The sequence below is a fragment of the Streptomyces sp. NPDC022910 genome (genome assembly GCF_055561075.1).
In genome coordinates, this window is sequence record NZ_JBVHHL010000056.1 from 1 (window position 1) to 52,523 (window position 52,523).

The following is a 52,523-nucleotide window of genomic DNA, read 5'->3' on the forward strand; positions in this document are numbered from 1 at the left end:
CCGTCCTCCCTGAGCGGCCCCTCCACCCCCCCCCACGAGGGGGGGGGGGTAGTCCTCCCCCCCCCGGCGGCCCCCCCCGGCGCCCCCCCCCGCGGGGGGGGGCCCCCCCCCCCCCCGGGGGGGGGGGGGCCCCCCTCCGGGAGCCCGCGACCGACGTCAGTGCACGTCGCCCATGAGCTCCTTGACCTTCTTGCGGTACATCCACACCGCGACACCCGCGACCACGGCGATCGCGGCCTCCAGGGCGACGATGCCCGTCTTGTTCAGGTCGACGCCCGCGATGGACAGCAGACCGGTCGTGGCGTCACCGGCGGTGACGGCCAGGAACCAGACACCCATCATCTGGGAGGCGTACTTCGCCGGGGCCATCTTCGTGGTGACGGAGAGGCCGACCGGGGAGAGCGTCAGCTCACCGACGGTCTGCACGAAGTAGATCGCGACCAGCCACATCGCCGCAGCCTTGTGACCGCCGTCGGCGATCCCCAGTGGGGCGAGGAACAGGAAGAAGGACGCACCGATCAGGACCAGACCGGAGGCGAACTTCACCGCGGTGCTCGGCTCCTTGCCGCGCCGGTTCAGCGCCAGCCACACCCAGGCGAAGACCGGGGCCAACGCCATGATCATGACCGGGTTGACGGACTGGTACCAGGAGACCGGGAAGTCCCAGCCGAAGATCGTGTTCTTGGCCGACGAGTCGGCGAAGATCGACAGGGTCGAGCCACCCTGGTCGTAGATCATCCAGAACACGGCCGCGGCCACGAAGAACCAGATGTACGCGGTCATCCGGGACTGCTCGGCGCGGTCCAGTTCCCTGTCCCGCTTGATACGGGCGATGACCATGATCGGGATGATCAGTCCGGCGAGGGTGATCGGGACCAGCAGCCAGTTCAGCGTGTAGACACCGGAGAAGCCGACGATCGCGTAGAAGACGACCGCGACGGCCGCCCACAGCGCGGCCTTGCGCAGCGTCGAGGCCTTCTCCGCGGCGCTCAGCGCCGTCGGGACCTCGCTCGAGCGCTCGCTCAGGTGACGGCCGCCGAGCAGGTACTGGCCGAGGCCGAGCGCCATGCCGGCCGCGGCGAGCGCGAAGCCGAGGTGCCAGTTGACGTTCTCGCCGACGGTGCCGATGACCAGCGGCGCGGCGAAGGCACCCAGGTTGATGCCGATGTAGAAAAGCGTGAAACCACCGTCGCGGCGCGCGTCGTCCGGGCCGTCATAGAGGTGGCCGACCATCGTCGAGATGTTGGCCTTCAGCAGACCCGAGCCGATCGCGACGAGGCCGAGACCGGCGTAGAAGGTGCCGGAGGACGGCAGGGCCAGCGTGAGGTGGCCCAGCATGATGACAAAGCCCGCCACGGCGACCGTCTTGCGCGGTCCGAGGACACGGTCGGCGAACCAGCCGCCCGGCAGTGCGAGCAGGTACACGAGGGACACGTACACCGAGTAGATCGCGGTCGCGGTGGCCGCGTTCAGGTGCAGGCCCCCCGGTGCCACCAGGTACAGCGGGAGAAGGGCCTTCATACCGTAGTAGGAGAACCGCTCCCACATCTCGGTCATGAAGAGAGTGGCCAGTCCGCGGGGGTGGCCGAAGAAGGTCTTCTCGGAACCGGGGGTGCCCGGGCGGACCGAGTCCTTCGTCAGGCTGGACGCCATGGTCGTTCCTTGCTGGTCGGGGCGTGCGCGTGGGGTCCCCTGCTCATGGCGGTCCCCCGCTCGAGCGAAGCCGTGAGCGGGGGAGAAGCCGAAGCCTCAGGGAGTCGCACGCCCGGTGGGGGCGGCCGGCACCGGCGGGATCGGTCGTCCACCCCACGCCCACGAGGTGTCCGCTCCGGGGCACGGAGCGGCGGACGGCGACCACCGGGATCCACGCCTCTACGCGCGTTGATGCGCCGAGGCCCGGCCACAGGTCGTTCCTTTCAAGGCTGGTGGGGACCAGCCCGCACGCAAAAGAGACCTTCGGCGTCACGCGCCCGCCAAAGGTCCCCGGTGGTGCTACAGGCGTTCAGGTCACTCTACGTCATGACAGTGCCGGATAAGGAAGGGCTTGAGGCACGGATCACAGGTGATCCAGGAACACCGGACACCCATTCGAAGGTCCGCCGCAGGGATGGCACCTCTGAGGCAGAGGGGCCGACTCCTCTCCGTGACCGCGGGCGGCGCCGACGGATCATGGCAGCCCAAAGTAAGAACTCCCATATGCCGATCACACCCGGGATCACAGCTTTGCTCTTGTCGTCGGCGGACTACCATCACCCCCATGACCCGTGTACTGCTCGCCGAGGACGACGCGTCCATCTCGGAGCCGCTGGCCCGTGCCCTGCGCCGGGAGGGTTACGAGGTCGAAGTGCGCGAAGACGGACCCACCGCGCTCGACGCCGGAATGCAGGGCGGCGTCGACCTGGTCGTGCTGGACCTCGGGCTGCCCGGCATGGACGGCCTGGAGGTGGCCCGCCGACTGCGCGCCGAGGGCCACACCGTCCCGATTCTCATCCTGACCGCACGTGCCGACGAGGTGGACACCGTCGTCGGCCTGGACGCGGGCGCCGACGACTACGTCACCAAGCCCTTCCGGCTCGCCGAACTGCTCGCCCGGGTCCGGGCGCTGCTGCGGCGCGGCTCCACCGAGCCCGCACAGCCGCCCGCCACGCACGGGGTGCGCATCGACGTCGAGTCGCACCGGGCCTGGATGGGCGACGAGGAACTGCAGCTCACGGCCAAGGAGTTCGACCTGCTGCGGGTCCTCGTCCGGGATGCGGGCCGGGTCGTCACGCGCGACCAGCTGATGCGTGAGGTCTGGGACACGACGTGGTGGTCGTCCACGAAGACCCTGGACATGCACATCTCCTGGCTCCGTAAGAAGCTGGGTGACGACGCGGCGAACCCGCGGTACATCGCGACGGTACGGGGAGTGGGCTTCCGCTTCGAGAAGAGCTAGGCGCTGTCGCCGGGGCGTCGCCGGGACAGTCGTGGTGCGCGTGGGCGACTACGCGCGTCACGTCGTGCCGGTTCGTGGAGGTGCGCGACTGCAGGGCGAGGGCCGCTGGTCGCGCAGGTCCCCGCGTCGCACGGGGCGCGCACTCCGGCGCCGATGCGCCCGGAGGCACACTGGTCGTCGTAATGCCATCGCCCGGAGGGCCCCGTGCGTCGTCGTCTCATCCAGTCCACCCTCGCCGTCGTCCTCGTGGTGATCGCCGTCTTCGGCGTCTCCCTCGTGATCGTCGAGACCAGGACCATCAGCAACAGCGCCCAGGAGCGCGTCGACTCGGAGGCGCTGCGGCTCGCCAGCATCGTGGACAGCCGGCTCCTCGGCGACGAGAGGGTCAACTCCGCGATCTTCAAGGACCAGGTCACCGGCGACAAGTACGCGGTGATCGACATACCCGGCCAGGCTCCCATCCGGATCGGCCACAAGCCCCCGGGCGACGTCATCCACTCCACGGCCAAGGGAGAGGAGGGCGAGGTGGTCCGGGTCGAGGAGCCCCGCTCCGCGGTCACCCGGGAAGTCGGCCGTACGCTGCTGATCATCGCCCTGGTGGCACTGCTGGCGATCATCGCCGCGGTCCTGCTCGCCGTGCGCCAGGCCAACCGTCTCGCCTCGCCGCTCACCGATCTGGCCGAGACCGCGGAGCGCCTGGGCTCCGGCGACCCGCGGCCGCGCCACAAGCGGTACGGCGTACCCGAGCTGGACCGGGTCGCCGATGTCCTCGACTCCTCCGCCGAGCGGATCGCGCGCATGCTCACGGCCGAGCGGCGCCTCGCCGCCGACGCGTCGCACCAGCTGCGTACGCCTCTCACCGCGCTCTCCATGCGCCTGGAGGAGATCACCCTCACCGACGACCCGGACACGGTGAAGGAGGAGGCGAACGTCGCGCTGACGCAGGTGGAGCGGCTCACGGACGTCGTGGAGCGGCTGCTGACGAACGCCCGCGACCCGCGCACCGGATCTGCCGTCTCCTTCGACCTCGACGAGGTCATTCAGCAGCAGCTCGCCGAGTGGCGCCCCGCCTACCGCAGTGCGGGCCGTGCGATCGTCAGTTCCGGCAAGCGGCACCTGCGAGCCGTGGGCACCCCAGGCGCGGTCGCCCAGGTGCTGGCCGCCCTGATCGAGAACTCCCTCATGCACGGCGGCGGCACGGTCGCCCTGCGCACCCGCGTCACCGGCAACCAGGCGGTCGTGGAGGTCACCGACGAGGGCCCTGGCGTGCCGCCCGAGCTGGGCTCCCGCATCTTCGAGCGCACGATCAGCGGCCGTAACTCCACGGGCATCGGCCTGGCGGTCGCCCGCGACCTCGCGGAGGCCGACGGCGGCCGCCTGGAGATGCTCCAGGCCGAGCCCCCGGTCTTCGGCCTGTTCCTGTCCCGCACACCCCTGAAGCTGCCCACCACACAGGACGACGAGTCGGAGCCGACGGTCCGCTAAGGCGGGTCTGCCGGGCGAGACGGCGGGTGGCGTCTGAGGAGACTGCTGGGTACGACGGTCCCGCCGGGACGGCGCCGGCGGTGAACCGGACGGTCAGGCGGGGCGGAGCCGTCGCGAAGGCCTCCTGGCCTCCTGGGCAAGGCCGGGTGGCGGTCCGGAGCCGACGGCCGCTGGAGCGGGCTGCCGGCCGTCGCGGGCGGTGAGGGAGGGCGGAGCCGGCTCCGAGGGTGTCTGGCCCGGCTGGGCGAGGAGCCGGAGCAGGGCGTGGGCCGGAGCTGTCAGGTGGGTGTGGACCGGAGGTCGCCGTCAGGTGCGGCGGACGCCGTTTCGTGCAGGTGTGCGCAGGGTGATGCGGCGGCTCAGCGGTTGACGCGCTGGTCTCTGCCGCGCTGCCGCTCCACCGCCTCGAGGATCGACTCCGCGCCCGCCACGGCCTCCCCGGTCGGCAGCGCCCTGAACACCCACGAGCGGTACGACCAGAAGCGGAACAGCGTGCCCAGGCCGATGCCGAGGAACTTGAAGACGTTGCTCTGCAGCGGGCTGTCCCAGCCGAACCCGTACGTCGCCACGTACAGCACGCCGTTCTCGATCACCAGGCCCGCCGCGCTGAACAGCAGGAACAGCGTCATCTCGCGGGTGCGGCCGCTCTTGTCGCGGTCCCGGTAGGTGAAGTAGCGGAACCCGATGTAGTTGAAGACGATCGCGACGATGGTGGCGACGATGCTGGCCCGGACCACCTGGAGACCGGTGACGTGCCGCACCAGGTTGAACACGAGAAGGTTGACCAGCAACCCCGCCCCGCCGACCGCGCCGAACTTGGCGATCTCGCGCATCAGCTGGTCGAACTGCCGGCGCACCGTGCCGCGGGGCTTGTCCCTCAGGCCTGTTGAACCACTGCGCATTGTGTCGCCTCCCCCGTCGAGTGGGTCGTGTCGGTCCGTCGCATGGCCGGTCGGCAGGTCGCGCCGAACGGTTCCGTCACTCCGCCATGCTAACCAGCGGCCGTGAGCGCTGCCTGTGGTCCAGTTTCATGAGGACGGAAAGAAAGCTCTCACGGGAGCCTCACCGAGAGCCTCCTGAGCCGCCGCGCAGGGACGGAATCCGGCCGCGGTGGCGCGGCCGATACCCTGGGTGCGTGACGTTCCCGGTAGTCGGCATGGTCGGCGGGGGTCAGCTCGCTCGTATGACACACGAGGCGGGCATCCCGCTCGGCATCAGGTTCAAGCTCCTCAGTGACACCCCCCAGGACTCCGCGGCGCAGGTCGTCGGTGATGTCGTCATCGGCGACTACCGCGACCTGGACACGCTGCGTGCCTTCGCGCAGGGCTGTGACGTGATCACGTTCGATCACGAACATGTGCCCACCGAGCACCTGCGGGCCCTGGAGGCGGACGGCATCCCCGTGCGCCCCGGCCCGGACGCGCTCGTGCACGCCCAGGACAAGGGTGTGATGCGCGCGAAACTCGACGCGATCGGGGTGCCGTGCCCACGGCACAGGATCGTCGGCGACCCCGCGGACGTGGCCGCGTTCGCCGCGGAAGGGGACGGCTTCCCCGTCGTCCTCAAGACCGTCCGCGGTGGCTACGACGGCAAGGGCGTGTGGGTCGTACGGTCGGCCGAGGAGGCCGCCGAGCCGTTCCGCGCCGGCGTTCCCGTCCTCGCCGAGGAGAAGGTCGACTTCGTCCGGGAGCTGGCCGCCAATGTCGTACGCTCGCCGCACGGCCAGGCCGTGGCGTACCCGGTCGTCGAGTCCCAGCAGGTCAACGGGGTCTGTGACACCGTGATCGCGCCCGCCCCCGAGCTCGACGAGGAGCTGGCTCTGAAGGCCGAGGAGCTGGCTCTGACCATCGCCAAGGAACTGGGCGTCGTCGGCCACCTCGCCGTCGAGCTGTTCCAGACCCGCGACGGCCGCATCCTCGTCAACGAGCTCGCGATGCGCCCGCACAACTCGGGCCACTGGACCCAGGACGGCGCGATCACGTCGCAGTTCGCCAACCACGTCCGGGCCGTCCTCGACCTCCCGCTCGGCGACCCGCGTCCACGCGCCAAGTGGACCGTCATGGTCAACGTGCTGGGCGGCGACTACCCCGACATGTACTCCGCGTACCTGCACTGCATGGCCCGCGACCCCCAGCTCAAGATCCACATGTACGGCAAGGACGTGAAGCCCGGCCGTAAGGTGGGCCACGTCAACACCTACGGCGACGACCTCGACGACGTGCTGGAGCGCGCCCGTCACGCTGCCGGCTACCTGAGAGGCACCATCACCGAATGAGCCCAGTTGTTGGCATCGTCATGGGGTCGGACTCCGACTGGCCCGTCATGGAAGCCGCCGCCAAGGCCCTCGACGAGTTCGAGATCGCGTACGAGGTCGACGTCGTCTCCGCGCACCGCATGCCGCGCGAGATGATCACGTACGGCGAACACGCCGCGGACCGTGGTCTGAAGGTGATCATCGCCGGGGCCGGAGGTGCTGCGCACCTGCCCGGCATGCTCGCCTCCGTCACGCCGCTGCCCGTCATCGGCGTCCCGGTCCCGCTGAAGTACCTGGACGGCATGGACTCGCTGCTGTCGATCGTGCAGATGCCGGCCGGTGTTCCGGTGGCGACCGTCTCGGTGGGCGGTGCCCGCAACGCCGGTCTGCTCGCGGCCCGCATCCTCGCGGCGCACGACGAGGAACTCCTCGGGAAGATCCGGGAGTTCCAGCAGGACCTCAACGACCAGGCCACCGAGAAGGGCAAACGTCTGCGCTCCAAAGTCGAGGGAGCGGCCGCGGGCTTCGGCTTCGGCTCGGGGAAGTGACGCCCATGACCTCGCCGTCCCTGGAGGCAGCCCGGGAGCTGCTGCGCGAGTTCCCGGTCGTCGACGGGCACAACGACCTGCCCTGGGCGTTGCGCGAGCAGGTCGGCTACGACCTGGACGCCCGCGACATCGCCGCCCACCAGAACGCGCACCTGCACACCGACCTGCCGCGGCTGCGCGAGGGCGGGGTCGGCGCCCAGTTCTGGTCGGTCTATGTGCGCAGCGATCTGCCCGACCCGGTGCCCGCGACGCTCGAACAGATCGACTGCGTGCGGCAGTTGACCGACCGCTACCCGGCGGATCTGCGGCGGGCACTGACCGCCGCCGACATGGCGGCGGTGCGCACGGACGGCCGCATAGCGTCCCTGATGGGCGCGGAGGGCGGCCACTCGATCGCGAACTCCCTCGGCACGCTGCGGGGCCTGTACGAGCTGGGCGTGCGGTACATGACCCTCACCCACAACGACAACGTCGCGTGGGCGGACTCGGCGACCGACCAGCCGGCGGTCGGCGGACTCTCCAACTTCGGCCGTGAGGTCGTGCGCGAGATGAACCGCCTCGGCATGCTGGTCGACCTCTCGCACGTGGCGGCAACGACGATGCGGGACGCGCTGGACACCACGGCCGCCCCGGTGATCTTCTCCCATTCCTCCGCCCGTGCCGTGTGCGACCATCCGCGCAACATCCCCGACGAAGTCCTCGAACGGCTGCCCGCCAACGGCGGCGTGGCCATGGTGACGTTCGTGCCGAAGTTCGTGCTCCAGGCGGCGGTCGACTGGACGGCCGCGGCGGACGAGAACATGCGCGCGCACGGCTTCCACCACCTCGACACGACCCCCCAGGCGATGAAGGTCCACCGGGCCTTCGAGGAGCGGCACCCGCGCCCGGTCGCCACGGTCGCGACGGTCGCCGACCACCTGGACCACATGCGCGAGGCGGCGGGCGTCGACCACCTCGGCATCGGCGGCGACTACGACGGAACGGCCTTCACCCCGGACGGCCTGAACGACGTCTCGGGCTATCCGAACCTGATCGCGGAGCTTCTGGACCGCAGCTGGTCCAAGTCCGACCTGGCCAAGCTGACCTGGCAGAACGCGGTACGGGTGCTGGGTGCGGCCGAGGACGTGGCCCGTGACCTCCAGGGCAAGCGGGGCCCGTCGAACGCGACGCTGGAAGAGCTGGACCGCTGACAGCAGCCGCTGACAACAGGGGGCGCGGGCCGCGGCCCGCGCCCCCTGCCCGGACCGTCAGGTGAAGTCCGCGTACGCCAGGTGCTTGGCGCAGGCGCGGCAGCGGAACAGATACGCGGTGGGCTGGCCGTCCGCGTCCAGCGACGCGAAGAACGTGTCGCCCAGGGTCTCGCGGAGGCTCTCCGCGGCCTCCGGGTACTCGGCAAGCTCCTTGGTGCCCGCACGGCCCAGATACGCTGCCGCGTCACCGCAGTGTGTCAGCCAGCGCTCCTGCTGCCAGCCGGAGAAGCCCGGCGTGCGCTGCTCGACGGTGCGGATCACCGACCTGGGCGCCTCGCCCGTCACCTCGGTGAACTGCGCCTCGAAGCGCTCGGCCGCGCTGCCGTCCGCGATGCACCAGGGGCACAGCTCGGCGCGGATGTCCGCCACCGCGTAGACGGGCCCCACGTACACGTACCCGCGCCGTAGCCCGCAGCACAGGCACTCCGTGGTCCCGGCGACCACGGAACCGGTGGCGAGGGGGTCGGGGTGGTACGGGAAGGACGGCAGCTCAGCCGTCGTCGCCGGATCGCTCATGTCCCTACCCTGCCGTATGAGGGGGAGGGGCACCCCGCAGGGTGCCCGGAAACTCCCGCGCGTTGCCGCAACAGGCCGCGCGCTACGGCAGTTTCGCGCCATCCACGATGCCTGGACCTGGTCGACGAAGCGGCTCGATCATCGCCGACAGCGCGTCGTCCACGACCGGCGGCCTGTCGCTCGCACCGGACAGCCATCGCGGACATGCCGACACCCGGCGCGGACGACCCCACGACGACAGCCCCCGGCATGACGCCGGGGGCTGACTGACCCGCAGAAGACCCTGCTACGGAAGGTTCCTTGCCATGACGATCCGCTGAACTTGGTTCGTGCCCTCATAAATCTGGGTGATCTTCGCGTCGCGCATCATGCGCTCGACCGGGTAGTCGCGGGTGTAGCCGTACCCGCCCAGCAGCTGGACGGCGTCCGTGGTGACCTCCATCGCCACGTCCGAGGCGAAGCACTTCGCGGCGGCGCCCTGGAAGGTCAGGTCGCCGTCGCCCCGCTCCGACTTGGCCGCGGCGGCGTACGTCAGCTGGCGGGCCGCCTCGATCTTCATCGCCATGTCGGCGAGCATGAACTGGATGCCCTGGAAGTCGCCGATCGGCTTGCCGAACTGCTTGCGTTCCCGTACGTAGTTCTTGGCGTAGTCGAACGCACCCTGGGCGACGCCGAGGGCCTGGGCGGCGATGGTGATGCGGGTGTGGTCGAGGGTCTTCATCGCCGTCGCGAAGCCGGTGCCCTCCTCGCCGATCATGCGGTCGGCGGGGATGCGGACGTTGTCGAAGTAGACCTCGCGGGTGGGGGAGCCCTTGATGCCGAGCTTCTTCTCCGGGGCGCCGAAGGAGACGCCCGGGTCGGACTTCTCGACGACGAAGGCCGATATGCCCTTGGAGCGCTTGGCCGGGTCGGTCACCGCCATGACGGTGTAGTACTCGGAGACGCCCGCGTTGGTGATCCAGCGCTTCACGCCGTTGAGGACCCAGTGGTCGCCGTCGCGGACCGCCTTCGTCTTCATGCCCGCCGCGTCGGAGCCCGCCTCGGGCTCGGACAGGCAGTACGAGAACATCGCGTCGCCCTTGGCGAGCGGCGCCAGGTACTTCTTCTTCAGGTCCTCGGAGCCGGAGAGGATGACCGGCAGGGAGCCCAGCTTGTTCACGGCCGGGATGAGGGAGGAGGACACGCAGACGCGTGCCACCTCCTCGATCACGATGACCGTGGCGAGCGCGTCCGCGCCCGCGCCGCCGTACTCCTCGGGCACGTGCACCGCGTGCAGGTCGCCTGCCACGAGTGCCTCCAGCGCCTCCTGCGGGAAGCGGGCCTCCTCGTCGACCGCGGCGGCGTACGGCGCTATCTTCGCCTCGGCCAGCGAACGGATGGCGTCGCGGAGCATGTCGTGCTCCTCGGACGGGCGGTACAGGTCGAATTCAGCCGATCCGGCCAAGGTCTCTCACGCTCCAAAGACGCTGCTATGCCGACGCTAATTACCGTTAAGTAACCCAAATTTTAGGGGTACGCCCACACGAGTGATACGTGAGCTTGGCGACAGCGGGAAACGTGCCCGCCAAGGGCCCCGGCTATGCTCGGGCACCGATCCACCGCCGTCCTCCCTGGAGCACCCATGAGCCTCAAGATCACCGTGATCGGCACCGGCTATCTCGGCGCGACGCACGCCGCGGCCATGGCCGAACTCGGGTTTGAGGTACTGGGGCTCGACGTCGTGCCCGAGAAGATCGAGATGCTCCAGCGGGGCGAGGTCCCGATGTACGAGCCCGGTCTCGAGGAGCTGCTGCGCAAGCACGTCGCGGGCATCGACGGCTCCACCGGGCGGCTGCGCTTCACCCTGGACTGGGCCGAGGTGGCCGAGTTCGGCGACATCCACTTCGTCTGTGTGAACACTCCGCAGAAGCACGGTGAGTACGCCTGCGACATGTCGTACGTCGACGCCGCGATCGCCTCCCTCGCCCCGCATCTGAAGGCGGCGGCCCTCGTCGTCGGCAAGTCGACCGTGCCCGTGGGCTCCGCCGACCGCCTGGCCGCCTACCTCGCCGAGCACGCGCCCGCCGGCGGGGACGCCGAGCTGGCCTGGAACCCCGAGTTCCTGCGCGAGGGCTTCGCCGTCGAGGACACGCTGCACCCGGACCGGATCGTGGTGGGCGTGCGCAGCGATCGGGCCGAGAAGCTGCTGCGCGAGGTGTACGCGACCCCGGTCGCCGAGGGGACGCCCTTCGTCGTCACCGACTTCCCGACCGCCGAGCTGGTCAAGACCTCCGCGAACTCCTTCCTCGCCACCAAGATCTCCTTCATCAACGCGATGGCGGAGGTCTGCGAGGCCGCGGGCGGCGACGTGGCGAAGTTGGCCGAGGCCATCGGGTACGACGACCGGATCGGCAAGAAGTTCCTGCGGGCCGGGATCGGCTTCGGCGGAGGCTGTCTGCCGAAGGACATCCGCGCCTTCATGGCGCGCGCCGGTGAGCTGGGCGCCGACCAGGCACTGACCTTCCTGCGCGAGATCGACTCCATCAACATGCGCCGCCGCGGCCAGATGGTGGAGATGGCGCGCGAGGCGCTGGGCGGCGGCTCGTTCCTCGGCAAGCGGGTCGCGGTGCTCGGAGCGACGTTCAAGCCCGACTCCGACGACGTGCGCGACTCGCCCGCGCTGAACGTCGCCGGGCAGATCCACCTCCAGGGAGGCCAGGTCACGGTCTACGACCCCAAGGGCATGGAGAACGCCCGGCGGATCTTCCCGACCCTCGGGTACGCCGACACCGCCCTCGCGGCGGTCCGCGGCGCCGACGTCGTGCTGCACCTCACGGAGTGGCGCGAGTTCCGTGAGCTGGACCCGGCCGCGCTGGGCGGGACGGTCGCCTCCCGTGTCGTCCTCGACGGCCGCAACTCGCTCGACCCGGAGCTGTGGCGCCGGGCGGGGTGGACGTACCGGGCGATGGGCCGCCCCACCGCCTGACGGGGACGGGGGACGCCGGTCCGGCCGAGGCTCAGTCGGCCGGACCGGCGTCCTGTTGCATTCTGCCCCACCGCCGTCACACGCGAGCGGCAAGTGCCCAACCCTGTGGGCCATATGCCTACTTCGCCCGGTACCGCCGCATCTTCGCGCGCGCCCCGCACACCGACATCGAGCACCAGCGGCCCTTCCCTGCCGGGCTGCGGTCGTAGTACGCCCAGTGGCACTCGGGCAGTTCACAGGCCTTGAGGCGCAGCCAGGTGCCCGCCGTGAGCGACTCCGCGACGGCAGCCGCCACGCGGGAGAGCAAGGGCTTGTCGTCGGCGGGGGCGAGGGACGCCGAACCGTCCCGTTCGTCGACAGCCACATACAGCGGCGCCCGCCCCAGCAGCTCGCCCAGGGGCGTCACCCCTCGGTGCGGCGGATGGCCCGCGTGCGCCAGGCAGACGGCCCGCAGGGACTCCCGCAGCTCACGTACGTCCGCCAGGTCCCGTTCCGTGACGCCGAACTCGGCGCGTCCCTCGGGTGTGTCCAGGCGGTCGCTGCCCGATTCCAGGTCCACGGTGTTGACCAGGGCCTCCACCAGGGCGAGACCGCCGGGAGCAGGGGGTCTGTCACTCATGTCTGCGACCTCATGCCCGCGACGTTACCTCTCGGATTTCCCCTTGCGACGTTACCCACAATACGGGAGCATGCGGTAACGGTTACCGGTTACTCGCCTCTATGGGTAACGCAGTCGCGTAACCGGAAAGTCGCAACGCAGACAGGCACAGCAGACTCCGAGGAGGAAGTCATGGCACTCGCCAAGCTGGGCGTCGTCGTCCTGGACTGTCCCGACCCGCGCGCCCTCGCCGGTTTCTACGCCGAGGTGCTGGGCGGCACGGTGGAGGGCGACGGTGACTGGGTCGACCTGAAGGCGCCGGACGGCCAGGCGCTGGCGTTCCAGGCCGCGCCCGGGCACGTGGCGCCGAAGTGGCCGGCCCCCGACGACTCGCAGCAGTTCCACCTCGACCTCGTGGTCGAGGACCTGGACACGGCCGAGAAGGGCGTCCTCGCGCTCGGCGCCCGGCCGCTGGACGCCGAGGACCGCTCGCGCACCTGGCGCGTTTACGCGGACCCCGCGGGGCACCCGTTCTGCCTCTGCGCCTGCTGACCCAGGCGCCGGCTCCTCGAGGAGGTCACCATGCCACAGCCCGTCGCCCGCATGTGGTCCGTCGTCCTGGACTGCCCGGATCCCCGCGCGCTCGCCGAGTTCTACGCCGAGCTGCTGGGCGGCACCGTGGAGGGCGACGGCGACTGGGTGGACCTGCGGGTACCCGGCGGCAACAAACTCGCCTTCCAGCGGGCGCCCGGGTACAAGCCGCCGGAGTGGCCGCGGGCCGACGCCGACTCGCAGCAGTTGCACCTCGACCTCGACGCCGGCGACACCGTGGAGGCGATCGAAGCCGCCCAGGAGAAGGTGCTCGCCCTGGGCGCCCGCCCGCTGGACGTGAACGACCTGAACGGCAAGCGGGACTTCCGGGTGTACGCGGATCCGGCGGGGCATCCCTTCTGCCTCTGCCGGATCGAGCACACAAGGACCGTGTGAACGCGAAGGGCCCCGCCGAACCGCTCGGCGGGGCCCTCTCCGGCGTAGGGACGTCCGGGCTCAGTTGCCCGAGACCGTCACCTTCTCGTCGTTCTTCAGCTCGTTCACCAGCGTCTTGACCTTGGCCTTGTCCCACAGCAGGTTGCCGCCGGTCGAGCCCGAGATCGGCATGTTCATCGACGTGCCGTCACCGCCGCTGACGCCCTTCATCGCCCAGAACATGGAGGCCAGGTTCCACAGGCTCATGTCCTTGTCGACCGTCAGGGAGTCCAGGCCCGCGCTCATGGTCGGGTAGAGCTTGAAGGGGTTCAGGACCGTCGACGGGGTCGCCACCTGGTGGGCCAGGGCGGCGAGGAACTTCTGCTGGTTCTTCGTGCGCTCCAGGTCGCTGGTGGCGAAGGCGTGCCGGGTGCGGACGAAGGCGAGGGCCTGCTCGCCGTTCAGCGTCTGCTTGCCCGCCTTGAAGTCGGCGCCCGAGTACTTGTCCTTGAAGCCTTTGTCGATGGTGATCTCGACGCCGCCCACCGCGTCCACGATGTTCGCGAAACCGGCGAAGCCGATCTCCACGTAGTGGTCGATGTGCAGCCCGGTGTTGTACTCGATCGTGCGGACCAGCAGCGTCGGCCCGTCCTCCGCGTACGCCGCGTTCAGCTTCACGTGCCGGCCCGTGCCCTTGAAGGTCTTGCCCGAATCGCTGCCCACGTAGGTCGGTATCTCCACGTCCGAGTCGCGGGGCAGGGATATCAGCGTGTCACCGTTGCTCCCGACGTGCAGGATCATCATCGAGTCCGTGCGCTTGCCCTCGGCGGACCCGGTGTGCAGCTTCTTCTTGTCCGCGGCGGACATGCCCGCGCGGCTGTCGGAGCCGACGATCAGGTAGTTCGTGCCCTCGCCCGCGGCGGGCCGGTCGATGACCTTGGAGAGGTCGACGTCCCGGTGGAGCTTGGAGTCGGCCCAGAAGTACGTGGCCACCGAGGTCACCACCAGCACGGTGACCAGAGTGATCGCGGTCCACTTGATCCGGCGGCGCCAGTTGGGGCGAGGCCGGTAGTGCTGGAGGTCCGGGTCCGCGTCGTTGTCGTTGGGTATGAAGCCGCCGCCCTGTCGGCCGCCGCCGTAGACCTGGCCCGTGTTGTAGCCGCTGTCGTAGCCCTCGTACCCCTGGTCGCCCTGGTAACCGCCCGGGTACGTCGGCTGCTGCGGCACTCCGCCGTACGGCGGCGCGCCCTGAGGGCCGCCCCGCGCACCGGGCGAGCGCCGGACCTGCCGCATCACACGCGCGCCCTCGGGCTGTGCGTTGGTGCTGCCGCGTCCGTAGCGGTTGCCGCGGCTGTCGTCGGACCATCCCTCGGGCCAATCGTTCATGGGCCCCAGTGTGCCGGGTCGAGGTATGGGCCCCACAAGGGTCGGCGAAGAACGGGGTCAGGGCTGTTGCGAAGCTGACACAAAGTCTCCGGATGGCGCTGCGGCATATGGTGGACGCCATGACAGACCAGGCCCCCGCCCCGGAATTGGAAATTCCGGGCGAAAACGCGGGTGATCTCCCCGGGAAACCCACCTCCGCGTCCCGTACCACCCTCAGCCACATCATGACGCACAACGACACCAACCTGCTGGGCACGGTGCACGGTGGTGTGATCATGAAACTCGTGGACGACGCGGCGGGCGCCGTGGCCGGCCGGCACTCCGGAGGCCCGGCCGTCACCGCGTCGATGGACGAGATGGCGTTCTTGGAGCCGGTCAGGGTCGGCGACCTGGTCCATGTGAAGGCCCAGGTCAACTGGACGGGCCGCACCTCCATGGAAGTCGGTGTACGGGTCCTGGCCGAGCGCTGGAACGAGTCGACGCCACCCACCCAGGTCGGCTCCGCGTACCTCGTTTTCGCCGCAGTCGACGCCGACGGCAAGCCCCGGCCGGTGCCGCCGGTCATCCCGGAGACGGAGCGCGACAAGCGCCGCTGCCAGGAGGCGCAGATCCGCCGCACCCACCGCCTGGCCCGCCGCCGCGAGATCATGGAACTTCGGGAGAAGAGGGCGGCGGAGGGTTTCGAGGACTGAGGAGGTACGGGCGAGGGGGCCAAGGCCATGAGCGCAGACGGCCCCGGAAGAAGCTCACGGACACACGACCTGGTCCCCGGTGACCACCTCCTCCGGCTTCTGCGGCTCCGCCGTCCTCACCCGCTGCACCTCCTTGAAGTCCGTGCCCGCGATCACCTTCAGCGTCGGCCCCTGCCCCTGTGTCGCGCGCAGCTCGCTGCCCGGCAGGGCCGCCGCCAGGGCCTTCGCGGAGCGGTCCCAGCGCGGGTCGTAGAGGACGACCGTGCGCCTGACCGCACGGTCCGGCGCGTTCGCCGGCTGTCGTGTCGTGCGGAACCCGGCGGCAGCGAGGCCGTCGTCCACGCGCTTGCCGAGCCCCTCCGCGCCCGTCCCGTTCTCGACCTGCACCTGGATCTGCTGCGGTGGCACCTCCAGGTTCACCGCGGACGGGACCTTCGCCTTCGGCCGGGAAGGGGTGAGCGGCTTGTCGTCGCGCAGCGATGCGAACAGCGCCCGCGCTTTCGCGTCGTCCCACTTCACCGTCGAGCCGAGGCCCTTGACCTGGAAGGTCATCTCGCCGATCGGCACGGTCGTGAACTCCGACGAGCGTGGTGAGAAGTTCCGCATCGCCCGGCCGAGGTCGAGCAGCTCGTCCGTCCCGAAGCCCCCGTCCGCCCGCACCGAGCCCAGTACGGCCCGCGTCACGTCCCGGAGCTTCATCGGGTTCAGCAGTACGCCCGACGAGGTCGCCCGGTCGATCATCGCCGCCAGGAACTTCTGCTGGCGCTGCATCCGGCCCAGGTCGGAAGCTCCGTCGACATGCCGGGACCGCACGTACTGCAGCGCCTGCCCGCCGCCCAGCACATGCGTGCCCGCGGACAGGTCCAGTCCGGTGTAGCGGTCCTTCAGCGGCTGCGCGGTGCAGACCCGGACACCGCCGAGCACGTCCACCGTCTTCATGAAGCTGATGAAATCGATCTCCATGTAGTGATCGATCTTGAGGTGTGTCATGTCCTCGACCGTGCGCACGGTCATATTCGGGCCACCCTCCGCGTAGGCCGCGTTCAGCCGGATCGGGTGGGGTGCGTGCTGCGCCCGGGTCGTCGGGTCGGTGTACGCCGGAAGCCGCGCGTACGAGTCGCGCGGCAGGCTGACCACGGTCGCCCGCTCCCGGTCAGCCGAAATGTGCACGATCATGATCGTGTCGGTGCAGTGGCACGGGGCCCCGCCCAGACGGTACGCCCGCCGCTCCTTCTCCGTGATCCTGTCCCGGCCGTCGGTGCCGACCAGCAGGACGTTCATGCCGTGACCCCCCGCGGGCCGGTTCTTCATGTCCTTGAAGGGGTCGACGCGGGAGATGCCCTCGTCGAGACCGGTCAGTACCGCGTGCCCGATGCCCGCCGCGAAGAGGACCCCCACGGACAGCATCGTGGCCAGCCGCGTGGCCCAGCCTGGCTTCTTCCGCCGGACGGGCGGCCGCCGGGCGGGAGACCGGCGGGCCGACTGACGGCGCGCGGGCGAGCGGGTCTGCGTGGGCACAGGGGAGACCTCCGCGGGACTGGGCGTGGGATCCCTGAGCACGGTAGGCCGATACGATCTGCGGCCCCGGGCGGCGCCCGGGCGGCGCGCACCCGTGTCCCTCGTTCGCGGTAACGTGATCCCCCTATGAACGCCAAGCCCGACGTGCAGTTCCCCGCCGTGTCCGTGATCATGCCCGTCCTGAACGAGGAGCGGCATCTGCGCGGAGCCGTCCAAGCGATCCTCTCCCAGGAGTACGGCGGCGAGATGGAGGTCGTGATCGCCCTCGGTCCGTCCACGGACCGCACGGACGAGATCGCCGCCGAGTTGGTGCGCGAACACCCGCGCGTGCACACGGTCCCGAACCCGACCGGCCGTACGCCCGCCGCGCTGAACGCCGCGATCAAGGCCTCCCGCCACCCGATCGTGGTCCGCGTCGACGGCCATGGCATGCTCTCGCCGAACTACATCGCGACCGCCGTACGCCTCCTGGCGGACACCGGCGCGCAGAACGTCGGCGGCATCATGCACGCCGAGGGTGAGAACGACTGGGAGCGCGCGGTCGCCGCCGCGATGACCTCGAAGATAGGCGTCGGGAACGCCGCCTTCCACACGGGCGGCCAGGCCGGCCCCGCGGAGACGGTCTATCTCGGTGTCTTCCGGCGCGAGGCCCTGGAGCAGCAGGGTGGCTACAACGAGGAGTTCATCCGCGCCCAGGACTGGGAGCTCAACTTCCGCATCCGGGAGGCGGGCGGCCTCATCTGGTTCTCGCCGGAGCTGAAGGTGTCGTACCGCCCCAGGCCCTCGGTGCGGGCCCTCGCCAAGCAGTACAAGGACTACGGGCGTTGGCGGCACGTCGTCGCCCGCTACCACGAGGGCTCGATCAACCTGCGCTACCTCGCCCCGCCGGCCGCGGTCTGCGCGCTGGCGGCGGGCGTCGTGGCGGGCGCCGTGCTGACCCCGTGGGGTTTCGTGATCCCCGGCGGCTATCTCGCGGCGATCGTCCTCGGCTCCGTCCCGGCGGGCAGGGGCCTGCCGCTGAAGGCGCGCCTGCAGATCCCCGTCGCCCTCGCCACCATGCACTTGTCCTGGGGCTGGGGCTTCCTCACCAGCCCTAAGGCGCTGGCGAGGAAGGTCATCGCGTCGCGGCGGCCGGCGGTCGTCGCCTCCGACTGAGCGCCCGCGCACCTCGGTCGGGGCCCTCTCCGGGCGGAGAGGGCCCCGATTCGCGTGGTCACCAGGTGTAGTTCGGGTCCACCTTCATGCACTGCTTGGTCGCGCCGTTGAGGATGTTCGCGGACGTCGGGGTCTTGTTGTCCTCCTTCGGCGCCTTGTACGTGGTGCCCGACCGCCAGTCGGAGCCCACGACGAGGGTGACGCCGGAGACGTCCGTCGACTTCTCCACCGAACTCGTCGGCAGACCCAGGACCTTGGCGACCCGCTGGGCGTCGCCCTTGAGGTCCGCGCTCGGATAGCGGATCACCGTCTTGTCCTCGGAGAGCACCACCGAGGAGTCGGCCTTCGCCTCGGTGACGCCCTTGCCGACGAGGAGCTGGGCCACCGTGCCCGCTCGTCCGCTCACCGGGGCAAGCGCGGAGGTGCGGGTGCCGTTCTGCACCTGCACGGCGATCTTGTCGTCGCTGTCCGTCGGGGCCACCGTCGCCTCGGTGGTGGTCTTCTTCTTCGTGCCCTTGCCGTCCAGCGAGATGTCCTCGCGCACCAGGCGGAACAGCTTCTCGGCGTCACCCGGCTTGGGCACCACACGGGCTCCTGCGTACACGTACGGCATCGTCGTCATCGTGATGCGGTTCGTGGGCACCTTCTTCAGGTCGGTGCTCAGGTCGTAGAGTGCCGCGACCGAGCCGAGCCCCTTGTCGACGGTGAGTGCCTGGGTGGCCGTCTCGGCGAGCTTGCGCAGTTTGTTCGGGTTGCTCAGCGTGGCGTTCTCCCGCAGCTGGCGGACCATCGCGCTCATGTACTGGTGCTGCGCCTTCGTACGGGCTATGTCGCTGCCGTCCTCGAACCCGTAGCGTGTGCGCAGCCACTGCAGGGCCTGCGTGCCCTTCACGTAGGTGGTGCCCTCCTTCAGCTTCAGGCCCGAGCCGTGGCCGGAGGAGGTGTGCGAGTAGATGTTCTTGTCCACGCACACCGGGACGCCGCCGATGGCGTCGGCCATCGAGACCACGCCCGCGAAGTCGACCATGATGAAGTGGTCGATGTGGATGTCGGTGAGCTTCTCCCAGGTGGCGACCGTGCAGCCGGGTCCGCCGCGGCCCAGTGAGTCGTTCGTCATCGACAGGGACGTCGTCGCCGGGTAGACGTGCCCGCTCTTGGGATCCGTGCACTTGGGGAGCTGCAGCAGCGTGTCGCGCGGCATGCTGACCACCGACATGTTGGTGCGGTCCGCCGAGACGTGCAGCAGCATCTGGACGTCCGCGCGGGGTGCCGACCCGAACGTGTCCTTCGCGCCGCCGAGCTTCTGGTTCTCCTGGGAGTCACGCGCGTCCGACCCGATGAGAAGGATGTTCAGCGGGGTCTGGCCCGCCGCGTTCGGCTTCGACTTGGCCGCCCGGTCCTTCGCGTCGCCGATGTTGAGGTCGTCCTTCTTGAGGTTGTCGTTCAGGTGCTGGTAGTAGAGGTATCCCGCGCCGGCGGTGCCGAGTATGACCACCGCCAGGATGGTCGCGGACCAGCGCAGGACGCGGCGTCTGCGGCGCGGGTGCCCCTCACCACCGCGTCGGCCCCCGCCGCCGTGCCGGCCGCGGCCGCGTGGCTCGGCCGGCGGCCCCCCGTCGCCGTCCTGAACGCCGTCGCCGTCCTGTTCGTACAGACTGTCGTCCCAGCCCAGGTCACCGGCCTGCCGGTCATGTGGTGGCGCCCCCTTTCCACGCACATTGCTCTGCACCAAGTCCCTGCCCTCCCCACCCTGCGCCCGACAAACGGGTCCGTCCCGCGGTCCGGGAGGACGCCTTGTCGCGCCGCCGGTACCTCGGCCTTGCGGCGGGGCGCCCGTCGCGTCCCGCCGAATGTGTCTCGCGTTCAGTAACTAGACGCTTGACGCGCCCGGCGGGATGCATCCCATCGGGCGCGGCTGCGTCCTGTCAGACACGCAACGGACCCGTCAGGTCATCACGTCGAGCAGACTTGCTTGTCCGCGGTGGCCTTGTCGATGTCGTCCGGCGCCTTGGTCGGCGCGGTCAGAGACACCCCGGCCCCCTTGAAGTCCTTGCCGAGGGTCAGCACGACGGCGGGCAGCCCCTGGGCGTTCTTCTCGCTCTGGCCCGGCTTCATCGCCGACGCGGGCAACCCCATGATGTCCGCCAGTTTGCGTGCCTGATCGGCCTGGTCGGGAGAGTACTCAAGGGTCGTCTTGCTCAGTGTTTCGCTCGCGTTGCCGAGTTGGCTGGACTTGGGAACGCCCTGATTGTTCTGCAGCCAGTTAAGAGTCTCCTGGGCGCTGCCGGCCGGGGCGCCGCCGTTGTAGATGTCGACGCGGATGTCGGAGGCGGCCGAGCGGGAGCCCTTGAGACGGGCGGCCACCGCGGTGTTCTCCTGCTTCTGCTTCTGCTTGACCGCGGTCAGCGAGACGTCGTTGCTGATCGTCTGGAACAGCTGCCCGGCCGCCGGCTCCTTGAGGACCACGGTCGCCTTGATCTTCTCGGCGGGGTTGTCGAGCACGGGCACCGTGGTGAAGGAGATGTTCTTCGGCGGCACCTTCTTCAGCTCCAGGGCGACGTCCTTGAGCGTGCTCACCTTGCCGATGCCCTTGTCGACGGTGAGCGCCTTGGTGGCGGCCTCCGCAAGGTCCAGCAGCTTGCTGGGGTTGGTGAGCGTGTCGCCGGAGGTCATCTTGCGGGCCAGGGCGCCGAGGAACTGCTGCTGCACCTTGATCCGGTCCAGGTCGCCCTGGTTGCCGAAGCTGTGCCGGGTGCGCACGAAGGCGAGGGCCTGCTCGCCCTCGATCACCGACTTGCCCTTGGGCAGTTTGAGGTGCGACTCCTTGTCGTTGATCGCCTTGCCCACGCAGACCTCGACGCCGCCCACCGCCGAGGTCAGCGTCTTCACCGCGTTGAAGTCGGCCATCATGAAGTGGTCGGGCGAGATGCCGGTGACTTCCTTGACCGTGCGCATCGTGCAACCCGGGTCGCGGCCGTCCTGTCCGAGGCTCGTGTTGAAGCGGACGTCCTGCGTGCCGGGGATGACCTTGGTGGTGCCGTCGGCCTGTTTCGTGGGGCAGTCCGGGACGTTGACGATGAGGTCGCGCGGGATGCTCAGCGCGGTCGCGTTCGTACGGTCCTTGGACACGTGCAGCAGGATGTTGGTGTCGGCGTGCCCGACGCTGCCCGTGTCACCGTAGCCGGTGTTGCCCTTCCCGGTGCGCTTGTCGGTGCCGATGATCAGGATGTTGAAGGCCTCGTCCTTGCTGAAGCCGTTCTTTGCGGCGCTGCCCACGTCCGTCGTGGTGACGTTGCCCTCGAGGTGCTTGAGGTAGAGATAGCCGGCGCCCGTGACCGCGATCAGGATGAAGGCCATACTGCCGCCGGTCCACAGCAGTATCTTCTTCGCCTTCCCCTTCTTTGGCTTCGTCCGGCCCCGGCGGCGCCCCGGCGGCGGCTCGGGAGGCGCCCCCCGGCGACGGCGAGGCCCCGGGACGGCGTCCGGAACCGGACTCCTGGGTGCGGGCGCGGTGCGCGTGCCCCCCTGTGCATTGCGGGCGGGTGGTGCCCCTGCCCCGCGCCGCGGTCTCGGCACGGCCGACTGCGGTGCGGAAGGGCTCAGTCGCAGTTCGTATTCGCCGGTGCTCGGGTTGAGTACCCACTGGTCTGCGGGGTCGATGTTGTCCGCCCGCCCACGGCCTTGCGCGTCCACGGTTGTCCGAATCCTCCGTCGGGGCCACGCGGCGCCTTCCCCCTCGAGGCGCTCGGGTCTCTTCAGCCAGTGCGCGAACCCAGGACGGACCTTATGGAAGTGGCACCGGGTCGCTCACACTATCCGCCCAGTTCAACGTCAAGCGACGACGGTGACAAATTCCACTCTCCTACAACCGGGCAATCCGCCCTATTTCTCAGAGAGTTCTTAGCTCGGGCGTTCCCCGGCTTGGTGTGCGCTTTACCTGCAGGCGTCCTGCGCGGCGGTGTTGCCGCGGAAAGTGGGCGGGGGTTCGGGGGACCGCACGGGAAGGACCGGGGTGACGGACCGCTTTCCATCGGACTTTCCGTCGCCGTACGACTCCTCGCCGTCACTGCTGCCGGACGTCGTGTCGTGCATTTTTGGTGCCGAATCGTCCGGTACTTCCTTGGTGACCGCGACGGGCCGGTCCATGCGCAGCCGGGTGAAGAGTTTCTCCGCCTCCGCTTCCACGAGTTGGTCGCGATTGGCGTTGTACGGGTACGGGGTGCGCGGTGCCGTCAGAAACTGCACGCGTTCCGTGGGAAGGTTCCGCAGCCCGCGCACTAGTTCGTAGAGCCCGCGCAGGCTCGCCAGAGCCGGGTCCGTGGTGAGGGACGAGGTGGCGGCGTCCAGCACGGGGTACAGCTTCACGGGGTTCAGCAGGACGTGGTCGCTGCGCACCTTGCTGGCCAGCGCGCCGAGGAAGCGCTGCTGGCGCTCCATCCGGTCCGTGTCGCTGCCGTCGCCCAGGCTCTTGCGGGCGCGTACGTAGCCGAGCGCCTGCTCGCCGTTGAGCGTCACCCTGCCCGCGGGCAGCGTGAGCTTGGCGGCCTTGTCGTCGATCGGCTGCTTCAGGCACACCTCGACGCCGTCGAGCGCGTCGACCATCTTCTTGAAGCCGTCGAAGTCGATGACCATGTGGTGGTCGATCCGGATGTCCGTCAGCTTCTCGACGGTACGGATCGTGCAGGCCGAACCTCCGGTCGCGAAGGCGTGGTTGAACATCGTGAACGCCGGCTCGCTGCGGCTGCCGTCCGGGCGGCGGCAGCTCGGCACGTTCACCATCAGGTCGCGGGGGACGGAGACGGCGGTGGCGCTGCGCCGGTTGGCCGCGAGGTGCAGCAGGATCGTGGTGTCCGACCGCTCGGTCCCGGAATCCCGCCCGTAACGGCTGTTGGCGGCGCCCGACCGCGAGTCGGACCCGATGATCAGGATGTTCATCGCCCCGCGCACGAGCGCCGTGGGCCGCTCCTTCTCGTACCGGGCGAGCTCGGAGGCGGCGTCGTTGTCCGCGGTGATGTTCGAGTTCAGCTTCTCGTACGCGGCCCACCCGGCCCCGGCGGCCCCGAACACCAGTACGGCGAGCCCGAGCGTGCAGCGGCGTATCCAGCGCCGGCGCCGGCGACGTACGAGCCCGGGGCCGGTGGGAGTGGCACCGACGACGGGTCCGGGGCGGCGCGGGCCGGCCGCCCCCGGCCGCCATGGGGGGCCTTCGGGTGTCACTGCCGGGTCCACCGCCTTGTGACGTACGAACGTGCAGGGCTCTTACGACCATGGCCCGCGACGAGGCCCGGGGGCGGCTGCTACTAGGCCGAACGGGGGACGGGGCCCTGCCCCGTCAGGGGCAGCACGGGCTGGGCTGTGGCATCGGGCGGCTACGCCGACTGGGCGCGAGCGACCGTGGACCGCCCGCGGCACACGGACAGCCCCCCGATGCCCGGTGTGCTCAGCGCGCCGTGGCCGACACCCTCTCGCTCTCGATCCGCTTGGCCAGCGCATCCTCACCGAGCCGTTCCAGGCGCCGGCACAGAACCACCGAGCCCCCCGTGGCCAGAGGTGCGTACAACCCGGCGCTCAGCCCTTCCCAGGTGTCGTACGGCAGCCCCGACAGCAGACGTGAGCCGGGCCCCGTCAGGCCGAGGACGGGCGCGTCGGCACGGGCCCGGTCCACCACCTCCGCGCCCGTGTACTCCGCCCCGGCGACGATCAGCGCCGACTCCTCCGGGTCGACCGGCGCGTACGGCTGGAAGCGGTCGCCCTGGCTCGGCACCTCGACCGCGTAGTCGACGAAGCCGTCCGGGGTCTGCGGGAAGCGGCCGCCGAGGGGGCGCAGAGCGAGGGCGACGCGCTCCCCGGAGCAGGCGCGCGCAGCCTCCAGCGTGTCAGGTCCGCTGACGACGACGTCCGCGGCGCCGGCATCGCCGCCGACGTCCGCGACGACGCCCACGGAGGCGCACGCGAGCAGCCACACCGCCGTCTGCCAGTGTGCGGGCAGCAGCAGCGCGACCCGGTCGCCGGGCTCGGCGGCGAGGTCACCTTGGAGGAGGTTGGCGGTCTTGGCCACCCAATTGGCGAAGGTGGCCACGGAGAGTTCGACGCGTTCGCCCGTGGCGTCGTCGTAGAAGGTCACCAGGGGGCGTGCGGGGTCCGCGGCGAGCGCGGATCGCAGCAGGTCGGCAGGGGTGCGGTCGGTGGCGTTCACGCGCGCAAGGGTACGCGGGGGCGGTCGCGGGGGCGCGGCGGCGGGCGAGTGAACGGGCCACCGGTTCGGCCGAGCTCAGCCGACGGGCCGTCAATTCCTAGATGGACATATATGTCTGACTATGTCCAAGATCAGCAGCATGCGTGGATACCTTGCTTCCTCGATCGGCGTCACATGCGCCGCGGTACTCACCCTGTCCTTCGTCCTCCCGGCCGCGGCGGCCGGACCGGGCGTGCGGGGTCCGTCCGCCGTGACGGCCGCGCCGGGCTCGGCGGCGCACATGGGGAGTGCGTCGGCCGCCGGACCTCTCGCCGGGGCGGACGTCCCCGGCGACACCCAATCCCTCCCTCTCGTGCCCCTCGACCCGGACCGCGCCGCCGGTGCGGCGCCCGAAGTGGGGCTGGAGCCGCAGACCGTACGGTCCTTCTCGCTCATCGGTGTCGTCTGGGACGACGTGGGCACCGAACTGCACGGCCGTGTCCAGATCCGTACCCGTGCGAGCGGCACGGACCGGTGGTCGGACTGGCAGGAACTCGAGACGCACAACCACGGCCACGGCCCCGACCCGGAGAGCGCGGAGGGCTTCTCGAACCGGATGCGCGGATCGACCGCGCCCCTGTGGGTCGGTGACTCGGACGGCGTGGAGGTGCGGGTGCGCGCGGAGGCGGACCAGACCGGCGGGACCCGTGCGCCCACACTCCCCGACGGTCTGCGGGTCGAACTGGTCGACCCCGGCGCGGAGTCACTGGCGGGCGCCCCCGCGTCGTCCTGGCACGCCGCCGGGATGCAGCCACCGGACGGGGTCGCGTCCGGCCAAGAGACCGGCGCGGAGTCCGCCGCGTCCGCCGTCAATGTCGGCCTCGCGCCCCTGGATGCCCTCGCGCCCCCGAATGCCGTGGAGATTCCGGCGCTGTCGAAGGAGGCGACGAGGGAAGCGGTCGGCAAGCAGAGGGAAGAAGCACTCGGCGGGCTCCAGGCCGGCGCACGCGCGGAACCGTACATCGGGCCGCGCCCGCGCATCATCACGCGCAGCGGCTGGGGCGCCGACGAGAGCCTGCGTGAGCCGGGCTTCATCTACACGGCGAGTGTGAAGGTGGCCTTCGTGCACCACACGGCGTCGGGCAACAACTACACCTGCTCGCAAGCCCCTTCCGTCATCCGCAGTATCTACCGCTACCACGTGGTGAGCAGCGGCTGGCGGGACATCGGCTACAACTTCCTCGTCGACAAGTGCGGAAACATCTACGAAGGCCGTGCGGGCGGCGTGGACAAGCCCGTGATGGGCGCTCACACCCTCGGGTTCAACAGCAACAGCATGGGGATCGCCGTCCTCGGCACCTACACCGGTTCCATTCCGTCGGCCGCCGCGGTGAACGCCGTCGCCGGTCTCACCGCGTGGAAACTCGGTCTCTACGGCATGGACCCGCGTGGCACGACATACCTGGTGTCCGGTGGTGGCAATCTCTACCCAAAGGGTGAGAACGCACAACTGAATGTGATCTCCGGCCATCGCGACGGGTTCGCCACGGAGTGCCCGGGAAGGCTGCTCTACGGCAAGCTCGACTCGGCCCGCGCCACCGCGGCCCGCTTGCAGGGTCGCTGAGTTCGGGGCCGTCGTACGAAGTGGCACGAAGACACAGGAAGTCGTACCGACCACCCCGCACGACGTCGTACGGTGTTCGGCACTCCACCGCACGACGGCCCGCACTACGCCGTACGAGTTCTTCCGCGCAAAGGTGTGCGGGGGCGATCCCCACACAGCCATCGAAGGACACCCCACTGTCGTCGAAGGCGCCTCTAACGGTCCTCATAACGCCTTTAGCGGTCCTCATAACACGGTCTGCATACACTGGCCGGCCGATGAACAGTTCGGCCGGTCCCGGCAGGAAGCAGAGACGACAGGTGACAGAAGCGATCCTCCTGGTCGGCGGCAGGGGCACCCGGCTGCGCCCGCTCACGGTGCACACCCCGAAGCCGATGGTTCCGGCGGCCGGAGTCCCCTTCCTCACGCACCAGCTGGCGCGGGCGAGAGCGGCGGGCGTGGAGCACATCGTGCTCGCCACGTCCTACCTGGCCGAGGTCTTCGCGCCGTATTTCGGCGACGGCTCGGCCCTCGGCCTGCGGCTCGAGTACGTCACGGAGGAGGAGCCCCTCGGCACGGGGGGTGCCATCCGCAACGTGGCGAGCCGCCTCCACTCGGGCCCCGACGACCCGGTTCTGATCTTCAACGGTGACATCCTCACGGGCCTGGACATCCGTGCCCTGGTCAGCACCCACCGAACGACGGGCGCGGATGTCTCGCTCCACCTCACGAAGGTGACGGACCCGAGGGCCTACGGTCTGGTGCCCACGGACGAGACGGGCCGGGTGACGGCGTTCCTGGAGAAGCCGCAGACCCCCGAGGAGATCGTCACCGACCAGATCAACGCCGGGGCGTACGTCTTCCGTCGCTCGGTGATCGACACCATCCCGGTGGGGCGTCCGGTCTCGGTCGAGCGGGAGACCTTCCCCGACCTGCTGGCCGCTGGCGCGCATCTGCAGGGCATGGTGGACTCGACCTACTGGCTGGACCTGGGCACGCCGGCGGCGTTCGTGCGTGGCTCGGCGGACCTGGTCCTCGGACGTGCCCCGTCCCCCGCGGTGCCCGGCCGCTGCGGCGACCGCCTGATCCTGCCGACGGCGTCGGTCGCCACGGACGCGAAGCTGACGGGCGGCACGGTGGTCGGCGAGGGGGCCTTCGTCGGCGAGGGCGCCCGGATCTCCGGCAGCACGCTGCTCTCGGGCGCGGTCGTGGAACCGGGCGCTGTCATCACGGACTCGCTGATCGGTGTCCGCTCCCGCATCGGCGAACGCTCGATTCTCACGGGCGCGGTCGTCGGCGACGGCGCGGTGGTCGGCGCCGACAACGAACTCCGCGACGGAGTGCGGGTGTGGTGCGACGCGAGGATTCCGGCGGGCGCGGTGCGCTTCTCCTCGGACCAGTAGGGCGCGATTCGGCGGAGCTCGGCTCGGGCCTCAACGCCGGGTGCTCTCCCCAAGAGGCACCCGGCGCATTCTTTTACAACCGGCCGATGTCCCCGCGCCGCATCCGCGGAGCGCGCCGTGGCGGTGCGGAACCGCTCAGGAGGATCAGCCGTGCCGCCCGGTGCCGTTGCCCCGCATACGGTTCCAGCAGCGACAGCATCGCCTCGTCGTCGGTATTCCGGTCTCCGGCCAGCGCGTACCCCACGATCCCCGGCAGATGCAGATCGCCCACGGTCACCGAATCCGCCGCCCCATGACTGCGCTGCACGGTCTCCGCCGAGGTCCACGGCCCGATGCCCGGCACCACTTCCAGTCGCGCCTGCGCCGCCTGCGGCTCCATCCCCGTCGCCTGCTCCAGCCGCGCGGCGACCCGCACCGCCCGCAGGATCGTCGACGCCCGCTTGTCGTCCACCCCGGCCCGGTGCCACTCCCACGAGGGAATCAGCGACCACGTCCGCGGCCCCGGCATCACATGCATCCGACCCGGTGCGGGTCCCGGCGCCGGCTCTCCGAACCTCCGTACGAGCAGCCGCCACGCCCGATACGCCTCGTCCGTCGTGACCTTCTGCTCCAGGATCGACGGGATCAGCGACTCCAGCACGAGACCCGTCCGCGTCAGCCGCAGCCCCGGACGCCTGCGCCACGCCAGCGCGACCAGCCGGTGCCGCGGCTCGAACGCGTCGGGATCGTCCAACGCGCCCAGCATCTCGGGCAGTTGTTCCAGCAGCCACCCGGCCCCCGGGCCCCAGGCCTCCGCCTCGGCGGCATCGCCCCGCAGCGCGACCCGCAGGGTGCCCGGCCCCGTCGGCGTACGACTGGCCCGCCACACCGACCCGTCCGGCGTCGCACGGAACGTGGGGTCCGCGGGGCCCCGGCGCAGCGGCCCGAGCACCAGCCCGAGGTCCAGCGGCCAGGGCAGGGCCCAGGTCCGCCGCCGTCCCGGCGCCGCGACCTGCCGAGGCACACCCGTGGGCACGACGACATCCCCACCGCGCAGGGTCGTGGAGGTGGGGCGGGGAGGGAAGCGTCCGGCCACGGATGAGGTCCTAGTGATTGTGAGGCTGCCTTATGAGGGTAGGGCCCGCGCGGGCCGCGTGGGGGTGACTGCGCGGACGCCGCGCGCCGCGGCCGGACACGGCGACCCGCGCCCGGCGCTCCGCTCAGCGCACTTCGATGAATGCCTCCGCGTCCCGCTCCGGCCGCGGCTTGGGCTCCCCGGCCGGGTGTCCCACCGCCACGGCGCCCATGGGCTCCCAGTTCTCCGGCAGCCCCAGCACCTCTCGCACGACGTCCCGGCAGAACATCGTCGACGACACCCATGCCGAGCCCAGCCGCTCGCCGGCGAGTGCGACGAGCAGGTTCTGCACGCCCGCCCCCGTGGCGACCACGAACATCTCCCGCTCGGCCGCGTCCCGCCGCTCGTCGCCGTATGTGTGAGACCCGTCCATGACCATGCACGGCACCACGAGGTACGGCGCGTTGCGCAGCACGTCCCCCCGGCGGACACGCTTCGCGATCGACTCCTCGGTCTTCCCGTCCTGCCGCAGATCGGCGATCCACGCGTCCCGCATCGCGTCCACCAGCCGCGTCCGCGACTTCTCGGACTCGAGCAGCACGAACCGCCACGGGGTCGTGTGGTGTGGCGCCGGCGCGGTCACGGCGGCGGCCACCGCGCGTCGTACGGCCCCCGGGTCGACGGGCTCGTCGGTGAACGCCCGCACCGTACGCCGCTGGGTCACCGCCTCCCGAACCGCCTCGGAGGTGCCCAGCCGGAACATGTCGTCGCGCGCGCCGCGCACCATCGCGCGTGCCCCCTCGCCGTCGTCCCCGGCCACCACGTGCGGCAGCCCGCGCAGGACGGCGACGGGCAGACCCGCGGCCTTGCCCTTGACTAGATCGCCGGCGGCGGCCAGTTCGTCGGCGGTGGCGACGACGGTCGCGCTCAGCGGATTGCCGTGCGCGTCCGTACCGCCGCGCAGGTCGTCGAGGACCCGTATGCCCGCGGCGCCGATGGCCACGTCGGTGAGCCCGGTGCGCCACGGTCTGCCGAAGGTGTCCGTCACGACCACGCCGACCTCGACGCCGAGCGTGTCCCGCAGCCCCTCGCGAATCGCCCGCGCGGAGGCGTCGGGGTCCTCTGGCAGCAACAGCACGGTCCCGGCGGGGGTGTTGGAGGCGTCGACCCCGGCAGCGGCCATGATGAGCCCCTGCCGGTTCTCCACGATCCTCAGCGGCCCGCGCCGGGCCACCACGCGCACGGTCTCGGCGTCGATCGCGGTCTCCCGGTCGTCCGCCCGGACCACGCGGCCCTCCGCCTTGGACACGATCTTCGAGGTGACGAGCAGTACGTCCCCGTCGACGAGCCCGGGCTCGCAGGCCGCGATCAGCTTGGCGAGGTCGTCCCCGGGGCGGATCTCGGGGAGCCCGGGCAGGGCCCAGACCCGGTAGCCGGGTGCTTCGCTCAAGACGCCCGCACCTCCTCCGCGAGCGCCAGCGCCTCCCGGGCCATCCGGGCCGTCGCCTCCAGGTCGGTCATCATCAGCGGTACCGCGCGGCAGCGGATGCCCGCAGCCTCCACCCGCTCCACGGCGGCCGCGTCCACCGTGTCCACGAGCCAGCCGTCCAGCAACCCCGAGCCGTAGTGCTCGGCGACCGCCGCGGCCGTCGACTCGACACCGACCGCCGCGAGCACCTTGTCGGCCATCCCGCGCACGGGTGCGTCACCGACGATGGGGGAGAGACCCACCACCGGCACCCCGGCGTCGGCGATCGCCTCCCGGATGCCGGGCACGGCGAGGATCGTGCCGACGGAGACGACGGGGTTGGACGGCGGGAAGAGGACCACGTCCGCCTCGGCGATCGCCTCCAGGACGCCCGGAGCCGGCTTGGCCTGCTCGGCGCCGACCGGCACGACCGCCTCGGCCGGCACGGAGGCCCGCAGCCGCACCCAGTACTCCTGGAAGTGGATCACCTTGCGCTCGCCGTCGCCCGACCCCGCGGCGGAGTCGCTGCCGGGCAGGGTCACGGCGACATGGGTCTCGACACGGTCGTCCGACATGGGGATGAGCCGGACCCCCGGCTTCCAGCGGTCGCACAGTGCCTCCGTGACCGCGCTGAGCGGATAGCCCGCGCTCAGCATCTGCGTCCGCACGATGTGCGTGGCGAAGTCGCGGTCGCCGAGCCCGAACCACTCCGGTCCGACCCCGTACTCCGCGAGTTCCTCCTTGAGGTGGAAGGTCTCGTCGGCCCGGCCCCAGCCCTGCTTCTCGTTGATACCGCCGCCGAGCGTGTACATCACCGTGTCGAGGTCCGGACAGACCTTCAGACCGAAGAGGTGGATGTCGTCCCCGGTGTTGCCGATGACCGTGATGTCCGCGTCGGGCACGGCCCGCTTCAGACCACGCAGAAACCGGGCACCGCCGATGCCGCCTGCCAGAACCACAATGCGCATTGAAACAGTGTGTCAGCCGCCCGGCCGACTCGTTGAGGGGTGGTGGTCGGATGACGGATGGGACTGTCTTGCAGGCGGGTACGACAACGTGTGACCCGGTTGTGGACGGTCCGCCGTCCCGCTCCGAGGCCGTGCCTGTGCCCCGTCCGCGCCGCCGGATGCTGTGGCTCAGGCGCCGACCGTGTCCACCGCTCCGCGGTCGGCCGTGCATGCCTTGACGAGGGTCTCCCCGGTCGAACCGAACTGGGACTGGGGGAGCATGGGCATCTCGGTGAGCCCCGGGAAGTAGACGTGCAGGCTCACGGCCGGCTCCAGCGCGTCGTTCACCACTTCGTGCACATATCCCGGCGCGAACACCCGTTGCGCGCCCGCACCCAGCGCGCGGGTGCCGCGCTCCGTACGCTCGGTCAGTGCGCCGTCCAGGACGGTGAGCACGCCGGACGAGCGCCCGTGGTCGTGCAGCCCGCTGCCCTGCCCGGGCACCCAGGACAGCAGCCACACCTCGTAGCCGGGTCCGGTGAGCAGCCGGTGGTACCAGCGGGAGGTCGCGTCGTACCGCACGAGATGCGCCCACCGGGAGTGGTCGGCGGCGATGGAGCGGGCGAGGCCGGCGAACTCGGCCACGGTGGCCGGGTGCTCGCGCGGCGGCTGGAGCAGGTGCGGTACTTCGAGGATGTCGCCGGCGATCTGGAGGTCGCTGTCGCTGTTCATGGGGTGCGGTGGTTCCTCGCGGGAGAGTGCGGGGGCTGGTATCGCATGTCGTCCGCCCGGGGTCACGGGCGTGGCGCAGGCCCTGGTGCGGGCGGAGGGAACAACAGCCGAGTCAGGTGGACTCAGGCGGCCGGAGCGGTGGGGAAGGCTCAACAGCCGGAACAGCAACAGCTACAGCGAGCGCGGGCAGCACCGTGGGACCCGGCGGTGCGGGTCTGGGTGAGTGCCGAGTTCGCGAGCATGCCCCCTAGGACATCGGTTCACACCTCCGCTGTCAACTTGAGATCCGGTATGTGGGAGCTGTTTCACCTCATCCGGTTCATCTGGCAGCTGAAAGGTTTGTTCAGGTGGAGTCAGGGACACATGGAGCGCACCGCCGGGCGCACGACCGTCGTTGCGATCTCGTGATCCGACTGTGATCCGGTTCGCTTCGCCGTTCGCAGCGGAACGAGATCGAACTGATGGGCGTCCTTCCCTCTGAGGAGTGGGAGGCACACCTAGGTCCCTCTTGAGTGTCAGGGTTTATGTCGATTTGAACACTTTCCGCATAGCCTTGGTTCCGCAGAGTGAATAAGGGGCTCAATAGCAGATCTCGGCTTGACTGGCCCGGATCGGCACACTTGTAATTTCACTCGTGTCGTTCAGCCGAAATCGGTAACGGCTACATCACGGGGACGCGAAAGACTGACGAGGGGCGCACATGACCGAGCTGGTGCAGCAACTGCTGGTCGACGACGCGGACGAGGAACTCGGCTGGCAGGAGCGCGCGCTGTGCGCCCAGACCGACCCCGAGTCCTTCTTTCCCGAGAAGGGCGGCTCCACCCGCGAGGCCAAGAAGGTCTGCCTCGCCTGTGAGGTCCGCTCCGAGTGCCTCGAATACGCGCTCGCCAACGACGAGCGGTTCGGCATCTGGGGCGGTCTGTCCGAGCGCGAGCGCCGCCGTCTCAAGAAGGCCGCCGTCTGACCTCCGCCGACCGGAATGAGTCGTCAAGAGTCGTGCAGGACGCCGTAGAGCACGTGCAGGACGTCGTAAAGCAGTCGCACGGGTGCGTGGTGGCCGGTCTCCGGCGAGCGACGAAAACGCGCGCATCCTTGTGTAAGGAACGGCCCGGCGCGGGTGGGTTGTCCACAGGCGGCGGGCCGTGATCTTGTCCAGCCGTTAGTGTGGGCCTCCGTCCGAGACGTCCCGCTGCCCCCTGGGGGCAGAGGCGTCCACCGCAGTCCATCGAACCGGGGCCCGTACCTCGATGTCCGTGCACAGCCATACGGCGGTCCAACACGACACCGCCACGTCGTCGTTCGACCCGACCCGCCCACCCGAGTTTCCGCGTCACGTGGTCACCGCGGTGCTCGTCTCCCACGACGGAGCCCGCTGGCTGCCCGACGCGCTCGCCGGGCTGCTCGGCCAGGAGCGCCCCGTGCAGAACGCCATGGCGGCCGACACCGGCAGCGCGGACGACTCGGCCCACATGCTCACCGAGGCCCTCGGCGCGGACCGCGTCCTGCACCTCGCCCGCCGCACCGGTTTCGGTCAGGCCGTCGAGGAGGCGAGCCGCAGCGCGGCCGCACTGACCCCGGACGACCTGCCCTACCTCAAACGCCCGAGCGGCTGGGACCCCGTCACCCGCACCTGGCGGGACGAGGCGTACAACATGCCGGAGCTGCCGTACGGCGAGCCGGTGCAGTGGCTGTGGCTCCTGCACGACGACTCCGCACCCGAACCCCAGGCGCTGGCCGAGCTCCTGCGGGTGGTGGAGAACGAACTGGAACTGGGCCGCGACGACGTGGCCGTCGTCGGCCCCAAGCTCCGCGGCTGGTACGACCGCCGGCAGCTCCTCGAGGTCGGCGTCACCATCGCCAACTCCGGCCGCCGCTGGACCGGCCTGGACCGCCGCGAACAGGACCAGGGCCAGCACGACCACGTCCGCCCGGTGCTGTCCGTGTCCACGGCCGGCATGCTCATCCGGCGTGACGTCTTCGAGGAGCTCGGCGGGTTCGACCGGCATCTGCCGCTGATGCGCGACGACGTCGACCTTTGCTGGCGTGCCCATGCCGCGGGACACCGCGTCCTGGTCGCCCCCGACGCGGTCGTACGCCACGCCGAGGCGGCCTCCCGCGAGCGCCGCACCGTCGACTGTGTGGGCCGCACCACGGCCTCCCCGCACAAGGTCGACAAGGCGGGCGCCATCTACACCCTCCTGGTCAACGCCCGTACGGCACAGCTGCCCTGGATCCTGCTCCGCCTGGTGCTCGGCACCCTGCTGCGCACGGTGGCCTACCTCGTCGGCAAGGTGCCGGGACAGGCCCTCGACGAGATCCGCGGTCTGCTGGGGACGCTGCTGCGACCCGAGCGGATCATCGCCGGGCGGCGCAGGCGCGGCCGGCCGCAGGTCGACAAGGACGAGCTGCGGCCGCTTTTCCCGCCGCCGGGAGCCACGGTCCGGGCCACCGTCGAACAGGTCGCGAGCAACCTGGTGGGCCGCTCCGACCCCGAGGTCTCCTCGGCCGGCCGACACGGCGGCGGCATCGACTCCGGACCTGGCGGCGACGACGCCGACTTCCTGGAAGTCGAACAGTTCGCCCGGCTCAAGCGCATCGCCCGCAAGCCCGGGCCGATGCTCTTCGTCGTCCTCCTGGCCTTCTCGCTCGTCGCCTGTCGCGCCCTGCTCGGCGGTGGCGCGCTCGCGGGCGGCGCGCTGCTGCCCGCGCCCGCCGACTCCTCCGAGTTGTGGTCGCGCTATCTCGACGCCTGGCATCCGGTCGGCGCGGGCGGTACGCAGTCCGCGCCGCCCTATGTCGCGCTCGTCGCCCTGCTGGCGAGCATCCTGTTCGGCTCCACTGGACTCGCGGTCACGGTGCTGCTCGTCTGTTCGGTGCCGCTGGCCGGGTTCACCGCGTACTTCGCCTCGCGTCCGCTCGTCGAGTCGCGGCTGCTGCGCGCGTGGGCGTCCGTCGCGTACGCCTTCCTGCCCGCGGTCACCGGCGCCCTCGCCGGCGGCCGCATCGGCACCGCGGTCCTTGCGGTCCTGCTGCCGCTCATCGCTCGGGCGGGCATCGCGGCCGGCGGGCTGACCCATGCGTCCGGCGCGCGCGGCAGCTGGCGCGCGACCTGGGCTTACGCCCTGCTGTTGACGATCACCACGGCGTTCACACCGATCGTCTGGCCGATCGCCCTGGTCCTCGGCCTGGCGTTGCTCGCGGTGCGCAGGAACGACATCGTCGCCTACGGCCTGCGCTTCCTCGCCCAGTTGGGCACCCCGCTGCTGATTCTCGCCCCCTGGTCGCTGTCCCTCCTGCCGTTCGGCTTCTTCAAGGAGGCCGGTCTCGCGTACGGAAAGGGTGCGGCCTCCGCCTCCGACCTGCTCGGCGCGAGCCCGGGCGGCCCCGGAACCGTCAGCGGGCTGATGTTCATCGGGGTCGTCCTCGCCGCGCTGGCCGCCCTGATGCGCTCCGAGCGGCAGGCGGGCATCTGGACGGCGTGGGCGGTCGCACTGGTGGCGCTGGTGTTCGCGGCCCTGTCCAACGGCTCCACCTGGGCGGGACCCGCGACCCTCGTCTACGGCCTCGCGTTGCTGGCCGCCGCCGCGATCGGCGCCGACGGGGCACAGGCGCGCGTGGCCGAGCAGAGCTTCGGCTGGCGCCAGCCGGTCTCCGCTCTCATCGCGTTCGCTTCCGTGGCGGGCCCGCTGCTCATCGCCGCCGGGTGGATGATCGGGGGCGCCGACGGGCCCCTGGAGCGGCGCGACCCCGTGCAGGTGCCCGCGTTCGTCGCCGAGGAGAGCGGCACCAGCGACCAGGCACGCACCCTCGTCCTCGACGGCCAGTCCACCGCGCGCGTGGGTTACACCCTGGTCCGCGGCTCCGGCGCCCGCCTCGGCGACGGCGAACTCGCCGTGGAGGACGGCGAGAACAAGAGGCTCGACAAGGTCGTCGCCAACCTGGTGGCGGGCTCCGGCGCCGACCAGGCCGACGAACTCGGTGGCTTCGCCGTACGTTACGTCCTCGTCCGCAAGGGTGCGCCCCGCGAGGTAAGCCGTGTTCTGGACGCGACGCCCGGCCTGGCCCGGCTCAGCCAGCAGGACGGCAGCGCCCTGTGGCGGGTGGACCGGCAGGTTTCCCGCGCCGCGATCGTCAGCGGCTCCGCCGCGCCGCAACCCGTCGCGGCCGGACCCGTCGAGATCCACACCAAGATCCCGTCCGGCGCCGCGGGCCGCGTCCTGCGGATCGCCGACACCGCCGACGCGGGCTGGACAGCCGCCCTGGACGGCAAGCCGCTCACCCGTACCACGGTCGACGGCTGGGCTCAGGGCTTCGAACTGCCTGCCTCCGGCGGCACGTTGGACGTCACGTACGACACCCCGATCGCCCACACCGCCTGGCTGTGGGCGCAGGGCGCGCTCGCCGTCGTCCTCGTGGTGCTGGCCCTGCCCGGCCGCCGCCGGGACGTCGACGACGACCTGCCGGAGGAGCGGTCCGTGCCCGCGCAGGACACCACCGGTGAGGGCCGTCGCGCCCGCCGTCTGCGCGCCCAGGCCGAGGCGGAAGAGGCCGGACAGGACGCCGACGCCCCGCCGCCTCCCGCCGAGGAGGAGGCCCCCGCCGCCATCCCGCAGCAGCCGGCCTACGGCGAGTGGGACACGACGGGCTACCCGGGTGGCGAGTACGGCACGTACGGCGGCGAGCAGTATCCGGGCGGCCACCAGCAGTACGCGCCGGGCACGTACGAGCAGCAGCCGTACCAGGCCGACCCGTATCAGGGTGCCCAGTACGACCCTTACGCCTACGGGAACACGGCGCCGTACGACCCGACGTACACCCAGGGCTATGCCACGCCGTACGACCCGGCGCACGGCACCGACAGTGAGCGCCCCGACGGGAGCCAGCAGTGAACCGCACGACCCTGTCCCTGATCGCCGGCACCACGGCGCTCGCCGCCGTCACCGGATTCGCGGCGCTCGCCGCTCCGTCCGCCTCGGGCAGCGGCACGGCGAAGACGGCGGCGAGGCTGCCCGTTGAACAGACCCGGCTGCTGTGCCCCGAGCCGAGCACCTCCGACATAGCCGACACCTCGTACACGTCCTTCACACCCGTCTCGCAGGGCACGAGCGGCAGTGGCAAGGCCGAACTCGCCGCTGCGAGCACGCAGTCGGCGGACGGCTCGGGCTCGTCCCAGAGCGGCAAGAGCAGCAAGAGCGGCAAGAGCAAGAAGCAGTCCGAGGCGCCCACCGTGACCCCCAAGCAGCCCGGCACGCCCGTCACCGGGAACAGCTCGGGTGCCGACACGCCCGCGCTGATCGGTACCGCCAGCGGCCGGTTCGCGCCCGGCTGGACGGTCCAGGAGACGACTCAGGTCGCCGCGGGCACCGGCCGCGGGCTGCTGGGCACCGACTGCACCGCCCCGGACACCGAGTTCTGGTTCCCGGGCGCCAGCACCGTCGGCTCCCGTACCGACTACGTGCACTTGACCAACCCCGACGACTCCGCCGCGGTCGTCGACATCGAGTTGTACGGCAAGGACGGCAACCTCAAGGCGACGGTCGGCGAGGGCATCACCGTCCAGCCGCACTCCAGCGAGCCGGTCCTGCTGTCCACGCTCACCAACGCGCAGGAGGCCGACCTGACGGTCCACGTCAGCGTCCGCAGCGGCCGGGTCGCCGCTGCCGTGCAGGCTCTTGACGACAAGCTGGGCGGTGACTGGCTGGCCGCCTCCACGGATCCTGCCGGCTCCCTGGTGATGCCCGGCATCCCCAAGGACGCCACGGACGTCCGCCTGATCGCCTTCGTGCCCGGCGACGCCGATGCCGACCTGAAGGTGCGCCTGGCCTCGCCCACCGGGCAGATCACCCCGGCCGGGAACGAGACGCTGCACGTGAAGGCGGGCATGACCACCGCCCTCGACCTCGGCGACATCACCCGCGGCGAGGCGGGCTCGCTGGTGCTGACGCCCAGTGACAGCCCGGTCCCCGTGGTCGCCGCGCTGCGGGTGCTGCGGGGCAAGGGCGACAAGCAGGAGTCGGCGTTCATCCCGGCCACCGCGCCCGTCGGCACGCGCGCGTCGGTCGCCGACAACAACGCCAAGGGCTCGACGCTCGCGCTGAGCGCCCCGGACGGCACGGCCACGGTCAAGGTTTCCGCGTCCACGGGCAGCGGGGGCGGCACCGCGGTGACGAAGCAGTACACGATCAAGGGCGGTACGACGCAGGACGTGGACGCGCCCGTGCCGAGCGGTCTCAAGGGCACGTACGCGCTCACCGTCGAGCCGGTCTCCGGAGGACCCGTCTACGCCGCCCGCACCCTCCAGACGAGCATCGAGGGCGTGTCGGCGTTCACGGTGCAGACCCTCCCGGACGACCGGGGGACGGTCGCGGTGCCGGAGGCGGACCAGGACCTGTCGGTGCTGCTGAAGAAGTGACGGCTCCCCGGGGGCTTCCGGCCCCGGGGGCGACGGCTTGGCCGGAACTCAGTCCTCGCCGTAGCGCGGGTCCACCGTCTCCGGGGTCAGCCCGAGCAGTTCCGCCACCTGCTCCACGACGACCTCGTGGATCAGGGCGGCGCGCTCGTCGCGGCCCTTGGTCCGGATCTCGACCGGGCGTCGGTAGACGACCACACGTGCGCGCCGGCCCTCCCGGGCCGGGATCGTGCCCCCGAGGGGCACCGCCTCGTCGCTCCAGCCGCCGCCGGTGCCGTCGAGGCGTGGCACCTCAAGGACCAGGAAATCGATGTCGGCCAGCTGCGGCCAGCGCCGCTCCAGACGCTCCACCGAGTCCTGTACGAGATCCGCGAACACTTCGGCGCGGCTCGCGGCGAGCGGCACCTGGGGTGGCGCGACGGGGCCGCGCATGCCTCTGCCGTGGCGGTCACGGCGGCGGGGCCCGGGTGCGGCGGCGCGGGGCGGTACGGGGTTGTCCATCACTGACGAAGCGTAGTCCCCGCCGGGATGCGACGCCCGGCCCCACACGGTCGCGCGCTTCCCCGGCAGCCTCCCTGTCCGAACGGCTCGCCGGGGCCGGGCACGAGGAGGTGTGCCGAAGCTGCACGGCATGTCGCATGATGACCATTCCAGCCAAGCTTGGGCTCGATTCCGTATCCCTCCGAGACCGTCGACCTCATGAAAATTGACGAGCTTTGTACCAAGTGGTGACCGGTTTCAGGGACGTCCGGTACCTCGGCGCGGGCTGTCCACGCAGGTCAGCGAGGCGGGTCCGGAGGGACGCGTGGGGCGTTTCACAGCACGACACGGTGGAGTGACCTGGGAGAGAGTCGTCGCGGCCCGCTCAAGAGTGCGGTACCGTCCAACGTCGTGAGCCCTGTACGTCGCTGTTCGCGCACCGCTTGCGGCCGACCTGCCGTCGCGACGCTGACGTACGTCTACGCCGACTCGACCGCGGTCCTCGGCCCGCTCGCCACCTACGCCGAACCTCACTGCTACGACCTGTGCGCCGAGCACTCCGAGCGCCTGACCGCGCCGCGTGGCTGGGAGGTCGTCCGCCTGCTGGACGGCTCGGCTCCCGCCCGCCCCAGCGGTGACGACCTCGAAGCACTCGCCAACGCGGTGCGCGAGGCGGCCCGTCCGCAGCGGCGCGCGGCCGAGGCTGGCGGTGGCAACGGCCGTACGGCGGACCCGATGGAGGTCGCACGCCGCGGCCATCTGCGGGTGCTGCGCTCGCCGGACAACTGAGCCCCGGCCGCCCGGCCCTTCCCTCGTCCCGTCGCTCCGAATGCTGCACGCCCATTGACGCGGCGTTGTCGCGGACACGACCATTCCGTCACCCGTGATAATTCACTTTCCGCATGGCGGAACCGGGGAGGCGCCCGTGTACGTCCAGGAACTGGAGCCCGTCGCCGACTCGCTCGGCCTGTCCGCCCTCGTGGCGGCCCTGCCCCTCGTGATCGTCCTGGCCCTGCTCGGTGGGGTCCGTATGAAGGCGCACCTGGCGGGGCTCACCGGCCTTCTCGCCGCGGTTCTGGTCGCCTGGCTCGCCTACCGCATGCCGCTCGGGCAGACGCTCTCCAGCGCTGCCCAGGGAGCCGTCTTCGGCCTCTTCCCCATCCTGTGGATCGTCGTCAACGCCCTGTGGGTGTACCGGATGACCGTCCGCACCAGGCACTTCGACATCCTGCGCCGTTCCTTCGGGCGGCTGTCCGACGACCCGCGCATCCAGGCACTCGTCGTCGCGTTCTGCTTCGGTGCGCTCCTGGAAGCTCTCGCGGGCTTCGGCGCACCGGTCGCGATCTGCTCGGTGATGCTGGTGGCGCTCGGCTTCGACCCGGTGCGGGCGGCCGTCGTGGCCCTGGTCGCCAACACCGCGCCCGTGGCCTTCGGTGCGATGGGCACGCCGGTTGTGACGCTCGCCCAGGTCACCGGTCTGCCCCTGGATTCGGTCGCCTCCGTGGTGGGCCGCCAGACGCCGCTGCTGGCCGTCGTGGTGCCCCTCGTGCTCGTCGGCCTGGTCGACGGGCGCCGCGGGCTGCGGGAGACCTGGGTGCCCGCGCTGGTGTGCGGGATCGCGTTCGCCGCCGCCCAGTTCGCCGCCTCCAACTACGTCTCCGCGCAACTCGCCGACATCGGCGCCTCCTTGGCCGGCGCCGGCGCCCTGGTCGCGGTACCGCACGCGCGCGTGGCCGCCGCCGAACCCGTACGCGCCGCCGTGCTGACCGGCGTACGCAGCGAGGACCTCGACCTGGAGGACCCGCGCCGCGAAGTGGTCCGCGCCTATGCTCCCTACGCCCTCATCGTCGTCGTCTTCTCCGTTGCCCAGATCCCCGCCGTGAAGGACTGGCTGGCCGGTGCGACCCGCACTTTCGACTGGCCCTTCCTGAACGTCGTCGACCCGAACGGCAAGCCCGTCGGCGGCAACGTCTTCACCTGGCCGATCGTGTCCACCGGCGGCACGCTCGTGCTGTTCGCCGGGGTGGTCACGGCCGTCGTACTCGGCGTGCACGCGCGCGTGGCGGTCAGGGAATGGGCCGCGACGGTGCACGAGTTGAGGTTCGCGATCCTCACCGTGACGTCCGTGCTGGCGCTCGCATACGTCATGAACCTGTCCGGACAGGCGGCCACGATCGGCCACTTCGTGGCGGCGGCCGGTGCCGGACTGGCCTTCCTGTCCCCGGTGCTCGGTTGGTTCGGAGTGGCGGTCTCCGGCTCGGACACCTCGGCGAACGCGCTCTTCGGCGCCCTTCAGGTGAGCGCCGCCCGCGAGTCGGGGCTGTCGCCGGAACTGCTCGCCGCGGCCAACAGTTCGGGAGGCGTCCTCGGCAAGATGATCTCCCCGCAGAACCTCACCATCGCGTGCGCGGCGGTGGGGCTCGCCGGCCGCGAGGGCGACCTGCTGCGCAAAGTGCTGCCGTGGAGCGCGGGGTTGCTGCTGGTGATGTGCCTGATCGTGGTGGGACAGAGCACACCGGTCCTCGGCTGGATGCTGCCCTGACTCATGGGCACCTGTGTGTCCGGTGGGTTCCGTTTTCTGTCAGTCCGTGTGTCGGGTGAGTCCCGGTATGAACTCCGTGGGAACTGTCCGCCCGGCACACCGGACCCGGCGCCGGGTGTCAGTTCCAGCAGGTAGTTTTGGGGGTCATTGTTGAGACCTCAGGAGGGTTGACCGTGGCTGCCGATTTGTCGCAGATCGTGAAGGCGTACGACGTACGCGGTGTCGTCCCGGACCAGTGGGACGAGTCGCTCGCCGAACTCTTCGGGGCGGCCTTCGCACAGGTGACCGGCGCGGACGCCATCGTGGTCGGACACGACATGCGGCCCTCGTCCCCGGGCCTGTCGCGCGCCTTCGCGCGCGGGGCGACCGGATGCGGCGTCGACGTCATCGAGATCGGCCTGTGTTCGACGGACCAGCTGTACTACGCGTCGGGCGCGTTCGAACTACCGGGCGCGATGTTCACGGCCTCGCACAACCCGGCGCAGTACAACGGCATCAAGATGTGCCGCGCGGGTGCCGCCCCGGTCGGCCAGGACACGGGTCTCGCCGAGATCCGCACCCTGGTCGAGCAGTGGCTCGACTCGGGCGCGCCGGAGCCGGAGGAGACGCAGGGGACGATCACCCGGCGCGACACGTTGGAGGACTACGCGGCGTACCTGCGCTCCCTCGTCGACCTGACCTCCCTCCGCCCCCTGAAGGTCGTCGTCGACGCGGGCAACGGCATGGGCGGGCACACCGTGCCGACCGTCTTCGACGGGCTGCCGATCGACCTGGTCCCGATGTACTTCGAGCTGGACGGCACGTTCCCCAACCACGAGGCCAACCCGCTCGACCCGAAGAACATCGTCGACCTGCAGAAGCGGGTGCGCGAGGAGCACGCCGACATCGGCATCGCCTTCGACGGCGACGCCGACCGCTGCTTCGTCGTCGACGAGCAGGGCGCCCCGGTCTCGCCGTCCGCGATCACGGCGCTGGTCGCCGCCCGCGAGCTCGCCAGGCACGACGGCAAGGGGACGATCATCCACAACCTGATCACGTCGTGGTCCGTACCCGAGGTCGTACGGGAGCACGGCGGCACGCCGGTGCGCACGCGCGTGGGTCACTCCTTCATCAAGGCCGAGATGGCGCGCAGCGGCGCGATCTTCGGCGGAGAGCACTCCGCGCACTACTACTTCAAGGACTTCTGGAACGCCGACACGGGCATGCTGGCCGCCCTTCACGTCCTGGCGGCCCTCGGCGGCCAGGACGGCCCGCTGTCGCAGCTGGTCGCCGAGTACGACCGCTATGTGGGCTCCGGAGAGATCAACTCCACGGTCGACGACCAGAAGGGCCGCCTCGCCGCGGTCAAGGCGGCGTACGAGGGCGTCGAGATCGACGAGCTGGACGGCCTGACCGTCTCGTCCGCCGACTGGTGGTTCAACGTCCGCCCCTCCAACACCGAACCGCTGCTCCGGCTGAACGCGGAGGCGAAGGACGAGGCGATCATGACGAAGATCCGGGACGAGGTGCTGGGGATCATCCGGGGCTGACGTTCCGGTGCGTCGGCTTCCCCCTCCTCCCCGAGGAGGGGGGCCGTCCGGACCACGCCCAAGAGCCGCACGTCGGCCCCCGCAGCGGTACTCTGACCAGGTCAAGCGCATTCGCCCGAAGGGACCTTTCATGCCGCTCGAAGCCGGCCTCCTGGAGATCCTCGCCTGCCCGGCGTGCCACGCCCCCCTCAAGGAGGAGGAGAGCGAGCTGGTCTGCACCGGCCAGGACTGCGGCCTCGCCTACCCCGTCCGGGACGGCATCCCGGTCCTGCTTGTCGACGAGGCCCGCCGCCCCGCGTAACGGGCCCGGCAATCGGAGGCTGTCGCTCATGCTCGACGAATCGCTGCTCGACGACCCCGATGCGCTCGCGCGCGCCGACCGCCGTGCACTCCTCCGCGGTGCCGCCGAGGCAGGCGCCCGGGTCCGTTCCGCCGTCCGGCACGCCGCCGAGGCGGGGGTTCAGGAACTGAAGCCCGACGGGCGCCCTCGCGCCGTCCTCATGGCGGGCCCCGGCACCGCCTCCGTAGGCGTCGCCGAACTGCTCGGCACCCTCGCGGGCGCCGCGTGTCCTGTAACCCGCATCCACCCCACCGGTGTCGCCCCGGCCGCCGGTGCCCTGCGCTGGGAGCTGCCCGGCTGGGCGGGCCCTGTCGACCTCCTGCTGATCGCCACTCCGGACGGCACCGAGCCAGGGCTGTCGATCCTGGTCGAGCAGGCCTACCGCCGTGGCTGCACGGTCGTAGCGGTGGCCCCCGCCCGCTCCCCGATCACGGACGCGGTGGTCGGTGCCCACGGCCTGTTCGTCCCGATGGCCACCGCCCCTTACGAGCAGGACGAACCCCTCACCGCGTCCGCACCCGGCGTCCTGTGGGCCCTGCTCACCCCGCTGCTCGCCCTTCTCGACCGCACCGGGCTGCTCTCCGCGCCGCCCGACGCCCTGGAGAAGGTCGCCGACCGGCTGGACCAGGTCGCCGAGCGCTGCGGCCCGGCCATCGCCACGTACGGCAACCCCGCCAAGAACCTCGCCGCCGAGCTGGCCGAGTCCCTTCCCGTGATCTGGACCGAGGGCGTCTCCGCCGCGCCGGCCGGCCGCCGGTTCGCCGCCGCGCTCGCCGAGCTGGCAGGCCGTCCCGCGCTCACCGCACCGCTGCCCGAGGCGCTTGCCTCGCACAGCGTCCTGCTCTCCGGCGCTCTCGCCGCCGGAGCCGACCCCGACGACTTCTTCCGCGACCGCGTCGAGGAGGCACAGGCGCTCCACGCGCGCGTGGTGCTCCTGCGTGATCGCCCGATCGGCGGCCTGAGCGCGGCCCCTGCCGCACGCGACCTCGCCCTCAGCCACGACACGGCGATCAGCGAACTCGAACCGGAGGACGGCGACGAACTGGAGACCCTCGCCGAGCTGATCGCCATCACGGATTTCGCCGCTGTTTACGTGGCGCTCGCTTCGGGGGCCTGACCTTGGCTCACACCATCTGAAAGCGCTGACCGGCCGACGCCCGACGAGGGGCGCCGGCCGAGCAGCGTCCGTACGGAGAAAGACATCCCATGGATCGCCTCAAGAACACCGTCCGCCCCTACGCCTGGGGTTCGACCACCGCCATCCCCGCGCTCCTCGGCGTGGAGCCGACCGGTGAGCCGCAGGCGGAGATGTGGATGGGCGCCCACCCGGGCGCACCCTCGCGCACCCCGCGCGGCCCTCTCGACGAGGTGATCGACAAGGCACCAGAGGAGGAGCTGGGCAACCGCACGGTCGCCAGGTTCGGCCCCCGGCTGCCCTTCCTGCTGAAGATCCTCGCCGCCGGCGCCCCGCTCTCCCTTCAGGTGCACCCCAACCTTGAGCAGGCGAAGGAGGGCTACGCGGACGAGGAGCGCCGCGGCATCCCGCTCGACGCGCCCCACCGCAACTACAAGGACGCCAACCACAAGCCCGAACTGATCTGCGCGCTCACCGAGTTCGACGGTCTGTGCGGTTTCCGTGCGGCCGACGCAGCCGCCGAGCTGCTCGCGGGCCTCGACGTCGACTCCCTCAAGCCGTACGTCGACCTGCTGCACGCCCACCCCGAAGAGGCCGCGCTGCGTGAGGTCCTCACCGCCGTGCTGAGCGCCGACCCCGAGGACATGCGCCGCACGGTCGGCGAGGCAGCGGCCGCCTGCGCCCGCCTGGGCGGCGCCTACGCCCCGTACGCCGACATCGCCCACCACTACCCCGGCGACCCCGGCGTGATCGCGGCCATGCTGCTCAACTACGTACAGCTGCAGCCCGGCGAGGCCCTCTTCCTCGGCGCCGGCGTCCCGCACGCGTACCTGAACGGCCTCGGGGTCGAGATCATGGCCAACTCCGACAACGTCCTGCGCTGCGGGCTGACCCCCAAGCACGTCGATGTCCCCGAGCTGCTGCGGATCGTCCGCTTCGAGGCGAGCGACCCCGGGGTCCTGCGCCCGGAGGCGTCCCCCGACGGCGAGGAGGTCTACGAGACCCCCATCGACGAGTTCCGCCTGTCCCGCTACGTCCTCGCGGAGGGCGCCGCCCCGCACGACCTCACCCGTGCGACCCCGCAGATCCTGCTGTGCACGGCAGGCTCCGTACGTGCCGGGGAACACCTGCTCGCCCCCGGTGAGTCGGTCTTCGTGCCCGCGGGGGACAACGCCGAGGTGGCCGGGGCCGGCACGGTCTTCCGGGCCACGGTCATCGCCTGACCCGGAGGGCGCACGCCGCCTGACGCGGAGGCCGTACGCACTCGTCCTGCCGGTCCGGCGCAGCGCCGTCGGACCGGGCTGCAACAATGGCCCACCGGCAAAGGACGGGCAAAGCCCTGGACGGCGTACGCAAGGTGCGAGGGTCCCGGGCGCGAAGGCTACGAAGGGACAACGCGAACACATGAGCGCGTCAGGCGGCACCAGGGCGATCGTGGCGGCACTCGGCGCCAACCTCGCGATCGCGGCATCGAAGTTCGTGGCGTTCGCCTTCAGCGGCTCCTCGTCGATGCTCGCCGAGGGCGTCCACTCGCTCGCCGACTCCGGCAACCAGTTCCTGCTGCTGATCGGCGGCAAGAAGGCGCAGCGTGAGGCGACCCCACAGCACCCCTTCGGCTACGGCCGCGAACGGTACATCTACGCCTTCCTCGTCTCGATCGTCCTCTTCTCGGTCGGCGGCATGTTCGCCATCTACGAGGGCTACGAGAAGATCAGCCACCCGCACGACGTCGAGCACTGGTACTGGCCGGTGGGCGTGCTCTTCTTCGCGATCATCGCCGAGAGCTTCTCCTTCCGCACAGCCATCAAGGAGTCCAACGAACTGCGCGGCAAGCTTTCCTGGGCGCAGTTCGTCCGCCGCGCCAAGGCGCCGGAGCTGCCGGTCGTCCTCCTGGAGGACTTCGGTGCGCTCATCGGTCTGCTTCTCGCCCTCGGCGGCGTCGGCCTCGCGCTGCTCACCGGTGACGGCGTCTGGGACGGCATCGGCACCGTCTGCATCGGTGTGCTTCTGGTGCTGATCGCCCTCGTCCTCGCCGCCGAGACCAAGTCCCTGCTCCTCGGCGAGGCCGCGGGCGTCGACGTGGTCAAGAAGATCGAGGCCGCGATCGTCGACGGCGACACGGTCCCGCGGATCATCCACATGCGCACGCTTCACCTGGGCCCCGAGGAACTGCTGATCGCCGCGAAGATCGCCGTCCGGCACGACGACACGGCCGCGCAGGTCGCCGTCGCGATCAACGCCGCCGAGGCCCGCGTCCGCGCTGCCGTCCCGATCGCCCGCGTCATCTACCTGGAACCGGACATCTACAGCGAGGCGGAGGCGACGAAGGGCCCGGACCCCAGGGCGACGCCCGGCGGACCGTCCCCGGCCCCCGGCCACTGAGCCGGCCGTTACGCCTGCACGGGCCACGGTGGCGGAGGCGGAGTGACTCGCCGCCGTACGGCCCATGCGGCGATCCCGAAGCCGAGTCCGGCGAGCGCGAGGACCAGCCCGAGCAGCGCGGCCACCGCGAGCACGACCGGAATCGTGTAGTCGTCGATCACCCGTCCCCGCACGGCGGCGGTGGGCACCGTGCCGCCGTGGTCCGAGGCAAAGAACCGGGAGTCCCGCGCGTTCCCACGGTGATCGCCGAGCATGAAGAGCCGCCCCTCGGGCACCGTCACCTCGTACGGGCGGTGCATCCCGTCGACGATGCCGTCCATCACGTACGGCTCGTCGAGCGGCCGGCCGTTGACGGTGATCCGTTCCCGTACGGTCCCCAGATCCGCGCAGCACGAGACGCGATCGCCGCCGACAGCGATGACGCGCTGCATGACGTTCGCGTTGAACTGGTAACGCTCCGGCGCCGTGTACAGCACCACATCGCCTCGCCGGATCTCGTGCCCGCCGACCCGCTCGTAGACGATCCGCTGGCCGATGGTGTACGTGGGCGCCATGCTGTCGCTCGACACGGTGGCGGTGGAGTAGCCGACCCCGAAGTACACGACGGACCCGACAAGCAGCACCAGCCCCAAGGGCCCCAGCAGCCAGGCCGTGATGGCCAGCCCTCGTCGTCCCCTGCGCATTGCATTCCCCTCCCCGCGCGGCCCCTCCGCGCGCGCAGAGGCTAGCGGTTTCCCGTGAACGCCCGCCCGCCGCCCCCAGGTCAGGAACCGACAAGCCTCCTGCCGGCCCTTGCCCATGGCCCGCGAACTCCCGGACGCCTGCGTGGACAGCTGCCGTAAGCAACCGGACGTCTTCCGAGGCGGACTGGGGACCGCGGGGTCGCCCGGTGTAGCGTGGAAGCCGAGCCAGACGTCGCTGCTGATGGCGGTCGGGCGGTCCCACGACGGACCGACCGAGGGAGAGAGGGCCTCCGACGGACTGCGCTGCGCGCACGTGGGCATGCCTGTGTCCTCTTTCGGGCACCCTGTGTCCGCCGCGCAGACCAGCCGTACCCACCTCGCCCCAACCCCCGAGGAGCAGCTCGCAATGACGACTGTCGACAACCGACAGGACTTCAAGGTCGCCGACCTCTCACTGGCCGAGTTCGGCCGCAAGGAGATCACCCTCGCCGAGCACGAGATGCCCGGTCTGATGGCGATCCGCAAGGAGTACGCCGAGGTGCGGCCCCTGGCCGGCGCCCGCGTCACCGGCTCCCTGCACATGACCGTCCAGACCGCCGTGCTCATCGAGACCCTGGTGACCCTTGGCGCACAGGTCCGCTGGGCCTCCTGCAACATCTTCTCCACCCAGGACCACGCGGCCGCCGCCATCGCCGTGGGCCCGAACGGCACCCCCGACGACCCCCAGGGCATCCCCGTCTTCGCTTGGAAGGGCGAGACCCTGGAGGAGTACTGGTGGTGCACGGAGCAGGCGCTGACCTGGCCGGACAGCCCCACCGGCGGCCCTAACATGATCCTCGACGACGGCGGTGACGCCACCCTCCTCGTCCACAAGGGCGTCGAGTACGAGAAGGACGGCAAGGTCCCGGCCATCGAGACCGCCGAGTCCGACGAGCACCGTGTCATCCTCCAGCTGCTGCACCGCACCCTGGGCGAGAACCCCCAGAAGTGGACCCAACTGGCGTCCGAGATCCGCGGCGTGACCGAGGAGACCACGACCGGCGTCCACCGCCTGTACGAAATGCAGCGCGACGGCACCCTCCTGTTCCCGGCGATCAACGTCAACGACGCCGTCACCAAGTCGAAGTTCGACAACAAGTACGGCTGCCGCCACTCTCTGATCGACGGCATCAACCGCGCCACGGACGTCCTCATCGGCGGCAAGACCGCGGTCGTGTGCGGGTACGGCGACGTGGGCAAGGGCTGCGCGGAGTCCCTGCGCGGGCAGGGCGCCCGCGTGATCGTCACCGAGATCGACCCGATCTGCGCGCTGCAGGCCGCCATGGACGGCTACCAGGTCACGACCCTCGACGAGGTCATCGACAAGGCCGACATCTTCATCACCACGACCGGCAACAAGGACATCATCATGGCCGGCGACATGGCCAAGATGAAGCACCAGGCCATCGTCGGCAACATCGGCCACTTCGACAACGAGATCGACATGGCCGGTCTCGCCAAGGTGCCCGGCATCGTCAAGGACGAGGTCAAGCCGCAGGTCCACACCTGGACGTTCCCCGACGGCAAGAAGATCATCATCCTTTCCGAGGGCCGCCTGCTGAACCTGGGCAACGCCACCGGTCACCCGTCGTTCGTGATGTCCAACTCCTTCGCGGACCAGACGCTGGCCCAGATCGAGCTGTTCACCAAGCCGGACGTGTACCCGACCGGCGTGTACACGCTGCCCAAGCACCTCGACGAGAAGGTCGCCCGCCTCCACCTGGACGCGCTCGGCGTGAAGCTCACCAAGCTCCGCCCCGAGCAGGCGGCGTACATCGGTGTCGACGTCGAGGGTCCGTACAAGTCGGACCACTACCGCTATTGATCGCCTACGGCTCCGGGATGCGCGTACACCGCAGGTTGTCGGCGTACGCGCGCCCGCAGCGCACCACGTGATGAGCGCGTCCGTGCACTGACGCGCCCCTCAGCAGCAGGTCCCGAGGCAGGCCCCCGCACCCCCGTGCCGGGGGCCTGCCCCTTTGGCCGGACCAGGCAGACTGGCCGGACCAGCCCGTCACGACCCAGGACGCCCATGCCCCGCGGCCGATATTCGCTTCACGATCCGCACGATCACACACTCCTCGCCGAAGAACACTTCCACTGCGCTCCCGGACCCTCCGGCTGGCGCTATGTCTCCCAGCTGACCACCCCTTCCGGCGACCACGCCGGCTCCGTCGACCTCGCCCTCGATGAGCTCGGCCGCCCCATCCGCCTCGAACTCCACGCCGCGGGCTGGCAGGTGCGGGGCGCCGCCCTCGATGGGGTCACCTGGGTCCGCACCGACCCCGCCGGCACGCATGCCACCGAAGGCAATGTCCGCGCCCACGCCTTCACTGGCACGTCTCCCGCGTTCCTCGTCGCCACCGCCCGTCTGCTGCGCCTCACCTCCTCCTCCGCGACGCGCGTACGCCTCGTCGCCTTCACCGATCCGGTCCTCGCCCCCCGCACCGTGGACCAGTCCTGGGCCCTGATCGAAAGAGAAGCACACGCCACTGACAACGCCCCCCTGATCGTGGACGAATACCAGGTCACAGCCCTGGACACGGGGGAGCGGCACACCGTCCACATCTCCGGCGACGTGGTGCTCGCGGCGCCCGGCATCGAGCTGGAGGAGCTCGAGTCACCGCCGTCGATGTTCATGTGACGGGGCCGGTGTCGAAGTGAGGGATCGGGATGGAGCCGCCGGGTCTGAGGCGAGGGGTGAAGTCGGCCGACGGCCTCGGTGACGGTGCTCGCGTCGGCTACGCGGGCGGTACGAACCCGGTGACCGGCCGCTCCGACGACTCGGTCCGCGGCGTCGTTGGTTCCCGGTCCTGGGGGGCGACGGGAGCCTGCGGCTGAGGCCGTTCGTAGGGATGCGGCTGAACGGGATTGGGTGCCTGGACGGACATGGGCGTCGCGGCCCGATCATCCACGGTGGTTGAGCCGGGAGCCGACCACGGGCTTTGCCCGGTGGACAGGGCGGGAGCCTGTTGCGATGTAGGAGGCTGTGCCCCCGGGACACGGCGGACCTTCGGGTCCACCCCCTCGGTGCCGCCCTCGCCCAGGCCACCGAACGCCCGCCGCGCCTCCCGCGCCTGGCGTTCCTGGACGACCGCCGCCAGATACGCGGCCGGCGGAACCCCGTGCGGCGTCGGCGCCCCCGTGCACGTCGCGAGATCCGAGGCGAGACGTTCCGCCATCGCCCAGCCCACCTGCGGATCCAGCTGCTGCATCCGCGTCAGGTACTGCCGGATCGCCAGCCACAACCCGTCCGGCACCGCGGAAAGGTCCAGCTGGGAGAACCGCCCGACAAGCCAGGGCGGCGGCGGAGGCACGAAGCCCGTGCGTCCCGCGGGCACCCGCTCCCGTACGACCAGCGTGCCCGCGAACACGTCACCGAGCCGCCTGCCCCGTGCCGACACGAGCGAGGCGATGCACGCGACGATTCCGAAGGTCATCAGGATCTCGATCGCGCCGACCGCGCCACGGACCAACGCGTGCCGGAACCGGATCGGCCCCCCGTCGTCCCGCACCACGCGCAGTCCGCAGGCCAGCTTGCCCAGCGAACGACCGTGGCTGAGCGTCTCCACCGCGATCGGCCCGCCGATCAGTACGAGGACGAAGGTGGCGATCGACACCGCGGTCTGTGCGGCCTCATCCAACCCGGACGTGGATGCGACCAGGGCGATCGTCACGATGACGTAAGCGACCATGGCCACTGCCAGGTCGAGCAACACGGCCAGCGCCCGGCTCGGGAGCTTCGCAGGGCGCAGTTCCAGCGCCACCGCCTCGCCCGTCACTAGCTCACTCACGCCTGCCGTCCTTCCCCTGGCCCGCCCCGAGGTAGGCCAGTCTGCCAAGCTGAGGGCACATTGCGCCGCAGTACGACAAGCTGACACGCAGTACGAGAGGACGAGGAGCAGCCCATCCCATGGACCTCGACGTGTTCGTGTCCACCCATCGCGCCGAGTGGGATCGTCTCGACGCCCTCCTGCGCCGTCAGCGCCGCCTCACCGGAGCCGAGGTGGACGAACTCGTCGCGCTCTATCAGCGCACCGCCACGCATCTCTCCGTGATCCAGTCCAGTGCGCCGGATCCCCAGCTCACGGGCCGGCTCAGCCAACTGGTGGCACGCGCGCGCAGTGCCGTGACAGGCACGCGCCGCGCCTCGTGGCGTGATGTCACTCGTTTCCTTGCGTACGGCTTTCCCGCCGCGGTCTACCGTTCGCGCCGCTGGTGGATACCCACCGCGCTGCTCTCCACAGTGGTGGCAGCGCTCCTGGGGTGGTGGATAGGCACCCACCCGGAGGTCCAGGCCTCGATCGCGGCTCCCAGCGAACTGCGCAGCCTGACTCGCCCCGGTGGCGAGTACGAGACGTACTACTCCAGCCATCCCGCCGCCGCTTTCTCGGCCCAGGTGTGGACGAACAACGCCCAGGCCGCCGCGCTGTGTCTGGTCCTCGGCGTCTTCCTGGGCCTCCCTGTCCTCTTGATCCTCTTCGAGAACATGTTGAACCTGGGTGTGGGCATCGGCCTGATGTCCTCGGCGGGCCGCCTCGACACCTTCCTGGGCCTTGTCCTCCCCCATGGCCTCCTGGAACTGACGGCCGTCTTCGTGGCCGCCGGTACGGGCCTGCGTCTGGGCTGGACCCTCATCGACCCGGGGCCTCGGTCCCGTCGCACCGCCCTCGCCGAGGAGGGCCGGGCATCCTTGGGAATGGCGATCGGCCTCGCCCTGGTCCTGTTCGTGTCGGGCGCCATAGAGGGCTTCGTGACTCCGTCAGGCCTCCCGACCTGGGCTCGCATAGCGATCGGCGTCGTCGCTGAGCTGGCCTTCCTCACCTACGTCTACGTCCTGGGCGGACGCGCGGCACGGGCCGGCGACACCGGCGACGTAGGGGCTGACGAACGCAGCGCGACGGTTCCGACCGCGGCGTGACCTGATCAGCACCCTATGTTGGGCGCTGCCGGATGTGCGTCTCCCTGTGTTGACCTGCTAGCCTCCACTTCACCCCAGGAGAGCCGTTGACACGGGTCGAGTGGGGAGGTAGATTTGAACAGTTGCCTAGAGGTGGACCTGTCCACCGGCAACAGTGAGTGTCTAGCTGCTTCCGGGGCACAGCCTCCGAGAAGCCCCTCCCGATGATTCAGAAATGGTCGCCGGTAATCGGCTTCGAGAACTCTGATAAAGTCGGAACCGCCGGAAAGGGAAACGCGAAAGCGGGAACCTGGAAAGCGCCGAGGAAATCGGATCGGTAAGATCTGATAGAGTCGGAAACACCGAAGGGAAGCGCCCGGAGGAAAGCCGCGAGAGTGAGTCTCTCGGGTGAGTACAAAGGAAGCGTCCGTTCC

General features: G+C 70.6%; 43 protein-coding genes. 25 read left to right on the forward strand and 18 right to left on the reverse strand.

Annotation, left to right across the window (positions count from 1 at the left end; genetic code table 11):
- Window positions 1–156: 156 nt before the first annotated feature.
- Window positions 157–1,653 carry an oligopeptide:H+ symporter gene (locus ACZ3TS_RS34170; RefSeq protein WP_467625647.1) on the reverse strand — a complete coding sequence of 499 codons (1,497 nt, stop codon included), beginning with the start codon at window positions 1,651–1,653 and terminating at the stop codon, window positions 157–159.
- A gap of 604 nt (window positions 1,654–2,257) precedes the next feature.
- Between ACZ3TS_RS34170 and ACZ3TS_RS34175 the strand changes: the two genes are divergently transcribed.
- Window positions 2,258–2,935: a response regulator transcription factor gene (locus ACZ3TS_RS34175; protein WP_059130771.1), complete on the forward strand. Its 678-nt coding sequence runs from the start codon at window positions 2,258–2,260 to the stop codon at window positions 2,933–2,935.
- A gap of 204 nt (window positions 2,936–3,139) precedes the next feature.
- On the forward strand, window positions 3,140–4,420 hold the full coding sequence (locus ACZ3TS_RS34180) for an ATP-binding protein (RefSeq protein ID WP_467625648.1): 1,281 nt from the start codon (window positions 3,140–3,142) through the stop codon (window positions 4,418–4,420).
- Between the two features lie 359 nt (window positions 4,421–4,779).
- Here ACZ3TS_RS34180 and ACZ3TS_RS34185 read toward each other — a convergent pair whose 3' ends face one another.
- The gene (locus ACZ3TS_RS34185; protein WP_467625650.1) at window positions 4,780–5,322 is read right to left on the reverse strand and encodes a GtrA family protein; all 543 of its coding nucleotides are present in this window, start codon (window positions 5,320–5,322) and stop codon (window positions 4,780–4,782) included.
- Between the two features lie 233 nt (window positions 5,323–5,555).
- Between ACZ3TS_RS34185 and ACZ3TS_RS34190 the strand changes: the two genes are divergently transcribed.
- From ACZ3TS_RS34190 to ACZ3TS_RS34200, 3 genes are read left to right on the forward strand one after another with little or no spacing between them, the layout of a single operon-like run.
- On the forward strand, window positions 5,556–6,695 hold the full coding sequence (locus ACZ3TS_RS34190; protein ID WP_467625651.1) for a 5-(carboxyamino)imidazole ribonucleotide synthase: 1,140 nt from the start codon (window positions 5,556–5,558) through the stop codon (window positions 6,693–6,695).
- Complete coding sequence (gene purE, locus ACZ3TS_RS34195; RefSeq protein WP_467625652.1) at window positions 6,692–7,222, forward strand: 5-(carboxyamino)imidazole ribonucleotide mutase; 531 nt, start codon at window positions 6,692–6,694, stop codon at window positions 7,220–7,222. Before ACZ3TS_RS34190 ends, purE begins: the two co-directional genes overlap by 4 nt.
- 5 nt (window positions 7,223–7,227) lie before the next feature.
- Entirely contained in the window at window positions 7,228–8,412 is a 1,185-nt protein-coding gene (locus tag ACZ3TS_RS34200) for a dipeptidase (RefSeq protein WP_467625654.1), read from the forward strand.
- 57 nt (window positions 8,413–8,469) lie between these two features.
- Here ACZ3TS_RS34200 and ACZ3TS_RS34205 read toward each other — a convergent pair whose 3' ends face one another.
- Both ACZ3TS_RS34205 and ACZ3TS_RS34210 read right to left on the reverse strand, forming a co-directional pair.
- On the reverse strand, window positions 8,470–8,988 hold the full coding sequence (locus ACZ3TS_RS34205; RefSeq protein WP_467625655.1) for a CbrC family protein: 519 nt from the start codon (window positions 8,986–8,988) through the stop codon (window positions 8,470–8,472).
- Window positions 8,989–9,274: 286 nt separating this feature from the next.
- On the reverse strand, window positions 9,275–10,432 hold the full coding sequence (locus ACZ3TS_RS34210) for an acyl-CoA dehydrogenase (protein ID WP_467625657.1): 1,158 nt from the start codon (window positions 10,430–10,432) through the stop codon (window positions 9,275–9,277).
- A gap of 177 nt (window positions 10,433–10,609) precedes the next feature.
- Between ACZ3TS_RS34210 and ACZ3TS_RS34215 the strand changes: the two genes are divergently transcribed.
- Window positions 10,610–11,953, forward strand: coding sequence for a UDP-glucose dehydrogenase family protein (locus ACZ3TS_RS34215; RefSeq protein WP_467625658.1), 1,344 nt, complete (start codon window positions 10,610–10,612; stop codon window positions 11,951–11,953).
- 118 nt (window positions 11,954–12,071) lie between these two features.
- Here the strand turns inward: ACZ3TS_RS34215 and ACZ3TS_RS34220 are convergent, their stop codons facing one another.
- Window positions 12,072–12,572 carry a CGNR zinc finger domain-containing protein gene (locus ACZ3TS_RS34220; protein ID WP_467625660.1) on the reverse strand — a complete coding sequence of 167 codons (501 nt, stop codon included), beginning with the start codon at window positions 12,570–12,572 and terminating at the stop codon, window positions 12,072–12,074.
- A gap of 171 nt (window positions 12,573–12,743) precedes the next feature.
- On the opposite strand from ACZ3TS_RS34220, the gene ACZ3TS_RS34225 reads away from it, so the two are divergent.
- Together ACZ3TS_RS34225 and ACZ3TS_RS34230 are read left to right on the forward strand one after the other, a co-directional pair.
- The gene (locus ACZ3TS_RS34225) at window positions 12,744–13,103 is read left to right on the forward strand and encodes a VOC family protein (RefSeq protein WP_467625661.1); all 360 of its coding nucleotides are present in this window, start codon (window positions 12,744–12,746) and stop codon (window positions 13,101–13,103) included.
- Window positions 13,104–13,133: 30 nt separating this feature from the next.
- Complete coding sequence (locus tag ACZ3TS_RS34230; RefSeq protein ID WP_467625663.1) at window positions 13,134–13,538, forward strand: VOC family protein; 405 nt, start codon at window positions 13,134–13,136, stop codon at window positions 13,536–13,538.
- A 60-nt stretch (window positions 13,539–13,598) separates the two neighbouring features.
- On the opposite strand, the gene ACZ3TS_RS34235 is transcribed toward ACZ3TS_RS34230, so the two are convergent.
- Complete coding sequence (locus ACZ3TS_RS34235) at window positions 13,599–14,903, reverse strand: LCP family protein (RefSeq protein WP_467625665.1); 1,305 nt, start codon at window positions 14,901–14,903, stop codon at window positions 13,599–13,601.
- A gap of 119 nt (window positions 14,904–15,022) precedes the next feature.
- Here ACZ3TS_RS34235 and ACZ3TS_RS34240 point away from each other — a divergent pair, with 119 nt between their 5' ends.
- Window positions 15,023–15,595: an acyl-CoA thioesterase gene (locus ACZ3TS_RS34240; protein WP_467625666.1), complete on the forward strand. Its 573-nt coding sequence runs from the start codon at window positions 15,023–15,025 to the stop codon at window positions 15,593–15,595.
- A 54-nt stretch (window positions 15,596–15,649) separates the two neighbouring features.
- Here the strand turns inward: ACZ3TS_RS34240 and ACZ3TS_RS34245 are convergent, their stop codons facing one another.
- On the reverse strand, window positions 15,650–17,113 hold the full coding sequence (locus tag ACZ3TS_RS34245; RefSeq protein ID WP_467625668.1) for an LCP family protein: 1,464 nt from the start codon (window positions 17,111–17,113) through the stop codon (window positions 15,650–15,652).
- Window positions 17,114–17,239: 126 nt separating this feature from the next.
- On the opposite strand from ACZ3TS_RS34245, the gene ACZ3TS_RS34250 reads away from it, so the two are divergent.
- The gene (locus ACZ3TS_RS34250) at window positions 17,240–18,268 is read left to right on the forward strand and encodes a glycosyltransferase family 2 protein (RefSeq protein ID WP_467625669.1); all 1,029 of its coding nucleotides are present in this window, start codon (window positions 17,240–17,242) and stop codon (window positions 18,266–18,268) included.
- Window positions 18,269–18,326: 58 nt separating this feature from the next.
- Here ACZ3TS_RS34250 and ACZ3TS_RS34255 read toward each other — a convergent pair whose 3' ends face one another.
- The 4 genes from ACZ3TS_RS34255 to ACZ3TS_RS34270 form a co-directional block, all read right to left on the reverse strand.
- The gene (locus ACZ3TS_RS34255; protein ID WP_467625671.1) at window positions 18,327–20,000 is read right to left on the reverse strand and encodes an LCP family protein; all 1,674 of its coding nucleotides are present in this window, start codon (window positions 19,998–20,000) and stop codon (window positions 18,327–18,329) included.
- A gap of 221 nt (window positions 20,001–20,221) precedes the next feature.
- Window positions 20,222–21,961 (reverse strand): LCP family protein, encoded by a 1,740-nt coding sequence (locus ACZ3TS_RS34260; RefSeq protein WP_467625673.1) that lies wholly within the window; start codon window positions 21,959–21,961, stop codon window positions 20,222–20,224.
- 240 nt (window positions 21,962–22,201) lie between these two features.
- Window positions 22,202–23,485, reverse strand: coding sequence for an LCP family protein (locus ACZ3TS_RS34265; RefSeq protein WP_467625674.1), 1,284 nt, complete (start codon window positions 23,483–23,485; stop codon window positions 22,202–22,204).
- A gap of 223 nt (window positions 23,486–23,708) precedes the next feature.
- Window positions 23,709–24,464: a TIGR03089 family protein gene (locus ACZ3TS_RS34270; protein ID WP_467625676.1), complete on the reverse strand. Its 756-nt coding sequence runs from the start codon at window positions 24,462–24,464 to the stop codon at window positions 23,709–23,711.
- A gap of 139 nt (window positions 24,465–24,603) precedes the next feature.
- On the opposite strand from ACZ3TS_RS34270, the gene ACZ3TS_RS34275 reads away from it, so the two are divergent.
- Both ACZ3TS_RS34275 and manB read left to right on the forward strand, forming a co-directional pair.
- Window positions 24,604–26,067, forward strand: a complete 1,464-nt coding sequence (locus ACZ3TS_RS34275; RefSeq protein WP_467625677.1) for a peptidoglycan recognition protein family protein — start codon at window positions 24,604–24,606, stop codon at window positions 26,065–26,067.
- 299 nt (window positions 26,068–26,366) lie between these two features.
- Window positions 26,367–27,449, forward strand: coding sequence for a mannose-1-phosphate guanylyltransferase (manB, locus tag ACZ3TS_RS34280; protein ID WP_467625678.1), 1,083 nt, complete (start codon window positions 26,367–26,369; stop codon window positions 27,447–27,449).
- A gap of 73 nt (window positions 27,450–27,522) precedes the next feature.
- Here the strand turns inward: manB and ACZ3TS_RS34285 are convergent, their stop codons facing one another.
- The 4 genes from ACZ3TS_RS34285 to ACZ3TS_RS34300 form a co-directional block, all read right to left on the reverse strand.
- Window positions 27,523–28,524, reverse strand: a complete 1,002-nt coding sequence (locus ACZ3TS_RS34285) for a DNA-3-methyladenine glycosylase family protein (RefSeq protein ID WP_467625680.1) — start codon at window positions 28,522–28,524, stop codon at window positions 27,523–27,525.
- Between the two features lie 124 nt (window positions 28,525–28,648).
- Complete coding sequence (locus tag ACZ3TS_RS34290; RefSeq protein WP_467625682.1) at window positions 28,649–29,953, reverse strand: coenzyme F420-0:L-glutamate ligase; 1,305 nt, start codon at window positions 29,951–29,953, stop codon at window positions 28,649–28,651.
- Window positions 29,950–30,939 carry a 2-phospho-L-lactate transferase gene (gene cofD, locus ACZ3TS_RS34295; protein WP_467625684.1) on the reverse strand — a complete coding sequence of 330 codons (990 nt, stop codon included), beginning with the start codon at window positions 30,937–30,939 and terminating at the stop codon, window positions 29,950–29,952. The genes ACZ3TS_RS34290 and cofD overlap by 4 nt, the downstream gene beginning before the upstream one ends.
- A 168-nt stretch (window positions 30,940–31,107) precedes the next feature.
- The gene (locus tag ACZ3TS_RS34300; RefSeq protein WP_467625685.1) at window positions 31,108–31,650 is read right to left on the reverse strand and encodes a cysteine dioxygenase; all 543 of its coding nucleotides are present in this window, start codon (window positions 31,648–31,650) and stop codon (window positions 31,108–31,110) included.
- Window positions 31,651–32,350: 700 nt separating this feature from the next.
- Here ACZ3TS_RS34300 and ACZ3TS_RS34305 point away from each other — a divergent pair.
- The 3 genes from ACZ3TS_RS34305 to ACZ3TS_RS34315 all read left to right on the forward strand — a co-directional run bounded on the left by ACZ3TS_RS34305 (window position 32,351) and on the right by ACZ3TS_RS34315 (window position 38,062).
- On the forward strand, window positions 32,351–32,614 hold the full coding sequence (locus ACZ3TS_RS34305; protein WP_003975777.1) for a WhiB family transcriptional regulator: 264 nt from the start codon (window positions 32,351–32,353) through the stop codon (window positions 32,612–32,614).
- A gap of 283 nt (window positions 32,615–32,897) precedes the next feature.
- Window positions 32,898–36,539 (forward strand): glycosyltransferase family 2 protein, encoded by a 3,642-nt coding sequence (locus ACZ3TS_RS34310; protein ID WP_467625686.1) that lies wholly within the window; start codon window positions 32,898–32,900, stop codon window positions 36,537–36,539.
- Window positions 36,536–38,062 (forward strand): DUF5719 family protein, encoded by a 1,527-nt coding sequence (locus ACZ3TS_RS34315; protein WP_467625688.1) that lies wholly within the window; start codon window positions 36,536–36,538, stop codon window positions 38,060–38,062. The genes ACZ3TS_RS34310 and ACZ3TS_RS34315 overlap by 4 nt, the downstream gene beginning before the upstream one ends.
- Window positions 38,063–38,110: 48 nt before the next feature.
- Here ACZ3TS_RS34315 and ACZ3TS_RS34320 read toward each other — a convergent pair whose 3' ends face one another.
- Window positions 38,111–38,560: a metallopeptidase family protein gene (locus ACZ3TS_RS34320; RefSeq protein ID WP_467625706.1), complete on the reverse strand. Its 450-nt coding sequence runs from the start codon at window positions 38,558–38,560 to the stop codon at window positions 38,111–38,113.
- A 390-nt stretch (window positions 38,561–38,950) separates the two neighbouring features.
- On the opposite strand from ACZ3TS_RS34320, the gene ACZ3TS_RS34325 reads away from it, so the two are divergent.
- From ACZ3TS_RS34325 to ACZ3TS_RS34355, 7 genes are all read left to right on the forward strand, one after another.
- Complete coding sequence (locus ACZ3TS_RS34325; protein ID WP_467625689.1) at window positions 38,951–39,328, forward strand: DUF3499 domain-containing protein; 378 nt, start codon at window positions 38,951–38,953, stop codon at window positions 39,326–39,328.
- 136 nt (window positions 39,329–39,464) lie between these two features.
- Window positions 39,465–41,081 (forward strand): L-lactate permease, encoded by a 1,617-nt coding sequence (locus ACZ3TS_RS34330; RefSeq protein WP_467625691.1) that lies wholly within the window; start codon window positions 39,465–39,467, stop codon window positions 41,079–41,081.
- A gap of 173 nt (window positions 41,082–41,254) precedes the next feature.
- Complete coding sequence (locus tag ACZ3TS_RS34335) at window positions 41,255–42,610, forward strand: phosphomannomutase/phosphoglucomutase (RefSeq protein ID WP_467625692.1); 1,356 nt, start codon at window positions 41,255–41,257, stop codon at window positions 42,608–42,610.
- Window positions 42,611–42,740: 130 nt separating this feature from the next.
- Complete coding sequence (locus tag ACZ3TS_RS34340) at window positions 42,741–42,911, forward strand: Trm112 family protein (protein ID WP_079102319.1); 171 nt, start codon at window positions 42,741–42,743, stop codon at window positions 42,909–42,911.
- A 28-nt stretch (window positions 42,912–42,939) separates the two neighbouring features.
- Window positions 42,940–44,067: an SIS domain-containing protein gene (locus ACZ3TS_RS34345; protein ID WP_467625694.1), complete on the forward strand. Its 1,128-nt coding sequence runs from the start codon at window positions 42,940–42,942 to the stop codon at window positions 44,065–44,067.
- Window positions 44,068–44,156: 89 nt separating this feature from the next.
- Entirely contained in the window at window positions 44,157–45,308 is a 1,152-nt protein-coding gene (gene manA / locus ACZ3TS_RS34350) for a mannose-6-phosphate isomerase, class I (protein WP_467625695.1), read from the forward strand.
- Window positions 45,309–45,489: 181 nt separating this feature from the next.
- Window positions 45,490–46,467, forward strand: coding sequence for a cation diffusion facilitator family transporter (locus tag ACZ3TS_RS34355; RefSeq protein ID WP_467625697.1), 978 nt, complete (start codon window positions 45,490–45,492; stop codon window positions 46,465–46,467).
- An 8-nt stretch (window positions 46,468–46,475) separates the two neighbouring features.
- Here ACZ3TS_RS34355 and lepB read toward each other — a convergent pair whose 3' ends face one another.
- Window positions 46,476–47,150: a signal peptidase I gene (gene lepB, locus ACZ3TS_RS34360; RefSeq protein WP_467625698.1), complete on the reverse strand. Its 675-nt coding sequence runs from the start codon at window positions 47,148–47,150 to the stop codon at window positions 46,476–46,478.
- A gap of 406 nt (window positions 47,151–47,556) precedes the next feature.
- Here lepB and ahcY point away from each other — a divergent pair, with 406 nt between their 5' ends.
- Together ahcY and ACZ3TS_RS34370 are read left to right on the forward strand one after the other, a co-directional pair.
- Entirely contained in the window at window positions 47,557–49,014 is a 1,458-nt protein-coding gene (gene ahcY / locus ACZ3TS_RS34365; protein ID WP_467625700.1) for an adenosylhomocysteinase, read from the forward strand.
- 207 nt (window positions 49,015–49,221) lie between these two features.
- A complete protein-coding gene (locus tag ACZ3TS_RS34370) occupies window positions 49,222–49,833 on the forward strand; it encodes a hypothetical protein (RefSeq protein WP_467625701.1) in 612 nt (203 codons plus the stop codon).
- Window positions 49,834–49,930: 97 nt separating this feature from the next.
- Here ACZ3TS_RS34370 and ACZ3TS_RS34375 read toward each other — a convergent pair whose 3' ends face one another.
- Window positions 49,931–50,983 (reverse strand): RDD family protein, encoded by a 1,053-nt coding sequence (locus tag ACZ3TS_RS34375; protein WP_467625703.1) that lies wholly within the window; start codon window positions 50,981–50,983, stop codon window positions 49,931–49,933.
- A 119-nt stretch (window positions 50,984–51,102) separates the two neighbouring features.
- Here ACZ3TS_RS34375 and ACZ3TS_RS34380 point away from each other — a divergent pair, with 119 nt between their 5' ends.
- Entirely contained in the window at window positions 51,103–52,110 is a 1,008-nt protein-coding gene (locus ACZ3TS_RS34380; protein WP_467625704.1) for a stage II sporulation protein M, read from the forward strand.
- Window positions 52,111–52,523: the final 413 nt, after the last annotated feature.

Excerpts from the sequence above, each read along its gene's own strand:
- ACZ3TS_RS34170 (WP_467625647.1), bottom strand. The coding sequence starts at position 1,653 with ATGGCGTCCAGCCTGACGAAGGACTCGGTCCGCCCGGGCACCCCCGGT.
- ACZ3TS_RS34175 (WP_059130771.1), top strand. The coding sequence starts at position 2,258 with ATGACCCGTGTACTGCTCGCCGAGGACGACGCGTCCATCTCGGAGCCG.
- ACZ3TS_RS34185 (WP_467625650.1), bottom strand. The coding sequence starts at position 5,322 with ATGCGCAGTGGTTCAACAGGCCTGAGGGACAAGCCCCGCGGCACGGTG.
- purE (WP_467625652.1), top strand. The coding sequence starts at position 6,692 with ATGAGCCCAGTTGTTGGCATCGTCATGGGGTCGGACTCCGACTGGCCC.
- ACZ3TS_RS34200 (WP_467625654.1), top strand. The coding sequence starts at position 7,228 with ATGACCTCGCCGTCCCTGGAGGCAGCCCGGGAGCTGCTGCGCGAGTTC.
- ACZ3TS_RS34205 (WP_467625655.1), bottom strand. The coding sequence starts at position 8,988 with ATGAGCGATCCGGCGACGACGGCTGAGCTGCCGTCCTTCCCGTACCAC.
- ACZ3TS_RS34215 (WP_467625658.1), top strand. The coding sequence starts at position 10,610 with ATGAGCCTCAAGATCACCGTGATCGGCACCGGCTATCTCGGCGCGACG.
- ACZ3TS_RS34220 (WP_467625660.1), bottom strand. The coding sequence starts at position 12,572 with ATGAGTGACAGACCCCCTGCTCCCGGCGGTCTCGCCCTGGTGGAGGCC.
- ACZ3TS_RS34225 (WP_467625661.1), top strand. The coding sequence starts at position 12,744 with ATGGCACTCGCCAAGCTGGGCGTCGTCGTCCTGGACTGTCCCGACCCG.
- ACZ3TS_RS34230 (WP_467625663.1), top strand. The coding sequence starts at position 13,134 with ATGCCACAGCCCGTCGCCCGCATGTGGTCCGTCGTCCTGGACTGCCCG.
- ACZ3TS_RS34235 (WP_467625665.1), bottom strand. The coding sequence starts at position 14,903 with ATGAACGATTGGCCCGAGGGATGGTCCGACGACAGCCGCGGCAACCGC.
- ACZ3TS_RS34240 (WP_467625666.1), top strand. The coding sequence starts at position 15,023 with ATGACAGACCAGGCCCCCGCCCCGGAATTGGAAATTCCGGGCGAAAAC.
- ACZ3TS_RS34250 (WP_467625669.1), top strand. The coding sequence starts at position 17,240 with ATGAACGCCAAGCCCGACGTGCAGTTCCCCGCCGTGTCCGTGATCATG.
- ACZ3TS_RS34275 (WP_467625677.1), top strand. The coding sequence starts at position 24,604 with ATGCGTGGATACCTTGCTTCCTCGATCGGCGTCACATGCGCCGCGGTA.
- cofD (WP_467625684.1), bottom strand. The coding sequence starts at position 30,939 with ATGCGCATTGTGGTTCTGGCAGGCGGCATCGGCGGTGCCCGGTTTCTG.
- ACZ3TS_RS34300 (WP_467625685.1), bottom strand. The coding sequence starts at position 31,650 with ATGAACAGCGACAGCGACCTCCAGATCGCCGGCGACATCCTCGAAGTA.
- ACZ3TS_RS34305 (WP_003975777.1), top strand. The coding sequence starts at position 32,351 with ATGACCGAGCTGGTGCAGCAACTGCTGGTCGACGACGCGGACGAGGAA.
- ACZ3TS_RS34310 (WP_467625686.1), top strand. The coding sequence starts at position 32,898 with ATGTCCGTGCACAGCCATACGGCGGTCCAACACGACACCGCCACGTCG.
- ACZ3TS_RS34320 (WP_467625706.1), bottom strand. The coding sequence starts at position 38,560 with ATGGACAACCCCGTACCGCCCCGCGCCGCCGCACCCGGGCCCCGCCGC.
- ACZ3TS_RS34340 (WP_079102319.1), top strand. The coding sequence starts at position 42,741 with ATGCCGCTCGAAGCCGGCCTCCTGGAGATCCTCGCCTGCCCGGCGTGC.
- ACZ3TS_RS34345 (WP_467625694.1), top strand. The coding sequence starts at position 42,940 with ATGCTCGACGAATCGCTGCTCGACGACCCCGATGCGCTCGCGCGCGCC.
- manA (WP_467625695.1), top strand. The coding sequence starts at position 44,157 with ATGGATCGCCTCAAGAACACCGTCCGCCCCTACGCCTGGGGTTCGACC.
- ACZ3TS_RS34355 (WP_467625697.1), top strand. The coding sequence starts at position 45,490 with ATGAGCGCGTCAGGCGGCACCAGGGCGATCGTGGCGGCACTCGGCGCC.
- lepB (WP_467625698.1), bottom strand. The coding sequence starts at position 47,150 with ATGCGCAGGGGACGACGAGGGCTGGCCATCACGGCCTGGCTGCTGGGG.
- ahcY (WP_467625700.1), top strand. The coding sequence starts at position 47,557 with ATGACGACTGTCGACAACCGACAGGACTTCAAGGTCGCCGACCTCTCA.
- ACZ3TS_RS34370 (WP_467625701.1), top strand. The coding sequence starts at position 49,222 with ATGCCCCGCGGCCGATATTCGCTTCACGATCCGCACGATCACACACTC.
- ACZ3TS_RS34380 (WP_467625704.1), top strand. The coding sequence starts at position 51,103 with ATGGACCTCGACGTGTTCGTGTCCACCCATCGCGCCGAGTGGGATCGT.